Source organism: Candidatus Eisenbacteria bacterium, from assembly GCA_016235265.1.
GTDB lineage: Bacteria > Eisenbacteria > RBG-16-71-46 > RBG-16-71-46 > JACRLI01 > JACRLI01.
The window spans coordinates 57672-115342 of sequence record JACRLI010000003.1 but is presented as its reverse complement, the minus strand read 5'-3'; the positions used below and the strand labels follow the sequence as shown (position 1 = coordinate 115342).

41 protein-coding genes and 1 tRNA gene (1 of these 42 only partly in view) are annotated in these 57671 nt (G+C 69.9%); 32 read left to right on the top strand and 10 right to left on the bottom strand.

The genetic code is table 11. The features are described 5' to 3' along the window. From HZB25_02025 to HZB25_02015, 3 genes are all read right to left on the bottom strand, one after another. A protein-coding gene (locus HZB25_02025) for a T9SS type A sorting domain-containing protein (GenBank protein ID MBI5835998.1) crosses the window boundary here: on the bottom strand, positions 1-64 show its 5' end (the start). The gene continues 3206 nt to the left of window position 1, outside the view; the window shows 64 of its 3270 coding nt (coding positions 1-64); it begins with the start codon at positions 62-64; its stop codon lies beyond the left edge, outside the window. A 346-nt stretch (positions 65-410) separates the two neighbouring features. Next, positions 411-1844: a 2-oxoacid:acceptor oxidoreductase family protein gene (locus HZB25_02020; GenBank protein MBI5835997.1), complete on the bottom strand. Its 1434-nt coding sequence runs from the start codon at positions 1842-1844 to the stop codon at positions 411-413. Positions 1845-1853: 9 nt separating this feature from the next. After that, complete coding sequence (locus HZB25_02015) at positions 1854-3248, bottom strand: 4Fe-4S binding protein (GenBank protein MBI5835996.1); 1395 nt, start codon at positions 3246-3248, stop codon at positions 1854-1856. Positions 3249-3514: 266 nt separating this feature from the next. Between HZB25_02015 and HZB25_02010 the strand changes: the two genes are divergently transcribed. From HZB25_02010 to HZB25_01985, 6 genes are all read left to right on the top strand, one after another. Continuing rightward, on the top strand, positions 3515-3967 hold the full coding sequence (locus HZB25_02010; protein ID MBI5835995.1) for a YaiI/YqxD family protein: 453 nt from the start codon (positions 3515-3517) through the stop codon (positions 3965-3967). Between the two features lie 204 nt (positions 3968-4171). After that, entirely contained in the window at positions 4172-6868 is a 2697-nt protein-coding gene (locus HZB25_02005; GenBank protein MBI5835994.1) for a serine/threonine-protein kinase, read from the top strand. A gap of 243 nt (positions 6869-7111) precedes the next feature. After that, on the top strand, positions 7112-10684 hold the full coding sequence (locus HZB25_02000; GenBank protein MBI5835993.1) for a response regulator: 3573 nt from the start codon (positions 7112-7114) through the stop codon (positions 10682-10684). Between the two features lie 120 nt (positions 10685-10804). Continuing rightward, positions 10805-11752 carry an NmrA/HSCARG family protein gene (locus HZB25_01995; protein MBI5835992.1) on the top strand — a complete coding sequence of 316 codons (948 nt, stop codon included), beginning with the start codon at positions 10805-10807 and terminating at the stop codon, positions 11750-11752. Positions 11753-12048: 296 nt separating this feature from the next. Further along, positions 12049-13023, top strand: coding sequence for a cytochrome b/b6 domain-containing protein (locus tag HZB25_01990; GenBank protein MBI5835991.1), 975 nt, complete (start codon positions 12049-12051; stop codon positions 13021-13023). A 1043-nt stretch (positions 13024-14066) separates the two neighbouring features. After that, a complete protein-coding gene (locus HZB25_01985; protein ID MBI5835990.1) occupies positions 14067-17357 on the top strand; it encodes a PD40 domain-containing protein in 3291 nt (1096 codons plus the stop codon). Here the strand turns inward: HZB25_01985 and HZB25_01980 are convergent. After that, positions 17354-19156: an ATP-dependent DNA helicase RecQ gene (locus HZB25_01980; protein MBI5835989.1), complete on the bottom strand. Its 1803-nt coding sequence runs from the start codon at positions 19154-19156 to the stop codon at positions 17354-17356. The two genes, HZB25_01985 and HZB25_01980, sit on opposite strands and share 4 nt — an antisense overlap. Positions 19157-19347: 191 nt before the next feature. Between HZB25_01980 and HZB25_01975 the strand changes: the two genes are divergently transcribed. From HZB25_01975 to HZB25_01950, 6 genes are all read left to right on the top strand, one after another. Then, on the top strand, positions 19348-19848 hold the full coding sequence (locus HZB25_01975) for a TlpA family protein disulfide reductase (GenBank protein ID MBI5835988.1): 501 nt from the start codon (positions 19348-19350) through the stop codon (positions 19846-19848). Next, positions 19845-20075: a DUF4266 domain-containing protein gene (locus HZB25_01970; GenBank protein ID MBI5835987.1), complete on the top strand. Its 231-nt coding sequence runs from the start codon at positions 19845-19847 to the stop codon at positions 20073-20075. The genes HZB25_01975 and HZB25_01970 overlap by 4 nt, the downstream gene beginning before the upstream one ends. Then, positions 20072-21346, top strand: a complete 1275-nt coding sequence (locus HZB25_01965) for a DUF3570 domain-containing protein (protein MBI5835986.1) — start codon at positions 20072-20074, stop codon at positions 21344-21346. The genes HZB25_01970 and HZB25_01965 overlap by 4 nt, the downstream gene beginning before the upstream one ends. Before the next feature lie 100 nt (positions 21347-21446). Next, positions 21447-22277, top strand: a complete 831-nt coding sequence (locus tag HZB25_01960) for an FAD:protein FMN transferase (protein MBI5835985.1) — start codon at positions 21447-21449, stop codon at positions 22275-22277. A 180-nt stretch (positions 22278-22457) separates the two neighbouring features. Continuing rightward, entirely contained in the window at positions 22458-23696 is a 1239-nt protein-coding gene (gene pepT / locus HZB25_01955) for a peptidase T (protein ID MBI5835984.1), read from the top strand. 34 nt (positions 23697-23730) lie between these two features. Beyond that, positions 23731-24615 (top strand): DUF2911 domain-containing protein, encoded by an 885-nt coding sequence (locus tag HZB25_01950; protein ID MBI5835983.1) that lies wholly within the window; start codon positions 23731-23733, stop codon positions 24613-24615. 18 nt (positions 24616-24633) lie between these two features. On the opposite strand, the gene HZB25_01945 is transcribed toward HZB25_01950, so the two are convergent. The 3 genes from HZB25_01945 to HZB25_01935 form a co-directional block, all read right to left on the bottom strand. Beyond that, entirely contained in the window at positions 24634-26889 is a 2256-nt protein-coding gene (locus HZB25_01945) for a hypothetical protein (protein MBI5835982.1), read from the bottom strand. A 113-nt stretch (positions 26890-27002) separates the two neighbouring features. After that, positions 27003-28715, bottom strand: a complete 1713-nt coding sequence (locus HZB25_01940) for a sodium:solute symporter (GenBank protein ID MBI5835981.1) — start codon at positions 28713-28715, stop codon at positions 27003-27005. A gap of 277 nt (positions 28716-28992) precedes the next feature. Beyond that, positions 28993-31536 carry a PIG-L family deacetylase gene (locus tag HZB25_01935; GenBank protein MBI5835980.1) on the bottom strand — a complete coding sequence of 848 codons (2544 nt, stop codon included), beginning with the start codon at positions 31534-31536 and terminating at the stop codon, positions 28993-28995. Positions 31537-31794: 258 nt separating this feature from the next. On the opposite strand from HZB25_01935, the gene HZB25_01930 reads away from it, so the two are divergent. The 5 genes from HZB25_01930 (at position 31795) to HZB25_01910 (ending at position 39207) form a co-directional block, all read left to right on the top strand. Next, complete coding sequence (locus tag HZB25_01930) at positions 31795-33978, top strand: M3 family metallopeptidase (protein ID MBI5835979.1); 2184 nt, start codon at positions 31795-31797, stop codon at positions 33976-33978. Between the two features lie 87 nt (positions 33979-34065). Continuing rightward, the gene (locus tag HZB25_01925) at positions 34066-35319 is read left to right on the top strand and encodes an MFS transporter (protein ID MBI5835978.1); all 1254 of its coding nucleotides are present in this window, start codon (positions 34066-34068) and stop codon (positions 35317-35319) included. Further along, entirely contained in the window at positions 35316-36953 is a 1638-nt protein-coding gene (locus tag HZB25_01920; protein MBI5835977.1) for an ABC-F family ATP-binding cassette domain-containing protein, read from the top strand. Before HZB25_01925 ends, HZB25_01920 begins: the two co-directional genes overlap by 4 nt. Positions 36954-37000: 47 nt before the next feature. Next, positions 37001-38374, top strand: coding sequence for a YcaQ family DNA glycosylase (locus HZB25_01915; protein ID MBI5835976.1), 1374 nt, complete (start codon positions 37001-37003; stop codon positions 38372-38374). Positions 38375-38421: 47 nt separating this feature from the next. Then, on the top strand, positions 38422-39207 hold the full coding sequence (locus HZB25_01910; GenBank protein MBI5835975.1) for a dimethylargininase: 786 nt from the start codon (positions 38422-38424) through the stop codon (positions 39205-39207). 98 nt (positions 39208-39305) lie between these two features. Here the strand turns inward: HZB25_01910 and HZB25_01905 are convergent, their stop codons facing one another. Next, a complete protein-coding gene (locus HZB25_01905) occupies positions 39306-39695 on the bottom strand; it encodes a hypothetical protein (GenBank protein MBI5835974.1) in 390 nt (129 codons plus the stop codon). Positions 39696-40113: 418 nt separating this feature from the next. On the opposite strand from HZB25_01905, the gene HZB25_01900 reads away from it, so the two are divergent. The 3 genes from HZB25_01900 (at position 40114) to HZB25_01890 (ending at position 43402) form a co-directional block, all read left to right on the top strand. After that, entirely contained in the window at positions 40114-41496 is a 1383-nt protein-coding gene (locus HZB25_01900) for a hypothetical protein (protein MBI5835973.1), read from the top strand. 70 nt (positions 41497-41566) lie between these two features. Then, on the top strand, positions 41567-42187 hold the full coding sequence (locus HZB25_01895; GenBank protein MBI5835972.1) for an outer membrane beta-barrel protein: 621 nt from the start codon (positions 41567-41569) through the stop codon (positions 42185-42187). 495 nt (positions 42188-42682) lie between these two features. Then, positions 42683-43402, top strand: coding sequence for a hypothetical protein (locus HZB25_01890; GenBank protein ID MBI5835971.1), 720 nt, complete (start codon positions 42683-42685; stop codon positions 43400-43402). 147 nt (positions 43403-43549) lie between these two features. Here the strand turns inward: HZB25_01890 and HZB25_01885 are convergent, their stop codons facing one another. Further along, positions 43550-44689 carry a hypothetical protein gene (locus HZB25_01885; protein ID MBI5835970.1) on the bottom strand — a complete coding sequence of 380 codons (1140 nt, stop codon included), beginning with the start codon at positions 44687-44689 and terminating at the stop codon, positions 43550-43552. 266 nt (positions 44690-44955) lie between these two features. Between HZB25_01885 and HZB25_01880 the strand changes: the two genes are divergently transcribed. From HZB25_01880 to aroF, 3 genes are all read left to right on the top strand, one after another. Beyond that, entirely contained in the window at positions 44956-46770 is a 1815-nt protein-coding gene (locus HZB25_01880) for a DUF885 domain-containing protein (protein MBI5835969.1), read from the top strand. Further along, entirely contained in the window at positions 46767-47825 is a 1059-nt protein-coding gene (gene aroC, locus HZB25_01875; protein ID MBI5835968.1) for a chorismate synthase, read from the top strand. Before HZB25_01880 ends, aroC begins: the two co-directional genes overlap by 4 nt. 345 nt (positions 47826-48170) lie before the next feature. Continuing rightward, positions 48171-49259 carry a 3-deoxy-7-phosphoheptulonate synthase gene (gene aroF / locus HZB25_01870; GenBank protein MBI5835967.1) on the top strand — a complete coding sequence of 363 codons (1089 nt, stop codon included), beginning with the start codon at positions 48171-48173 and terminating at the stop codon, positions 49257-49259. Between the two features lie 90 nt (positions 49260-49349). Here aroF and HZB25_01865 read toward each other — a convergent pair whose 3' ends face one another. Then, the gene (locus HZB25_01865; GenBank protein ID MBI5835966.1) at positions 49350-49775 is read right to left on the bottom strand and encodes a twin-arginine translocase TatA/TatE family subunit; all 426 of its coding nucleotides are present in this window, start codon (positions 49773-49775) and stop codon (positions 49350-49352) included. Positions 49776-49893: 118 nt separating this feature from the next. On the opposite strand from HZB25_01865, the gene HZB25_01860 reads away from it, so the two are divergent. From HZB25_01860 to HZB25_01820, 9 genes are all read left to right on the top strand, one after another. Further along, positions 49894-49970: transfer RNA gene (locus HZB25_01860), tRNA-Val, on the top strand. A gap of 88 nt (positions 49971-50058) precedes the next feature. Next, positions 50059-51807 (top strand): threonine--tRNA ligase, encoded by a 1749-nt coding sequence (locus HZB25_01855; GenBank protein ID MBI5835965.1) that lies wholly within the window; start codon positions 50059-50061, stop codon positions 51805-51807. Between the two features lie 229 nt (positions 51808-52036). After that, entirely contained in the window at positions 52037-52648 is a 612-nt protein-coding gene (locus tag HZB25_01850) for a translation initiation factor IF-3 (GenBank protein ID MBI5835964.1), read from the top strand. 20 nt (positions 52649-52668) lie between these two features. Next, positions 52669-52863, top strand: coding sequence for a 50S ribosomal protein L35 (gene rpmI, locus HZB25_01845; protein ID MBI5835963.1), 195 nt, complete (start codon positions 52669-52671; stop codon positions 52861-52863). Between the two features lie 12 nt (positions 52864-52875). Continuing rightward, positions 52876-53232, top strand: coding sequence for a 50S ribosomal protein L20 (gene rplT, locus HZB25_01840; GenBank protein MBI5835962.1), 357 nt, complete (start codon positions 52876-52878; stop codon positions 53230-53232). A 5-nt stretch (positions 53233-53237) separates the two neighbouring features. Next, entirely contained in the window at positions 53238-54368 is a 1131-nt protein-coding gene (pheS, locus tag HZB25_01835; GenBank protein ID MBI5835961.1) for a phenylalanine--tRNA ligase subunit alpha, read from the top strand. A gap of 9 nt (positions 54369-54377) precedes the next feature. Beyond that, positions 54378-56780 (top strand): phenylalanine--tRNA ligase subunit beta, encoded by a 2403-nt coding sequence (locus tag HZB25_01830; protein ID MBI5835960.1) that lies wholly within the window; start codon positions 54378-54380, stop codon positions 56778-56780. Between the two features lie 38 nt (positions 56781-56818). Further along, positions 56819-57127 (top strand): hypothetical protein, encoded by a 309-nt coding sequence (locus HZB25_01825; protein ID MBI5835959.1) that lies wholly within the window; start codon positions 56819-56821, stop codon positions 57125-57127. Positions 57128-57255: 128 nt separating this feature from the next. After that, entirely contained in the window at positions 57256-57606 is a 351-nt protein-coding gene (locus tag HZB25_01820; protein ID MBI5835958.1) for a cell division protein ZapA, read from the top strand. The last annotated feature ends 65 nt before the right edge of the window (positions 57607-57671 follow it).

Sequence of the window (57671 nt, the reverse complement as noted above, 5' to 3'; positions counted from 1 at the left end):
CCCAGGGGCACCCGAGAACGGTGCCCAGGACGATCCACGCGAGCAAATGACGAACTCGCTTCATGGATTCCTCCTTGTGTGCGCACGGGGGGTATGGACCTGGAATGGACAGTTCGGGATGGCAGGGGGCATGGCGGTGGCTTCCTCCTGGGTAGAGGGTCTCCGCGGCCATGTGAGGAATTCCCGATGATGATCCTCCTATTGGACCGGAAACGCAACGCGATTATCAGGGTCTCCGGCCCCCCGGAATCAGCCCGGCGCGACCGGCCGGCAATCGGCCTGCCCGGGAAGGGCCCTGAAACGACGCCGGCCCGGCGCACCCGGCCGGCGACCGACCCGCCCGGGGAACTCCCCTCTAACGACGAAGGCCCGGCGGGCGCCGGGCCTTCGCTCGAGCATCTCCCTGGAATCTATCGCTTCCGCGCCGCCATGAAGGCCCTGGCTGCCTCCGCGCCGGCGGCGAAGGCCTGCTCGTTGAGCGGGATCAGCTGCGCCTTCTCCTTGAGGGCCTCCCGGATGGCGGTGAGAAACGTATCCTCGGGGAAGATGTTGGTGGCGGCCTGGAGCGCCCCCAGCGCCACGATGTTCTTCACCACCAGCTTCCCGAGCCCCGCGGCGATTTCCGTGAAGGGCACGCCCACCACGGTCACACTCGGGTGCCCCGGCTTCACGTCCCTGGCCACCGAACTGTCGAAGATGATATAGCCGCCTTCCTTCACCGTGAGCCCGAACTTGGCGAGGCTGGGGGCATTGAACGCGATCAGGATGTCGGGATGCGGGCTCGCGGGGTTCAGCACTTCCTCCAGCGCCACGTGGACATCCGCATAGCTGGTCCCCCCGCGGCTCTCCGGGCCGTAGCTGGGGATGTGCGTCCCGTCGAAGCCCTCGTTGATGGCCGCGACGGCCACCAGCATGGCGGCGGTCTGGGCACCGTCGCCGCCCGAACCGGCCAGCTTCATGCTGATGTCGGTGGCCTCAACGTGCGCGGGGAAGCCCTTGCAGAAGCGCGGCTGGGCCTCGCCGGTGGCGCCCACGACCCTGGTGAAGGTCGCCGGGTCGAAGCTGGGGGAGGGCATCCTGAACCATGGCTCCGCGGCGGAGTCCTTCTTCACGCCGAGCGGGAAGATGGGAACCATGTTCTCTTTCACCCACTCCTCGGCCTTGTCGGGCGTCAGCTTCAGGTGCGTCGGGCACTCGGCCAGCACCTCGATGAAGGCGTAGCCGCGGCCTTCCTTCTGGATCTGCACGGCCTTCTTGATCGCCCGCGCGGCCTTCTTGCGCCCGGCCGGGGTGAACAGGGCCACGCGGTCCACATACACCGGCCCGTCCAGGCTGGCGATGATCTCCGCCATCTTGATCGGCATTCCGTTGAGCTTTTCGCGACCCGCGGGGCTGGTGGCGGTGACCTGGCCCATCAGGGAGGTGGGGGCCATCTGTCCGCCGGTCATGCCGTAGATCGCGTTGTTGATGAAGATCACCGTGATCGGCAGGCCCAACTGGGCCGCGGCCATGGTCTCGGCCAGCCCGATGGAGGCGAGGTCGCCGTCCCCCTGGTAGGAGATCACCACGGCCTCCGGATTGGCCAGCTTCTGCCCGATGGCCACGGCGGCGGCACGGCCGTGGGCCGCCTGCGTGTTGCCGGTGTCGAAGTAGTAGTAGGCGAACACCGAGCAGCCCACGGGGCTCACCAGCACGGTGTTGTCCTGGATGCCCAGCTCCTCGATGGCGTTCGCGAGGTACTTGTGCGCCAGGCCGTGCCCGCAGCCGGCGCAGTAGTGGGTGCTCTGGCCCTTCAGGCCCTCGCCATGGGCGTGGCGCTCGAACTTCTCGTAGAAGACGGACACGAGACCCCCTTACCCGGCGAGGATGGACTTGACGTGGTCAACGATCTCGGCCTGCTGGGGCAGCACCCCGCCAAACCGGCGCACGGAGGTGACGGGCGGCAGCTTCTCCACGCCCGCCTTGCTCATGTTCAGCCGCAGCTCGTCCAGGATCTGCCCGCCCGCGTTGGCCTCCACCACCACGAGCTGCTTCGTCCGGGGAAGCAGGGGCCGGAGCTGGCGCACCGGGAAGGGCCAGATCGTGATCGGGCGCCACAGGCCCGCCTTGACGCCCTGGTCCCGCAGGCTCTTCACCGCCCCCTTGGCGGCGCGCGCGGGTGTGTTGCAGGCCACCAGCAGGACCTCCGCGTCGTCGGTCATGAAGGACTCGGCGCGCGCCTCGGACTCCATGGACCGGTACTTCGCCTCCAGGCGGGCGTTGTGCGCCTCCAGATCCGTCTCCTGGAGGTGGATCGAGTTGATCAGGTTCCCGCGGTGTTCCCTGTCACCGTAGACCGCCCAGCGGGGAAGGCCCGGCTTCAGCATGTAGCCGGGCAGCTGCACCTTGCCGGTGATCTGGCCCAGGTAGCCGTCGGCCAGGATCAGCACCGGGTTGCGGTACTTGAAGGTGAGCTCGAACGCCAGGATGGCGCAGTCCAGCATCTCCTGCGGCGTGCTGGGCGTGAGGCTGATGCAGCGGGAGTGCCCGTGGCCCAGTCCGTGGCAGGCCAGTCCGATGTCGGATTGCTCCGGCCCGATGTTGCCCAGTCCCGGGCCACCCCGCATCACGTTCACGAACACGCCCGGCACTTCGGCGCCCACCATGTAGGAGATGCCCTCCAGCATCAGGGAGAAGCCCGGGCTGGAGGTGAAGGTCATGCACGGCACGCCGGCGCCGCCGGTGCCATAGATGTGGTTCACCGTGGCGACTTCGGACACTGCCTGGAGGAACACGCCGTTGAGCTTGGGCAGCAGCTTCGCCATCAGTTCCGCCCCCTCGGTGGAGGGGGTGATGGGGTAGCCGTAGAAGTGACGGCAACCGGCGAGCAGCGCGCCGATGGCGGCCGCGTAATTGCCCTTGATGATGAGCGGCTCGGTGCGGGGGAGCGGGATCCTCTGGGAGGGGATGTCCACCGGCTCGGGGGCGGCGGTGCGGCGTGCCCCGAAGAGCTTGGCCGGGTCCTGCAGCTCGTAGTCCTCGCCCAGCTCCATGGCCCGCAGGCCGTAGGGCTCCGGGCAGGCCTCGATGCACAGGCCGCAGCCGGTGCACTTCGCCAGGTCCAGGACCACCGGCACGAGGCCGGTCAGCGGATTCACTTCGTTGGCGAAGGCGATGCAGCCCTTGGTGCAGACGTTCACGCAGCGGCCGCATCCTTTACAATACTCGGGAATCAAGAACGGCTTGGGTTTCTCCTCCACGGTCGACATGGTTGCTCCCCCAGGTTGCTGCAGGCTTCCATCGCCCTAGATCCAGGAATGCCCACCCCAGCCCGGGAACACACCGAAAGCCGCCGGATGCCCCCACCACCCAATTCACCAGCCCGCGAAGCCGCCCAACCAGGCCAGTCAGGCTGAGGTTCACCCTACAATAACACAGCCGGCAAAGCCCGCAAGGAGCCCCGCGCTCATCAGACGCCGGCTCCGGGAGGCGCCGCCGGGCCGGACGGCGTACAATCCCGGGCGGGGGACTGATAATGCACATCTACGTGGACGCCGATGCCTGCCCCGTGAAGCAGGAAATCTACCGGGTCGCGCAGCGCTACGAGCTGCCCGTGACCCTGGTGGCGGGATCCTGGATGAGGATCCCCGAGGGACCCCGGTACACACTTGAAGTCGTGGCCCAGGCCTTCGACGCCGCGGACGACTGGATTGCGGGTCACGTCGCGCGCGGCGACATCGTGGTCACCGCGGACGTGCCTCTCGCGGCCCGGTGCCTTGAACGCGGGGCTTGTGTGCTGGGCACCACCGGCCGGCCCTTCACCGAAGAGAACATCGGGGACGCGCTGGCGACGCGCAATCTCCTCACCGACATGCGCGGCGCCGGCATGGAGGCCGGCGGGCCCGCGCCCTTCGATCCCCGGGACCGCTCGCGGTTCCTCCAGGCGCTGGACCGGGCGATCGCGGCGCTTCGGCGCGGGCAGGAGTGATGCCCGTCCACCGGATCCACGCCCAGCCGGTTTCTCTCGCACGTGCTTTCCCACTCGCGTATACTCCCGGGCACATGAGGCCGCGTCATGCTCCGGTGCGTCCCAGCGCCCCGGTATCGGAGAAAGGTGCCTCATGCCTCGCCCCACCGCCAATTCCCGGAATTCCGCCACCCTCTTGAGCACCCGTGAGCGGGGGCAATCCGGATGAGCCTTGCCCCCGGCACCCGCCTCGGCCCTTATGAAATCCTCGCGCCGCTCGGAGCCGGCGGCATGGGCGAGGTCTTCCGCGCCCGCGACACCCGGCTTTCCCGGGAAGTGGCGGTGAAGGTGCTTCCCCGGCACATGAGTGACAACCCGGAGATCCGCGCCCGCTTCGAACGCGAAGCGAAGACCATCTCATCGCTGAATCACCCCCGGATCTGCACCCTGTTCGATGTGGGCCGCGAGGGCGACACCGACTTTCTGGTGATGGAGTTGATCGAGGGCGAGACCCTGGCGGACCGGCTGGGAAGGGGCGCGCTCCCGCTTCCGGAAGTCCTCAGGCTCGGCTCCCAGGTCGCGGACGCCCTGGACCGCGCGCATCGCGCCGGGGTGATCCACCGCGACCTCAAGCCGGGCAACGTGATGATCACCCGGGGGGGCGCGAAACTGATGGACTTCGGGCTCGCGCGCGCCACCGGCATGGCCGGGCCGGCGGGCGGCAGCGGCGTGACCATGGCCTCGCTGACGCACTCTCCCACGCTTGCCCAGCCGCTGACGGCCGAGGGGACGCTGGTCGGCACGTTCCAGTACATGTCGCCCGAGCAGCTGGAGGGCCGCGATGCGGACGCCCGCACCGACCTCTGGGCGCTGGGCTGCGTGCTGTACGAGATGACCACCGGACAGCGCGCGTTCGAGGGAACCAGCCAGGCGTCGCTGATCTCCTCGATCATGAAGGACGAGCCCCGCCCGATGGGGGACGTGGCGCAACTGACACCGCCCGCCCTGGATCGGCTGGTGCGCGCGTGCCTCGAGAAGGACCCGGACCATAGGCTCCAGAGCGCGCACGACGCCGGGCTTCAGCTGCAGTGGATCTCCGAAGCCGGCTCACAGGCGGGAGCGCCGCCGCTGAACGTCGGACGGCGGAGAAATCGTGAGCGCCTTGCGTGGATCGCAGCACTGGCGGCCGTGAGCGTGGCGGCGGCCGCGGGATTCTACCTGCGTCCCGGGGCCGGCGACGGGGCGGCCCTGATCCACGCGTCGGCGCTGCCCCCGGCGGGGGTGGAGTTCTCATCCAGCTGGACCAACCCGCTGCCCCTGGCCATTTCCCCGGATGCCAGGCTGCTGGTCTACTGCGCCCGAAATGGCGAGGGTGCCGACATGCTCTGGACGCGGGCCCTGGATTCCCCCGACGCACGGCCGCTCGCCGGAACCGAGAACGCAAGCGGGCCGTTCTTCTCGCCCGATGGGCGCTCCATCGGCTTCTTCGCCAATGGCAAGCTCAAGCGAGTCGATGTGACCGGCGGGCCGGTGATCACCCTGGCCGAGACGAATGATCCACGAGGCGGCACATGGGGGCGCGACGGCGTCATTCTCTTTGCCGCCAAGTCCGAGGGCTCCATCTCCCGGATCTCGGCCGAGGGCGGCGGGCCGGTCGCGGCTACGGTGCTGGATTCATCCCTTCGCGAGACGACCCATCGCTACCCGTCCTTCCTGCCCGACGGTCGGCACTTCCTCTATCTCGCCCGCCGCGCCGGCGCCGGGGCGGGGGAGGAGCCGGCGATCTACGTGGGCTCGGTGGATTCGCCCCGGCGGAAGCGTCTCCTGGGCGTGGCATCGAATGTCATCTGCGCGTCGGGCCACCTGCTCTACGTGCGGGGCGGAATCCTGGTGGCCCAGCCGTTCGACGCCGGGCGCCTCGCCACGACGGGGCCGGCCGTGCCCCTGGTGGAGGACCTGCGTTGGGACGAGCGATTCAGCCGCGGCGTGTTCGCGGCCTCCCGGAACGGCCTGCTCACCTTCATGACCGGCAAGGCGAAGACCCGCACGCAGCTGCTGTGGCTGGACAGGGGCGGACGGCCTCTCGGGCGGGTCGGTGAGCCCACGGACTACACTTACGGAGGCACGCCGGAGATTTCCCCCGACGGGGGGCAGGCCGCCATGGCGATCCTGAATCCGGATCGGGGAACTTCGGATGTCTTCACCGTCGAGCTCGCCACGGGCCGCCGCAGCAGGCTCACGGTGGACGCCAGCGACCACCCCGGCTGCACCTGGGGGCACGACGGGAAGGGAGTCGTCGTGAACGACTACCGACAGGCGTGCCTGCTGGTGCGCAAGGCCGTGGGGGGGACCGGCGCCGATACCCTGATCCGGCAGGATGGGTGGCTGTGGCCCACGTCGGCCTCACCCGACGGGCGGTTCATCCTCTTCTCCGGCCCCGGACGTGGCGGACAGGATGTCTTCGCCGCCTCCGTCTCGGGCGAAGCCAGGCCGATCCCCGTGGCGTCGGGGCCCGGATATGATCAGGGTGCCAATTTCTCCGCCGACGGGCGACTGGTGGCCTACGTGTCCGACGAATCGGGACGCAGCGAAGTCTACGTGGTGACGTTCCCGGAAGCCGGCGGCAAGTGGCAGGTGTCCCAGAATGGAGGGACCGAGCCCCGCTGGAGCCGCAACGGCAAGGAGCTGTTCTACGTGGACCTCGACAACCGCATCGTCGCCGTCGAGCTGGTCCGCTCGCCCCTCGGTTTTCAGGCCGGCGCCGTCCGCACCCTGTTCCAGTTTCACGGGGCGGGGGGGTCCTGGCGCTACGATGTGTCCGCGGACGGGACGCGCTTCCTGGTCACGGCACCACCCGAGGGCGAGGCGGGCATCCCCGTCACGCTGATGACGAACTGGACGGCGAAACTGCGGAAGCAGTAACCCCTCCGGTCAATCCACCTGGCCGCCCCACAACGGGTGGTGGGTGGTCTTCTCACCGATCCCGGGACACGAGGCGCTGGTGTCCGTGCAGCGTGTGGAGCAGTTTCCGACCCGCGCCCGGCCCACCCGTCGCGGCCCGGGGAGCGGACCGGCATCGCGCTCACGTTCCGACGAGGGTCGTCCGAAAATGAGGAGTTGGGTTTCCACCTCCGAACTTCGGATTTCGCCACGGGGAGCGCATTCGTGAAGTGCCGTCCGCCGGCATTCGCCCTGGTACTCTACGGCCATCTCGCCCTGCTGGGCCTGCTCGCGGCGGCGCCACCCGACGCGTGCGCGCTCGATCCCCATCGCAATCTCAGCCAGTATGCCATCCGCACATGGTCGGGCCGCGAGGGCCTGCCCCAGAACTCCGTGACCTCCCTGCTCCAGTCCCGCGACGGCTACCTGTGGCTGGGGACGCAGGAGGGACTGGTCCAGTTCGACGGCATCCGCTTCACGGTGTTCAATCGCAAGAACACCCAGCAGCTCCGCCGCAACTGGGTGGCTTCCCTGTTCGAAGCCCGCGATGGCTCGCTGTGGGCGGGCACCGCGGGAGGAGGGCTGCTGCGGTACCGGGCCGGCCACTTCACCTCCTACACCGAGATGCAGGGCCTCTCGCGCGACTGGATCTCGGGAGTGTGTGAGGACTCCCGCGGCAACCTGTGGGTCGGCACGTTCAACGGCGTGGACGTCATCCCCGCGGGCGGGCTCGAGGAACCCGGGCGCTGGCTGCACTATCCGGGCGTGCGGGCGGTGGCGTTGCTGGCGGATCCGGACGGGGCGATGTGGATCGGCACCATGGGGCGCGGGCTGTGGCGCATCCAGGATGGGAAGATTGACAGCCTCGGTCTCTCCCGCGACCTGAAGGACTCCACCATCACGGCGCTGTACCGCGACCGGAAAGGCGCCCTCTGGGTCGGCACAGCAGGCACCGGGGCCTTCGTGCTCGAGGGGGGGCGTGTCCGCCGACAGTATGGCCGCCCGGACGGGCTGCCGGGGCTCATGGTGGGCGGCTTCCTGGAGGACCACGACGGCAATCTCTGGCTCGCGACGGACATGGGCCTGTGCCGCCTGCGCGACGGGCGCATCGCTGCCCTGACCACCGCCTCGACGCTGCATTCCGCCAACATCCTCTCCATGTGCGAGGACCGCGAGGGCAGCCTGTGGGTCGGCACCCAGGGTGGCGGGCTGACGCGAGTGATGGACGGGAAATTCGTGCCCCTGACCACCTCGGACGGCCTCGGCCGCGACGAGATCGGCCCCATCTGCGAAACACCCGACGGCTCCGTGTGGATCGGCACCTGGGGCGGGGGCCTGGCGCGCCTCCGCGACGGCAAGATCACCAGCTACACGAAGAAGGAGGGCCTGCCCGGGGAGGTCATCAACGCCCTCGCCGACGACCGCCGCGGCGGAATCTGGATCGGCCTGATGGGCACCGGCCTCTCGCACTTCGACGGCCGGCGCTTCCGCAACTGGGGGGTGAAGGACGGCCTGTCCCAGCAGGGCGTGTTCGCCTTGTGCGTGCGACGGAACGGGGATGTGTGGGTGGGCACCAACGGCGGGGGCGTGGACGTGATGCGGCAGGGCCGCTTCGTGGCGCACTACGGCTCGCGCGACAGCGTGGGCAACGGCCGGGTCCGCTGTATTCACGAGGACCGGCGCGGCACCATGTGGGTGGGGACGATGGGCGGGGGCCTGGCCAGCTTCGACGGCGATCGCTTCCGGCACTTCCGCCCCGCCGACGGCCTGGCCGCCGACGCCGTCGGCAGCGTGCTGGAGGACGCGGATGGCACGCTGTGGTTCGGCACCTTCGGCGGCGGGCTGTCGCGCTTCAAGGACGGCCGGTTCGTGACCCTGGGCACCGGCTGCGGCCTCTTCGACGACATGGTCTACGGGATCGCCGAGGACACCGCCGGCCGGTTCTGGATGAGCTGCAACAACGGGGTGTTCTCCGTCCCGCGGAAGGACCTGGACGCGTTCGCCGACGGACGGCGGGGGAGCGTGACCTGCACCGCCTACGACGAGGCCGACGGCATGCGGGTGCACGAATGCAACTCCGGTTCCCCCGCGGTCACGCGCACCCGGGACGGGCGGATCTGGTTCGCGACCCTGGGCGGCGTGGCGGTGCTCGATCCGGATCACACGCCGCTCAACGGCACGCGTCCGTCGGTCCTCATCGAGAGGGTGCGCGCCGACCGCAAGGACGTTCCCCGCTCCCAAACCACGGTGATCGCCCCGGGACGCGGCGAGCTGGAAGTGCACTACGCCGGGCTGAGCTTCCTCTCGCCGGAGAAGGTGCGTTTCCGTTACCGGCTGGAGGGGTTCGACCGCACCTGGGTCGAGGCAGGCAACCGGCGCGTCGCGTACTACACCAACCTGCCGCCGGGCAGGTACCGTTTCCACGTCACGGCGTGCAACAACGACGGTCTGTGGAACGAGCGCGGCGCCGACCTGGACCTCCAGCTGCGGCCGCACTACCACCAGACCTGGTGGTTCCGTGCCCTGGCGGCGCTCGTCGCGCTGGCGCTGGCGCTCGCCCTGTACCGCCGCCGGGTCCGCGGCCTCAAGCTCCAGCTGGAAGAGCGCACCCGCTCCAAGGTGGCGCTCGAGGCGGCCAACGCGAAGCTGGCCCAGGCGCTGGAGGACCTGCAGCGCGCCCAGAGCAGCCTCATCGAGCAGGAACGACTGCGCGCGCTGGGGCAGATGGCCAGCGGCATCAGTCACGACTTCAACAACTCCCTGGCTCCCATCCTGGGCTTCACGGAGATCCTGTTGCGCAAGCCGGCCCTCCTGGACGACCGGGAGAAGACGCTGGACTACCTGGACACCATTCACACCGCCGCGAAGGACGCGGGCACGATCGTGAGCCGCCTGCGCGAGTTTTACCGGCCGCGCGAGCACGGCGAGGTGTTCCCCAGCATCTCGCTGAACGACGTGGTGGAGCAGGGGCTCGGACTCACGCAGCCCAAGTGGAAGGGTGAGGCGCTGGCGCGCGGCGCGACCATCGAGATCGTGAAGGACCTGGGACCGCTGCCGCAGATCCCCGGCAGCGACTCCGACCTGCGCGAGTTGCTCACAAACCTGATATTCAACGCCGTGGACTCCATGCCCGAGGGCGGCCGGCTCACCCTGCGCACGCGGCTGGAGGGCGAGCGCGTGCTGCTGGAAGTGCGCGATACCGGCCATGGGATGTCCGACGAGGTGCGCCGTCGCTGCCTGGAGCCTTTCTTCACCACCAAGGGGGAACGCGGCACGGGGCTGGGGCTGCCGATGGTCTACGGAATCGTCCAGCGCCACGGCGGCACGGTGGACATCGAGAGCCGCCCGGGCGAAGGCACCCGTTTCCTGGTGCGCCTGCCCCTCCAGGGCATCGAGCCGGCAGCCGAAGTGGAAGCGTGGACCGACAAACCAGTCCCGCCGCTGCACATCCTGCTCGTGGACGACGAGCCGAACGTGTTGAGGTTCGTCACCGGCTACCTCGAAGAGGACCACCACACGGTGGACACCGCCTCGGACGGAGCGGAAGGTCTCCGCAAGTTCCACGCCGGAGAGTTCGACCTCGTGGTGATGGACCGCGCCATGCCGCGCATGAGCGGCGACCAGCTGGCCGCGGCCGTCAAGCTGTTCCGGCCCGGCACCCCGGTGATCCTGCTCACGGGCTTCGGGGAGCTGATGTCCGCCCGGGGCGAGAAGCCGGAGCACGTGGACCTGGTCCTCAGCAAGCCGGTCAGCATCGCCATGCTCCGCCGGGCGGTCGCGAAGCTCAAGGCCGCCTGAGGCGCAACCCGCTCGCCTTCCCGCGCATCCAACCACCAGTCAATCGCGGTAGCCTCACTCCAGACACGGCCGCCGGCTCAGCCGGAGACCCCGGCGCATGCGACACGGAGAACCCAACCCATGCAGAAGAAGATCATCGCGATCGCCGGTGCCACCGGCGCGCAGGGGGGCGGGCTGGCCCGGGCCATCCTCTCCGACCCGGACAGCGAATTCGCCGTGCGGGCCCTGGCCCGCAATCCAAACTCCGCGAACGCCAGGCAGCTCGCCGGGCTCGGCGCCGAGGTGGTCGCGGCGGACCTGGACGACTTCGAGAGCGTGAAGAGAGCGTACCAGGGCGCCCACGGGGCCTTCTGCGTCACGTTCTTCTGGGAGCATCTGTCGGCTGAGAAGGAGACGACCCAGGCGCTGGGGATGGCCCAGGCGGCCCGCGCGGCGGGCGTGAAACATGTCATCTGGTCCACCTTCGAGGACACGCGCCGGTGGATCCCGCTGACCGACGACCGCATGCCCACGCTCCACGGGAAGTACAAGGTGGTGCACTTCGACGCCAAGGCGGAAGCGGACCAGCACTTCCGGGACCTCGGCGTGCCCACGACCTTCCTGCTGACCTCCTTCTACTGGGACAACCTCATCCACTTCGGAATGGGCCCGAAGCCGGGGCCGGATGGACGCCTGCAGTTCGTGCTGCCGATGGGGGAGAAGAAGCTCCCGGGGATCGGCGCCGAGGACATCGGGAAGTGCGCCCACGGCCTCTTCAAGCGCGGCCCGGAGTTCATCGGGAAGACCGTGGGCATCGCCGGGGAGCACCTGACCGGGGCCCAGATGGCGGCGGCGCTCTCGAAGGCGCTCGGCCAGGAGGTGTTCTACAGCGCGGTGCCCCCGGACGTGTACCGCTCGTTCGGCTTCCCCGGAGCGGAGGAAATGGGCAACATGTTCCAGTTCAAGGCCGATTTCGAGAAGGTCTACTGCGGCGCGCGGGATGTCGCACTCAGCCGGGCGCTCAACCCGCAGTTGCAGACGTTCGAACAGTGGCTGGCGGCGAACAAGGACCGCATCCCGCCGGGATAGGCCGGCCGGTGGCGGCGTGCCGGGCGCGCGAGACGCGGCTGCCGTGCGGGAATTCAGTACCGCAATCCCCAGTCCCTCAATTCCCCCCCATCCGCCGCTGCATCGTGCTATCCTGCACCGGTCAGGTGATGGATGCGGGCCGGGCCGGAAGTCGCTGTGACCGCAGGCAGTAGCCCCCGGACCGGAAGAATGCTCTCCGCCGCCTCAACCCCCCACGGGTCGCCCCCATATTTCTGAACTCCCCCTATCAAGTTCCGCATCCAAATGGTCGAAATCCCCCGAGGGAGGTCACATCCATGGAGCCGCACCACGAAACGGGAACGGCCGTGCCGGTCGAGGCCGGCGCCCGTCCCGGACCTGTCCGGCAAAGCCCCACCATCCTTCGCTTTCTGACTGCCGAACGCCTGCTGCACTGGGCGCTCGCCATCCCGTTCGTGCTGCTCTACGCCACGGCCCTGGGAATGGCGGTCCTCTACGCCGAGCCCTCGCCCCGCCATTTCAAGAATGCGTTCGCCCTGCTGCACCGCGGCGTCGGCGTGGCCCTGGTGGTTCTGCCGCCGCTGGCGCTGCTGCGCGGAATCCGCGACTGGCGCATGCACCTCGAGAACATGCGCGAGGGGTGGACCTGGCGGAAGGACGACTTCCGCTGGCTGGTGCTGTTTCCCCGCTACGCCATGGACCCGCGCGTGAAGCTGCCGGAGCAGGGCAAGTTCAACGCCGCCGAGAAGCTCAACTTCATGATGGTGCAGTCCACCTACCCGTTCTACATCGTCACCGGGATCCTGGTGTGGCTGCCCGGCTCGGCTGCGCTGGCCTACCTGGCGCACCTGGGGGTGGCCATCATGGGCCTGCCGCTGGTCCTGGGGCACATCTTCATGGCCACGGTGAACCCCGAGACCAAGGTGGGGCTCTCGGGGATGATCACCGGCTGGGTGGACCGCGAGTGGGCGCGCCACCACTATCGCCGCTGGTACCGGGACCGCATCGAGATGCCCGAGAAGCAGCGGGCCGCCCGCGAACTGGCGTCGCGCCTGGCGAAGCCCGCCCGGGTGAAGTGCGCATCGTGCCAGGAGGTGGCGGAGTTGGGCACATGGAGGGAGCTGATCCAGCGCTCGTTCCAGGTGGAGCCGGTGTTCTGTGGCGCCTGCGAGGCGCCGATCCCCATCACGCTGGCCGAGTCGGCCCGCCCGCTGAGCGAGGCGATCGTGCGGCACCTCGAGGTGCGTGGCGCGGACGAACCGTTCGAGCCGGGGGAGAGCGTCGCGGCCTAGATCGGGCCACGAGAACCGCACTGCGGCAGCGCGCGAGGCGCCCGGGACCCCCGGGCGCCCCACTCGCGCGCCGGACTCGTTGCGCCCGTCCCAGGTCGCGGTGTGCGGCCCGGCCTCGGCGGCGCCCTCCCACAGCAGGCGTACCCTCCGGCCGTCCGCGGCGTGCACCGCCACCGCGGCAGTACCGGCGGCCAGGAGCTGGAAACGCAACGAGACCGACTTCCGCATGGGGCTGGGGGAGGGCAGTCCCACCGCCAGTGCCGCCGGCCCGCCGCGCGCCGGCACGTCCGCCGGCGCCACCCAGGGCAGGCTGACGAACCGATCGCTCAGGAAGGCCTCCGTCATCCCCCCCAACGGAATCACCGCCACATCCGTAAACCCGCTGGGGACATCCACTCCCACGTATTCGTTGAGACCCAGCGTCATGGGCTGGTCCACTTGCAGCAGCTCCACGCTCCCGTCGTGGTCAGGGTCCGACGACACGACGAGGCGCAAGGTGTCCGTGATCAGGAGCGAGCCGTCCGCGGACGTGGTCTGCACGAACATCCCGAAGTGCGCCATCGCCTGGTCGAAGTGCACGTGCACCGTGTGCGGCGGATCGTAGGGGTCCGTGAGCAGGATCTGGGTGCGGAAGTTCGCCCCGAAGGTCTGCTTCACGCCCCGGTCCAGGCTGAGACTCAGCGGCGGCCGCTCCACGGTGGTGAGCAGGGCTTCGCGACTGTAACGTAGGGGATGGGGGCCGCGCATCCTGCGCGGCGGCGGGTTGGGGCCGGTCCGGGTTTCGATGGGGCCGTTCCCGGGCCTGGCCAAACAGGTGGGGGCCCGGGACCGCCTGATACCCGGCCCGCGTCCGCAGATCGCAGGATCCGCGGGAATTCCCGCAGAGGCTCCCGACAACCCACGGGAACTTCCGCCAACCCCGCACGGCCCCGCAGAGCCTCTTGCGGCGCCCCACCCTGCGGACGTAGCCTCGCCCTGCTTGTCGCCTGTGTTCCACTGGGCCCACAGGGCCACGGGGATAACTGTGAAGGGGAGGAACCTGGATGCGCCCGAGCCGGAGAACCTGGACTGCCTGGATCGCCACGTTGCTGCTGGCGCTGACGGCCACCGCCGCCGTCGCCGCGGACAAGGCGCTGTGGCTGCGCTACCCCGCGATCTCGCCCGACGGGCGCACGATTGCCTTCAGCTACCACGGCAACCTGTGGAAGGTGCCGGCCGCCGGGGGCGTGGCCGTGCCCCTAACCCTGAGCGAGGCGCACAACACCCGCCCGGTGTGGTCGCCCGACGGCTCGAGGATCGCCTTCGCGTCGGACCGCAACGGGAACTTCGACGTCTACGCGATGCCCGCCGATGGCGGCGAGGCCACGCGACTGACGTTTCACTCCGCGGACGAGTTGCCCTCCAGCTTCACTCCCGACGGCAAGGCCTTGCTGTTCAGCGCCTCGGTCCTGGACGCCGCCACGGCGGTGGGCTTCCCCAACGACGCCCAGCCGGAGCTCTACAAGGTCGCCCTGGACGGTGGCATGCCCGAGCCGGTGCTCAGCACCCCGGCGCAGTACGCATCCTACAATCGCGCCGGCACGCGTCTCGCGTATTCCGACCAGCGCGGCTTCGAGATGGAGTGGCGCAAGCACGACAATTCCTCCTTCGCCCGTGATGTGTGGCTCTACGACGTGGCGGCCAACAGGCACACCCGCCTGACCGCGTTCGGCGCCGACAACCGGCAGCCGGTGTGGGGCCCGGAGGACAAGTCGTTGTTCTATCTCTCGGAGAAGAGCGGCACATTCAACGTATGGCGCCTGGACCCGGACGACCCCCACCCCGTGCAGGTCACCACGCACACGGTCCACCCGGTGCGCTTCCTGTCCGTCTCCAACACCGGCGACCTGTGCTACGCGTACGATGGCGAGTTGTGGGTCCGGCCCGCGGGCGCCCCGGAGAGCCGCCGCCTGGAGGTCCAGGTGGCCACGGACCGCCGCGACCGCACCGTGGAGCCCGTGGATGTCACGTCCCAGATCTCGGAGTTCGATGTCTCGCCCGACGGCAGCGAGATCGCCTTCGTGGCCCGCGGCGAGATCTACACCGCGTCCACCGAGCACGGCACCACCCGGCGGCTCACCAGCACGCCGGAGCAGGAGCGCTCGGTGAGCTTCTCCCCGGACGGCCGCAGCCTCCTGTATGCCTCCGAGCGCGGCGGGAGCTGGAAGCTCTACCGCACCGACCTGGCCGACAAGAACGAACCGAACTTCTTCAACGCCACGGCACTCAGGGAATCGCCGGTGCTCGAGACCGGGGCCGAGACGTTCCAGCCGCGTTTCAGCCCGGACGGCAGCGAGATCGCCTACCTGGAGGAGCGCACCACGCTCAAGGTGCTCAACCTCAAGACCGGCGCGAGCCGGGTGGTGCTGGCGGGCGACATGAACTACTCCTACAGCGACGGCGACCAGCGCTACGACTGGTCCCCGGACGGTAAGTGGCTGGCGGTGCAGTTCCTGAGCCCCACCCGGTGGTCGTCCGAAGTCGGCCTGGTGCCCGTGTCCGGGGAGGGCAAGCTGGTCAACGTGACGCACAGCGGCTACGAGGACGAGGAGCCGCAATGGGCGATGAAGGGCGAGGTCCTGCTCTGGAAGACCGACCGCCAGGGCCTGCGCGCGCAGGCCGGCAATCCGCGGGAATCCGACGTCTACGCCGCATTCCTCACCCAGAAGGGCTTTGACCGCTACCGGCTGGACGAAGCCGCCTTCGACCAGTTGAAGGCGCGCGAGAAGGGAAAGGGCAAGCCGAAGGGCGCGGAGAAGGAGCTCGGGAAGGAAAAGGAGGAAGCCGAGCCGCCCGTTCCGAAAGCCGCCGACCCGGTGAGCATCGAGTGGTCCGGGCTCGACGACCGCATCGTGCGCCTCTCGCTCAGTTCCGCCGAACTGGCTTCGGCGGCACTGTCCCCGGACGGTGAGACGCTCTACTACCTGGCCCGGTACGAGAAGGGCTATGACCTGTGGAAGTACCTGCCGCGCAAGAAGGAGGTCAAGCTGGTGGCCAAGCTGGGCGCCCGCGGGGCCGAATTCCGGCTCGACCGCGAAGGCAAGAAGGCGTTCGTGCTCGCGGACGGCAAACTCTCCACGGTGGAGCTGGAGCCCGGCAAGTCATCGCCGGTGGCCGCCACGGCGCGCATGGAGCTCAATCCGGACGCCGAGCGCGCCTACATGTTCGAGCACTGCTGGCGCCAGACGTTCAAGAAGTTCTACTCCGTGGGCATGCACGGGGTGGACTGGAAGGCCATGAAGGCGGCCTACGCTCGCTTCCTGCCCTACATCGACAACTCGCGCGACTTCGCCGAGCTGATCTCCGAGATGCAGGGCGAGCTGAACGCCTCGCACTCCGGCTGCCGCTACCGCCCGACGCGCACCGACGGGGACGAGACCGCCGCCCTGGGCTTCTTCCCGGATCCCGCGCATGCCGGCGACGGCGTGCGCATCCTGGAGGTGATCGAGGGCGGCCCGCTGCAGCAGGCGGGCACGAAGGTGAAGGCGGGGGTGGTGATCGAGTCCATTGACGGCACGCGAATCGCCGCGCGCGCGAACTGGTACCGCCTGCTGAACCGGAAGGCCGACGCACCCGTGCGACTGGCACTGTTCGATCCCAAGGCCGGCACGCGCTGGGAGGAAACGGTGAAGCCCGTCTCCTGGGGCGCCCAGTCGCGGCTGCTGTACCTGCGCTGGACCCGCGCGCGGCGCGACGACGTGGAACGGCTGTCGGGCGGACGGATCGGCTACGCGCATATCCGCGGCATGAACGACGGCGCCTATCGCGAGATCTTCGAGGAGATCTTCGGGCGCTCGGTGGGCAAGGACGCCATCGTCCTGGACACCCGCTTCAACGGTGGCGGCAACCTGGTGGAGGCGCTCACGGTGTTCCTGAGCGGGCGCGAGTACGCCCGAAACGTCCCGCGCGGCCGCCAGATCGGAGTGGAGCCCTCGCAACGCTGGACCCGGCCTTCCATCGTGGTGATGAACGAGGGGAACTATTCCGACGCGCACTGCTTCCCGATGGCCTACACCCAACTCGGGCTGGGGGAGACGGTGGGGATGCCGGTCCCGGGCACCTGCACCTCGGTGTGGTGGGAGCGGCTGCAGGACCGCGACCTGGTGTTCGGCATCCCGGAGGTCGGGCTGGTGGACATGCAGGGGGACATGATGGAAAACAAGCACCTGGCGCCCACGCACATGGTGGAGCCGGACCCGGCAGCGATCTCGACCGGGCGCGACCAGCAGATCGAGAAGGCGGTCGAGGTGCTGTTGTCGAAGCTGCCGAAGCGCCCGCCCGGAGAGGGCCGCTAGGGCAGGTCCGTGCCGGCCGCGGCGGCCGCCGCGCGCAGTTCCTGCAGAAACGCCTCGCCGTAGCGCTCGAGCTTCGCCGGCCCGACCCCGGGCACCGAGAGCATCTCGTCGGGCGTGCCCGGAAGCCGGCCGACCATGGCGCGCAGCACGGCGTCGCTGAACACGATGTAGGCGGGCACGCCTTCGCGGTCGGCCAACCGCTTGCGCAGCGCTCGGAGGCGCTGGAAGAGCGCGGGATCGGCCTCTTCCCCCGGGTCGGCCGCACCGGAGGGTGTGGAACGGCCGGAGGAGCCCGGCGGCACGGCCACGCGCGCCCGACCCCGGGACCGTGGCGCGCCCAGGGCCCCGGCCGCCGCCACCAGCTCGGCCACGCCCGTGCCCCGGCACACGTCGCAGGATTCGCCGCAGGCGGCGATGTCCTCGCCGAAGTGGCGCACCAGCGCGCGGTGACGGCACACCCCGCACTCCGCGAGCTCGAAGAGCTCCACCGTCTTGCGCCGGGTCTCCTCGCGCACCGAGGGGTCCTCGATTTCTCCCAGGAACGCCTCGTAGGAAACCACGTCCGCCCACGAGTACATGAGCACGCAGTCGCTCACCAGGCCGTCGCGCCCGGCGCGGCCAATCTCCTGGTACCACGCCTCCACGCTGCGCGGCATGTCGCGGTGAACCACGTAGCGCACGTTGCTCTTGTCGATGCCCATCCCGAAGGCCACGGTGGCCACGACCACGTCGGCCTCGTCGCGTGCGAAGGCGTCCTGGTTGCGGGTGCGCTCCGCGTCGGGCAGGCCCGCGTGGTAGGGCACCGCGCGCACGCCGTGAGCGACGAGCCACGCGGTAAGCGAATCCACGGCCTTGCGGCTGAGGCAGTACACGATGCCGCTCTCGCCGTGGTGGCCCCGGATGATCCCGAGGATGTCGGGGCGGGTCTGCCGCCCCTGGCCCTTCTTCTGCGCGGTGATGCGCAGGTTGGGCCGGAAGAACGAGCCTTTGTACCCTTCGGGCTTGCGCATGCCGAGCTGCTTCAGGATGTCCGCCGCCACCCGGCGGGTCGCGGTGGCCGTGAGCGCCAGCACCGGGATGTCCCCGAGCTCGCTCTTGAGCCCGCTCAGCCTGCGGTACGCGGGGCGGAAATCATGGCCCCACTGGCTGATGCAGTGCGCTTCGTCCACCACCACCAGCGAGACGCGGCAGCCCGCGATCAGCGTGCGCAGGGAGCCCTCGAGGCCCTCCGGCGCCACGTACACGATCTCCAGTTCGCCCGCGCGCAGCTGCGACATCCGCCTCCGGCTCTCCTCGTGGTCGATGCTCGAATTCAGCACCGCGGCGCGGAAACCCACCCGGGTGAGCGCGTCCACCTGGTCCTTCATCAGCGAGATGAGCGGGGAGATCACCAGGACCGCGCCGGGCAGCAGCTTGGCCGGCACCTGGAAGGTCAGCGACTTCCCGGCGCCGGTGGGCATCACGCCGATGCAGTCGCGCCCCGCCAGCACCGAGTCAATGATATGGCGCTGCCCGGGGCGGAATTCCGGATACCCAAAGACGGTTTCCAGGACCTGCTGGGGATCGGTGAAGCGGACGGGGGCCGGGTGCCGGATCAAGTGGAGTTCTCCATCCTTGGGGAAGGTCTGGGGACAGCGAATGAGGCGGAGCTTACCCGTGAACGCCACTCGAGACAACCCGCATGGCGGGCGCACGGCACGCGCGCACGGCAGGCGCTCACGCCTGCCGGTCGGATCCCGTGCCGGAAGACACTCGTTCCGGCCCCGCGAGGTCCGTGGCATCTGCGCCCGCCCCGGCATATACTTCCTTCATGGGCCGGCGGAACGGGGAATATGGGCGGGAATTCGGAACCCCGTTCCCAGGTTCGGGTTCTAATGAAGTAGAGAGCCTCACCGCGGTCCGCCCCAACCCGGCTCGGTCACCAGGCGTCGACCCCGCCTCCGATGCGCAATTCACCTCACACTCCCGGTGTCACGGAGGTGTTCACCCCATGCACGTCCGGTTCGTCCTGCCCGTCCTGATCCTGTGTGCGCTCCCGTTCCTGGCCGCGGCCGGGGAGCGGGCTCCGGCGGATTCCACCCTGGCGCCGCGCTTTCACCTGCCCTCGCGCGAGGGGACGGTGGACCTCGACTCGCTGCGCGGCAAGACGGTCTACGTGGACTTCTGGGCCTCGTGGTGCGGCCCGTGCCGGGCGTCGTTCCCGTTCCTGGCCACCCTCCACGCGCGCTACGCCTCGAAGGGCCTCGCGGTCGTGGCCATCAACGTGGACAAGGACCGGGGCGCAGCCGAGACCTTCCTCAGGAAGTACCCCGCGCCCTTCACGATCGGTTTCGACCCCGCCGGCAGCACCCCGGAGGCCTACGACGTTTCGGTCATGCCCTCCAGCTTCCTGGTCAGCCCGGAGGGGATCCTCCTGCATTCGCACCAGGGGTTCGCCGCCAAGGACACCGCCGCCCTCGAGGCGCGGATCCGGGAGGCCCTGCCGCGATGAGGACGTGCACACGCCGGATCGCGCTCGCCGCGCTGTGCGCGGCGCTGGCCGCCCTCTCCGCCGGTTGCGCCACCGTAAAGCCGTGGGACCGCGACCTGCTGAGCCAGAAGAAGATGCAGTTTGCCCCGTCCCCGATGCTCAACACCATTGACGACCACGTCTACTTCAGCAAGGAGGGGTCCACCGGCGGCCTGGGCGTGGCCGGAGGAGGATGCGGATGCAATTGACCGCGTCGTCCCCGAACCCGGATCCGGCCCCGGCATCCCTGCTCCGCACCCGCCTTCGCACGGCCGCCTGCGTGCTGCTGGCCTCCGGCATGCCGGCCGCGGCGCACGCGGAGGGTGCGGCCTCCAACACGGTGGAGGCCTCGGTCCTGGTATACGCGGAACAGGGGCGCGCCCGGGTGGTCGAGCCCGCGGCCCGGATCTCGCGCCTGTTCGCCAACGGCCACTCCTTGTCCCTCTCGCTGGGCTTCGACACCATCACCGGCGCTTCCCCGACGGGCGCGGTGCCCACGGGCAGCATCCAGACCACCACGTCCCCGTCGGGGCAGGTGACCCGGCTGCCAGCGGGAATGCTGCCGGTGAGTTCGTTCAGCGACCATCGCATTTCCGCCGACATCGGCTGGCAGGCGCCCCTGGGACGGCTGTTCACCACCTCGCTGGGCGGGCATTTCTCCCGAGAGAAGGACTACCAGTCCCTGGGGCTCAACGGCACCGTGTCGGTGGAGCTGATGAACCGGCTCACCACGGTGACGCTGGGAGGCGGATACAACAGCGACCGGGTCTTCCCCGACGGGGGCACCCACGCGGGGCTCGGGGACGGCGCCGTGATCTCCACCCAGTCGAACCGGAAGCACCTCGCCACACGCATGCTGGGGATCTCGCGCATCCTCACGCGCCGGTGGATGATGGGGTTGAATATCACGCGCTCGAAGGACGACGGCTACCTCACCGAGCCCTACAAGGTGGTGAGCGTCGTTGACGGCACCACCGGCGAGACCGTCGGCCAGCTCACGGAGGAGCGGCCCGACACCCGGGACCGCTCGGTGCTGATGGCCAGCTCGGTGTACCACCTCGCCACCGACGTGGTGTACCTGTCATACCGCTACTACTGGGACAACTGGGGCGTGAAGTCGCACACCTTCGACGGCCGGTACCGCTACGAGCTGGGCGACAGTACCTACCTGGAGCCGCACGCACGCTTCTACACCCAGACCCGGGCGGACTTCTTCACCTACGGCCTGGTCCGGGGGGCGCCGCTGCCCGCCTACGCCAGCGGCGACATCCGGCTCGGGCCCCTGCGCAGCGTCACCGTGGGCGCCACCTGCGGCTTCCGCCTCCCGGTCACGCCGGGCGAGTGGACCGTGCGCGCCGAGTACATCCGCCAGTTCGGGGACGGCCACCCGGCCTCGGCGATCGGGGCGCAGCGTGAGCTGGACCTGTTCCCGGCGGTGAACATGGGCACCCTGGTCGTCGGTTATTCGTTCACCTTCTGAGGCACCGTTGTCAGGCCCGATCCGCAATCCCGCCCCGCGTGACGCTTCCGCAAGCGAGCTCGTGCGGGCCGGGGATCATTTCGTGGGCCGCTTCACCGCCATGGCCGGGCCCTGCGAATTGCTGGTGGACACCGACGACCTGGGGCTGGCCCGGTCTCTGCTCCGCACCGCCCGGATCGAAGCCCTGCGCATCGAACGCAAGTTCAGCCGCTACCTCACGGACAACATCGTCCACCGGATCAACCATGCCGGCGGCCGCCCGGTGCGCGTGGACGCAGAGACCGCGCACCTGCTCGACTACGCCGCCACCTGCCACGAGATTTCCGGCGGCCTCTTCGACATCACCTCCGGCGTGCTCCGCCACGCCTGGAAGTTCGAGGGCGGCGATCGCGTGCCGGCCCCCGACGTGGTGGCGGAAGCGCTGGCCCATGTGGGCTGGCACCGCGCCACGTGGGCCGACCCGACCCTGATCCTGCCCGCGGGCATGGAGATCGACTTCGGCGGCATCGGCAAGGAGTACGCCGTGGACCGTGCCGCCACCTTGATCCGGGATCGCTCGGAAGCGCCCTTCGTGGTGAACTTCGGGGGCGATCTCCACGCCTGGGGCCCGCGCCGCGGCGAACGGCCCTGGGGGGTGGGGGTGGACGACCCCGCCCGCACCGGGGAAGGCACCCTCTACCGCATCGAGATCACGCGCGGCGGACTGGCCACCAGCGGCGACGCGCGGCGGTTCGTGACGTGGCAGGGCCGGCGCCTGGGCCACATCCTGGATCCCCGGACCGGCTGGCCGGTGGACGGGGCCCCGCGCGCAGTGATCGTGGTCGCCGGCACCTGCCTGGAGGCGGGCACGCTCTCCACGATGGCCTGCCTGCGCGGCCCGGGCGCCCGGGCATTCCTCGAGGCGCAGGGGGTGCAGTTCCGGATCGTGTAAACCACCGCCTCCCGGCCGCACGCGCGATCCGCGGAGGCCCACCCGGCCCTCCGGCGGCGCCCGCCCGCCCGCAGCGCCTCCGCGCACCCCCTTTGACAGTTCGCCCCCGACCGCCTAGCTTCCCCGTGCGGGATCCCCCGGCAGATCGAAACGGCCGTTCCCACCCTGCGGGAGAAGACCATGAACAGCAGCGTGCTCGAGCGCTTTCTGCGTTACGTGACCTACGACACCCAGTCCGACGAGAACTCCACCACCTATCCGAGCACCGCCAAGCAGCTGGTGCTGCTGGACCTGCTGGTGGAGGAGCTGCGGGCCATCGGCCTCAAGGACGCCATCCGCGACGAGCACGGCTACGTCTTCGCCACGGTGCCCGCCACCACGAAGAAGCCCAACGTGCCGGTGGTGGGCTTCATCGCGCACGTGGACACCTCGCCGGAGTCCAGCGGGGCGGGCGTGAAGTCCATCGTGCACCGAAAGTGGGACGGCAGGGACATCGTGCTCCCGGACGAGCCCGGCACGGTGCTGCGCCCCGCGGACATCGCCGAGCTGGGCAGGCAGGTCGGCAACGACATCGTCACCGCCTCCGGCACCACGCTGCTGGGCGCGGACAACAAGGCCGGCTGCGCGGAGGTCATCGCCGCGGCCGAGTACCTGGTGCAGCACCCGGAGATCCCGCACGGCGCGATCCGCGTGGGGTTCACCCCGGACGAGGAGGTGGGCGGCGGAACGAAGTTCTTCGACGTGAAGAAGTTCGGCGCCTCCTGCGCCTACACCATGGATGGCGAGACGGTGGGGCACATCCAGTGCGAGACCTTCTCCGCCGACTCCATGACCATCACCTTCCAGGGGTTCAACACCCACCCGGGGCTGGCCACCGGGAAGATGATCAACTCCATCAAGATCGCCGCCGACTTCATTCACCGTCTGCCCAAGGACAAGCTCTCCCCGGAGACCACCGCCGATCGCGTGGGCTTCGTCCACCCCTACGTGGTGGACGCCTCGGTGGACCGCACTTCCGTGAAGTTCCTGATCCGCGACTTCGCCACCGCGGAGCTCAAGGTGAAGGAGGAGTTCCTCGAAAAGCTGGCCCGCGAGACGGTGGCCGCCTGGCCCGGGGCCCGCGTGTCGGTGAAGGTGGATGAGTCCTACCGCAACATGAAGGAAGTGCTGGACCAGCACCCGCAGGTGGTGGAGAACGCCCGCGAGGCGGTGCGCCGCGCGGGGCTGAAACTGTGCGAGACCGCCATCCGCGGCGGCACGGACGGCTCGAGGCTTTCGTTCATGGGCCTGCCCACACCCAACATCTTCGCCGGGGAGCATAACTTCCACTCGCGACTGGAGTGGATTTCGGTCCAGGACATGGAAAAGGCCGTGGAAGTGATCGTCGAGCTCGCCCGGGTGTTCGAGGAGCGGGCATAGTCCGTGCTCCCCGGCAGCCACAGGAGGTAATGCCATGAAGATCCCAGCCCTCGTCTCCCGTGTCGCCACAACCGTCTTCCTGGCGGCGGCACTGCTCGTGCCGGCCGCGGGTGCGGCCGTGCGGACCCCGCGCATCAGCCCCGACGCGACCCTGGTGCAGACCATCGGCGTGACCGATGTCACGCTCACCTTCTCGCGCCCCGGGGTGAAGGGCCGCGTGATCTGGGGCGGCGTGGTGCCCTACGACACCACCTGGCGCACCGGCGCCAACGACGCCACCAGCATCACCTTCACCGACCCGGTGACCATCAACGGCCAGCCGCTGCCCGCGGGCAAGTACAGCTTCTTCACCATGCCCGGCAGGGAGACGTGGTCCATCATCTTCAGCCGGCAGAAGGACCTGTGGGGCGCCTACGCGTACAACCCCTCGGAGGACGCGCTGCGGGTGCAGGCGAAGCCCGAGGCGGCCGAGTTCACCGAGTGGATGGACTTCGAGTTCGACTCGTTGTCCGCGAAGTCCGCGCGCCTCTCGGTCCGCTGGGAGAAGCTGCGCGTGTCCTGCAACATCGGCGTGGACACCGACAGGCTCCTGCCGGAGAAGTTCCGTGCCGCGGTGGCCGAGGCCAAGGCGGACGACTGGAGCACGCCCTACCAGGCCGCGCGTTACTGCTTCGACAACAACGTGGGCAGCGCCGAGGAGATGAACGCCTGGCTGGAGAAGTCCCTGGCCGTGAAGGCGACGCTGGGCAACCAGGGACTCAAGGCGCGCGTGCTGGCCAAGGCCGGCAAGAAAGCGGAAGCGGTCGCGCTGGGCGAGAAGGCGGTCCAGGAGGAGAAGGCCCGCACGCTGAAGGCGGGCGAGACGCGGGCCAACACTTCCGCGCTGGAGAAGTCGATCGCGGAGTGGAAGGGGAAGTAGGCGCGGCCCGGTCCCGGGCTACCTGATCCGCATCAGTCTCCGACTGGATACGCCTTCGCCCGACTCCAGGCGCAGGAAGTAGGCGCCTGAGGGGGTCACCCGGCCGTTTCCGTCGCGACCGTCCCATTCGACCCCGCTGCGACCGGACGGCGAGGGGCCATCGTGCAGCACACGCACGATGGCCCCCGACACATCGAGCACCAACAGTCGGGCCCGCCCTGGGCGAGCCAAGGTGAAAGCGATACTGGAGATCCCGAAGGAGGGGTTGGGGCCGGGAGGCTCCAGCCCGCCAGGGGCGATTCGTCTCACAGCTTCGACGTCGATCGGAATCTCCAGCGCCAAGTCGAGCCCCCACAGTTCATTCTGCGCCACGCAGTAGTCGTCGGTGCCGCCGAAGATGATTGCGCGCCGACGCTGACCATCCAGCGCCATGGTCGAGCCCCGGCCCTGCGTAGGCCCGCTGTAGCCAGCCTCCAGCTTCTGCCAGGAGGCGGCGCCGAGGTTGAGGGCCCACACGTCGCCCAGGTAGATGCCGAACTGGGTGATGTTGTTGAACCCGCCGAAGACGACCATGCGGTCGCCCAGAGAGTCGTACACTGCCGCTGCTCCCTCCCGTGCCAGGGGTCGCGGCTCCAGGTTGTTTGCCAGTCGCGTCCATCGTCCTGTAGCAGGGTCCAGCCCCCACGCATCGTTTAGTTCGCTGGAGCTGCCCCAGCCCCCGTACGTGCTGTATCTGCCTCCAAAAACCACCAGGCGATTGCGACGCAGATCGAAGATCGTCGAGGCGGCCCATCGCGCCTGCGGAACGCTATCCGCGGGGTTGATCAGGCTCCATGCTGGCGGGTCGGAGAGGCCCAGAGCCCACGTGTCGGTGTTGCCGACCTCCCCGCTGAAGGCCAGCACGCGCCTTCCGGCAGGGTCGAAGGCCGCATTGAAGAAGCCTGCGGCGGTGCCGGCTTCCGCTCCCATCGTGGCCTGCGCCGACCACACGCCGTCCCCTGTGCCGGAGAGGGGCAAAGACCAGAGCACGTCCCGCGAAACCACCAGCACGCGATCTCCCGCCCCATCCATGAAGCAGCCATGAAAAGAGGGCGGGCCACCTGCCGCACGGTGCCTGCTCCATGTGGCCGTGCCCGGCGAGTACGCCCAGTAGACACCCGCGCTGTCCTCCGAGAACATCCCGGCGCCCCCGAAGAGGAGCATCCGGTCACGGCGTCCATCGAATACCGCGGCATGCCCCGACCGCGCGTCCGGGATCGGGTTCGAGTAATGCCCTGTGGCCAGGTCCAGGCGCGAGACGTTTCCGATACACGTTCCCGCGGAATTGCACGGGGAGATGGTCAGCCCCGCAGCCGCCCAGACCGTGCGTGTGAGGGGACTCAGGACTGGATCGAAATTGAAGGTCCCGCCTCCTGTACCGGAGAATTCCAGGGCGTGCCACTCAGGCGATCCGTTGAGCGACAATCGCCTATTGGTTCCCGCGAAGTAGATCAGGCTGGTGTCGGACGGATCGTAGACCATGGCTTGCACGTAGATCTCGGCCGGCGGTGTGCCTGAAGGGAATATCTGCGTCCATGCCGGCGAGGCGCCCAGGGAGAGCTTCCAGGTATCGGTGTAGACAGCGTCCCCGCCTCCGTGAAGAAAGAGGGAAGTTCCGTCCGAAGCTGTGGCGGGGGAGTACCGGGGCGCGGGAGGAACCCCCGCGGGCGCAAGCTGCGTCCAGGTCGGCGTGCCCGAGGCGGGCAGGGTGAGCACCCATGTATCATTGAGTAAGCCGTGCGCTCCACTACCACCGAAAACGACCATTCGGCCCCCGGCAGCATCGCACATGGCGCTGGCATACTGCCGCGCGGCAGGCGGTGTTCCGTCCGGCTCCAATCGGGTCCAGGCGGGGCTGCCGGGGCCGGAGAGCGTGAGCGCCCATGCATCATTGAGAAGCCCCGCAGCATAGCCGCCGAAGATCACGATGCGGTCATTGCCTGCATCGTAGATGACTGCAGCGCCCGTACGCGGCGGGGGTGACTGTCCCGCCGGAGCGATCCTCTGCCAGCCCGTGGGCAAGGTGAACGGCAGGGCCCAGGCGCCATTGTCGCTCCCGTCGTAGAGAAGCATCCGGTCGCGCATCGAATCGTAGCAGTTGCCGCCCTGGCAGGGTTTCGGCGGGCTGAGCGGTGTCCACGCCGCGGCGAGGAGTGGCGCAGCGTGGCCTTCGGACACCAAGCAAGTGAGGAGCACCACAGTCAGTTGGCGAATGCCGGGGCGGCATCGGATCATGGCCCCTCCTGGCCGGCGAGCTGGAAGAGCCCCGCACGGCGGCAACCGTCCTCCGGGCCGAGAAACGCGACCCAGCGCGACTCCCAAGAGCCAGATGATACCATGGAGCCATGTCACGGTGAAGACGCTGCGCGCTCCCGCCCCGACCGCCCCATCAAGGTCTGCACGACCACCCCCAGCCCGATCACCAGCAGGCAGCCCACCACGTTGTACCAGAGCCACGAGATCTTCGTGAACCGGAAGCACAAAATCACCGCCGCCTCCGCCGCGAGCGCCGCCCAGAACACCGCGGTGCCCCCGACGCGCTTCACGTGGAAGGCCACCAGGAAGATCCCCAGGATGGTGCCGTAGAAGAGCGAGCCCAGGATGTTGACGGCCTCGATCAGCGAGCCCAGCCGGTCGGCGAACTGCGCGAAGCCCACGGCGAACGCGCCCCAGCCCAGCATCAGCAGACGTGAGACTGCGACGTCCCCGGCCATCTCGGGGCCGGGCCGGATCCAGCGCTTGTACACGTCCACCATGGACGTGGACGCCAGCGAGCTCAGCTCCGAGGAGGTGGAGGACATGGACGCGGCAAACACCGCCGCCAGCACCAGGCCCACCACGCCCGCGGGCAGGAAGCGCAGCACGAAGGTGAGGAAGATGTAGTTGGTGTCCCCGGCCTGCGCCGCCGGGTCGGAGCGCCTGATCAGCGCCGCGCCCCTCCCGCGAAGCGCCTGCAGGTCGGCTTCGGCGCGTCGCAGCGCGATTCGGGCCTCTCCCACGCGGGAGGGGAGACCCGAGCGCTGGGCCGCGATCAGTTCGCGTGCCCGGCCCGCGCGCACCGCAGCCGCCGTGGCGTGCGCCGACTCCACGGTCCGGTACTCCGCGCCCAGCGCCCCCGCGCGCACCCGGGCCGTCTCCACCGGGTTGAAACACAGCGGGGGTGCGACGAACAGGTAGAACGCGAACACCAGCGTGCCCAGGAACAGGATCCCGAACTGCATCGGCACCTTCACCAGGCCGTTCACCAGCAGTCCGATGCGGCCCTGGCGAACGGACTGACCGGAGAGATAGCGGGTCACCTGTGACTGGTCGGTGCCGAAGTAGGACAGCGCCACGAACAGCCCCCCGATCAGCCCGGACCACACGTTGTAGCGGTTGTTGGGATCGAAGGAGAAGTCCACCGCCCGCAGCTTGCCCAGGGCACCGGTGGCACGCATGGCCTCGGGGAGCGACACATCGGGCGGGAGGGAGCGCAGCACCAGTGCGCAGGCGGTGAACATCCCGCCCCAGATGATGGCCATCTGCAGCACGTGGGTGTGTCCCACCGCGCGGGTCCCGCCGAAGGTGCTGTAGGCCACCACCAGCGAGCCGATGAGCAGGATGGTCCAGCGCACGTCCCAGCCCAGGGCCACGGAGAGGATCAGGGCGGGGGCGTAGATGGTGATCCCCGCCGCAAGCCCGCGCTGGAGCAGGAACAGCCCTGCGGCGAGCGAGCGGGTCTTGGGGTCGAAGCGATCTTCCAGGTACTGGTAGGCAGTGAACACGTTCAGGCGCCGGTAGGCCGGCACGAAGGTCACGCACAGCAGGACCATGGCGATCGGCAGCCCGAAGTAGAACTGCACGAAGCGCATTCCGTCCGCGTAGCCCTGGCCGGGGGTGGAAAGGAAGGTGATCGCGCTGGCCTGGGTGGCCATGATGCTCAGCGCCACCGTGGGCCAGCGCATGCGCCGCCCGGCGACCAGGTAGCCTCCCAGGTCGCGCGTGCCGCGCCCGCGCCACAACCCGTAGAGCACCATGGCCGCGAGGGCGGCGCACAGCACCCACCAGTCGAGGGGCTTCATGCTGCAATTCCCGTCGTGGCGGCGGGCGGGGCCGGGATCACGGGCAGGCCACGCGCGGATTCGGTGCCGACCGGCATCACCGGGAGGCCCGGGCGGATTCGGTGCCGACCGGCATCACCGGGAGGCCCGCGCGGATTCGGTGCCGACCGGCATCACTGGAATACCCGCGTGAAGACCGTGAAGGCCGCGATCCACAGCGCCAGGATGACCAGCACCGCGGCGTACAGCACGCCCCAGCTGCGTCCGAACGGGGGAGTATCGTCCCGATGCTCTCCGCTCATCGCTTCGCCGCGCGTCCCGCCGAGACCTGGTTGGCGAACAGTTTCAGCGCGCCGGGCACGCCCGCCGGAAGCTCCCGGAACCAGGCGTATGCGGAGTACATGAACACGCCCTTGCCGTAGCGCGCATAGAGCAATCCCCCGGCGCGGTCGGGCTCGCCGGGATCGTGGCAGGCCAGCGGGGTCTCGTACTTCGCGTCCCACGGATTCGCGAAGTAGAGCCCGCGCTCCTGCACCCAGCCGTCGAAGTCGGACGGCGTAATCATGTTCGGCCCGTCGAGCAGCGCGTGGCCGCCCGGCGGCATCCCGACCGGTGCCTCCTCCACGGTGACGCGGTCGCGCGAGATCTTGAACGGGTAGGGGCCCAGGCGATCCACCAGCCCCTCGTCGGCGGTGCAGTACTGCACCAGCAGCGTGCCGCCCTGGCGGACGTACTCCAGCAACCGTGGCTGCAGGATACGCAGCCGGGGCCGGGTGTTGTAAGCGCGCACCCCGGTCACCACGGCGTCGAAGACCGACAGGTCTCCGGTCTCCACGTCCGCGTCGCTGAGCAGGCTCACGCGGTAGCCGAGCTGCGAAAGCACCTCGGGCACCTGGTCACCCGAGCCCATGATGTAGGCCACGCTGCTGCCCGCGGTAGCCAGGTCCAGGCGCACGAAGCGCGCCTCCGCCTGGGGGAACACCACCTGCGTGGGAATGTGCGGATAGTCGATCACCACCCGCCCGTGAGTCTCCCGTCCCGCCGGCGATTCCAGCACCGCTCCCAGCGCGCCGCTGGCGGGTGTGCCGTTGGGGGTGACCGTGAAGAGGCACTCCTGTTCGGGCGCCAGCTTCGAGAGCTTCACCTCCACCGAAGCCGGATCGGACTTCCAGCCGGAGGGCAGCGCCAGGCTCACGCGGCCGGCCGAGCCGCGGCCGGCGTCGCGAGCCGTGACGCGGACTTCCCTGGGATCGCGGTCCGGGAACACGTACACGCCGCGGTCGAGCCGCAGCGTCACGCGCGGCACGATCGAGAAGGGGCGGTAGCGCTCGCCAGCCACCGGGTCGGTCCAGCGGTACACCACCGGCACCGGGAAGTTCAGCGTGTCGGCTCCCGCGGACAGCACCAGTCCCAGGGTCACCGCCGGGAGGTTCTCCGGAGAACCGATCTTGCGCGGGTCTCCCACGTGGAAGAGCCCGGGACTGGGAGCTTCTCCCAGCCAGTAGGGCTCCGAGTGGGCGGCGGCGGCCGGAAGCGCGATCCGCTCCTCCAGTTGCGCCGGCCGGTTGAACGCCAGTGGCGCGCCCAGCGCCGCCGAGCCCGTCACCAGGGTCAGCGTGTCGGCGCCCGACAGGGCTTCGACCCGCTCGAGCTTGAGCGGAAACTCGGAGCGGTTGAGCGCCGAGACGCGCACGGTGAAGGACTCGCCCGCGGGGACCTCGCTCTCGGTGGCCACGGCCTCCAGCCACAGCCCCGCGCAGGAGCGGATGACCTCCAGGAGTTCGCGGCGCTTCGCGTCCACCAGCGGCTCGGAGGGCAGCCGGCCCATCGCCGCGCGGGCCCGCAGCAGGGCGGGCAGCGCCGCGGCGGGCTTCGCGGGGTCGAAGGCGCGCTCCGCGTCCGCCAGGGCCGCGTCCACCGCATCGCCCCCCGGGATGCGCTTCCAGGTCAGGTCCACGCCGTCCAGGATGTCGCGCGCCGAGGCGGTGTCACCGGCCAGCGGGTAGAAGGACACCGGCAGGCTCCCCCGGCGCTCGGCGGAGCCGAAGCCCTGGCTCTTGTGCTGGCTGCGGCTCTCCGCGGCGATCTCGCTGTAGGACTTTCCCAGCAGCGGGCTGTACGCGCCCACGTCGAGCGAGAGATAGCGCGCCTCGCGCAGGTCGGCCTTGTCCCGGCTGCCGGGGGTCCACGCGTTCCAGAACAGCCGCTTCGCGCGCCACGCGCCGGTGAATCGCAGCTGGTCGGGGAAGCGGGAGGGGTCGGCCGCGGCTTCGAACGCCTCGCCCGTGAGGATGCCCGAGGCGGTGTGGTGCCCGTGCCCGCCCTCGCCGGTGGCGGGGAAGCGGGCGATGATGACGTCGGGGCGGAAGGTGCGGATCACCCACACCATGTCGGCGAGCACGCTGTCATGGCCCCAGATCCGGAGCGTCTCCTCGGGGCTCTTCGAATACCCGAAGTCCACCGCGCGGGTGAAGAACTGCTCCGCGCCGTCCACCCGCCGCGCGGCCAGCAGTTCCTGGGTGCGGATGACGCCGAGCAGCGAGCCGGTCTCCGTGCCCAGCAGGTTCTGCCCGCCGTCGCCGCGGGTGCACGAGAGGTAGCCGGTGCGCATCTTACGCTCCCGGGACAGGTACGCCAGGAGCGCGGTGTTCTCGTCGTCGGGATGCGCGGCCACGAACAGCACGCTGCCCACCACCCGCAGCTTGGAGAGCGCCAGGCGCAACTCGGCGGCGTCCATGATGTCGCGGGGACGCGCGTCGGCGCAGGCCGGGGACTGGGACACGCCCGACAGGGCAAGCACAAGAACCGCAGGCAGTAGCAGCCGGAAGGTGACACGTCGCATGAAAGCCTGAGCCTCCGTTGGGTGAGTGGGATCCGGGCGCGGAGCCAGGCGCGCCGGCGGGGATGGGCGCATGGTAGCACAGGTCGTCGGGAGCCGGCCGGGCCGCGGTGGACCTTCCGGCCGCTCCTCACGGCATGGTGCCCGCGGCCGATTCGCTGTCTCAATCCCGCACGATGCGCTAGACTGCGTGCCGATCGTCGCCCCCCGGTGGTCCCTTCCTCTCGACCCGGTTCAACCCACGCTCAGGAGGCCGTACCGATGCGCCGTTGGATCGTAGTTGTCGCCCTGTTCCTGGCCGCCGCATCCTCGGGCGCGCAATCACCCGCCACCGCGGCGGACACGCCGCCGCCGTCCACGACGGCGGGAGCGCAGTCGCCTGCCGCCACCCCGGACCCGGCCAACCCGATGCTCATGGAATGGAACACCCCCTTTGCCGTGCCTCCATTCGACCGGATCAAGCCGGAGCACTTCCTGCCGGCGTTTCAGGAGGCCATCGCGCGGCACAACCGCGAGGTGGACGCGATCGCGAAGACCCCCGTGCCGGCCAGCTTCGCCAACACCGTGGAGGCCCTCGACGGTTCGGGTGAGCTGCTCACGCGGGTGGGCCAGGTGTTTGGCCAGCTGTCCTCCGCGGAGACCAACGACGCCCTGCAGGCGATCTCCAGGCAGACTGCTCCGATGCTCGCGGCCCACCAGGATGACATCACCCTCAGCGAGACCTTGTTTCGGCGTGTGAGGGCCGTGTGGGACGCGCGCGAGAAACTGAGCCTCGAGCCGGACCAGAAGACGCTGCTGGACAGGACCTGGAAGCGCTTCGTGCGCGGCGGCGCGCTGCTCGACGCCAAGGCCAAGGAGCGCCTGCGCGCCATCAACTCCGAGCTGGCGGCGCTCTCGGTGAAGTTCTCCGACAACCTCCTGAAGGAAACCAACGCCTACCGGCTGGTCGTGGACAACAGGGCGGATCTCTCCGGTCTGCCGGACCGGGTGACCGCGGGGGCGGCGGACGCGGCGAAGAACGCCGGCCTGGAAGGGAAGTGGCTTTTCACCCTCCATTCCCCCAGCCTGTGGCCCTTCCTGCAATACGCGGACAACCGGGAGTTGCGCCGGCGGATGTTCACCGCCTACACCACCCGCGCCGACCACGGCGACGCGACCGACAACAAGACGGTGCTGGCACGCATCGCCTCGCTGCGTACCGAGCGCGCGCAGCTGCTGGGGTACAAGACGTACGCCGACTTCGCGCTGGACGAGACCATGGCCAAGAGCCCCGCGCGGGTCTACGAGCTGCTGGACAAGCTGTGGCCCAGGGCCAAGAAGGTGGCCGCACGCGAGGCCGAGACGCTGCAGGCCGCGATCCGCGCCGACGGGAAGGACTTCAAGCTCGAGCCGTGGGACTGGTTCTACTACACCGAGAAGGTGCGCCAGACCCGCTATTCGTTGGACGAGCAGGAGCTGCGGCCCTATTTCCAGGTGGACCGGGTGCGCGAGGGGGTGTTCCACGTCGCCAACCGGCTCTACGGGATCACCATCACGCCCCTGCCGAACATGCCGGTGTACAACCCGGAGGTCAGCGCCTACGAGGTGAAGGACGCCGACGGCTCCCATCTCGCCGTCTTCTACGCCGACTATCACCCCCGGCCGGGCAAGCGCGGCGGAGCGTGGTCCGGGGGCTACCGCGGCACCTGGGTCAAGGACGGCAAGTCCATCCGCCCGGTGGTGGTGAACGTGTGCAACTTCTCCCGGCCCGCGGGCGACGCCCCGGCACTCCTGTCGCTCGAGGAGACCGAGACGATGTTCCACGAGTTCGGCCACGCCCTGCACGCCATGCTCTCGCGCGTGCGCTACCGCGGCGTGGCGCAGGTGCAGCGCGACTTCGGCGAGGTGCCATCCTCGATCATGGAGAACTGGGCGCTGGAGCCCGAGGTGCTCAAGGCCTACGCGAAGCACTACCAGACCGGCGAGGTGATCCCGCAGGCGCTGGTGGACAAGGTCCGCCAGTCCAAGAAATTCAACCAGGGCTTCGCCAGCACCGAGTACCTGGCGGCGTGCCTGCTGGACATGGACTGGCACACGCTGGCCGCGCCGCGCGAGCCGGACGCGCGGACCTTCGAGGACTCCTCGATGCGCAAGATCGGGATGCCGGCGGAGATCGTCTCCCGCTACCGCAGCCCGTACTTCGCGCACATCTTCTCCGGGGGCTACGCCTCCGGCTACTACAACTACATCTGGAGCGAGGTGCTGGACGCCGACGCGTTCCACGCCTTCAAGGAGAAGGGCATCTTCGACCCCGCCACCGCCCGTTCCTTCCGCCAGAACGTGCTGGAGCGCGGCGGGAGCGAGGACGCCATGACGCTGTACAAGCGTTTCCGCGGCCGCGAGCCGGTGATCGAGCCGCTGCTCGAGCGCCGCGGCCTGGACGCAGCCGGCAGCAGCGCCCCCTAGGGCGGAGACGCATCGGACCCTTCGCCGCGCCGGCGCACTCCGCCGGCGCGGCGGATCTTCATCCCACCCCGGAGCATCCAACATCCCATGACCCGGCGCGCGCCCCACCCCGTCGTCTACCTGTTCCTCGTGCTGCCATTCGGGGTGATGGGCGGCTATGTCACGGTGTCCCTCGGCTACCTGCTCTCGAAGGCCGGGGTCCCCGTGCCCGCGATCGCCGCCCTGGTGGCGGCCAGCTACATTCCGCACACGTGGAAGTTCGCGTGGGCCCCGCTGGTGGACACCACGCTGTCGCGGCGCACCTGGTACCTGCTCTCCAGCGTGGTCAGCGCCGCCGGCATCCTGCTCACCGGCCTCCTGCCCATCCGGGCGGCGAGCATCCCGATGCTCACCATGGTGGTGGTGATCTCCAACGTGGCGGTCACCTTCCTGGGGATGGCCACCAACAGCCTCATGGCCTACGCCACGCCCGAGGACCAGAAAGGTCGCGCGGGGGGGTGGTTCCAGGCCGGCAACCTGGGCGGGACCGGACTGGGCGGCGGCGCGGGCCTGTGGATGGCGCAGAATCTGCCCGCCCCGTGGATCGCCGGCGCGGTGCTGGCCGGAGCCTGCCTGCTGTGCGCCATCCCGGTGTTCTTCATGCACGAGGCCCACTCGCCGCATCGCGAGGGCGGGCTGCTCAAGTCGTTGCGCAACGTGGGCAGCGATCTCTGGAACGTGACCACCAGCCGGGCCGGATTCCTGGCCCTGTTCCTCTGCTTCCTCCCGATCGGCTCGGGCGCCGCCTCCAACCTGTGGGCCGCGGTGGCGGGGGACTGGCACGCGTCGGCGGCCGCCGTGGGGATGGTGAACGGCCTGCTCAGCGGCGGGCTCTCGGCGGTGGGTTGCATCGCCGGCGGCTGGGTCTGTGACCGGATGGATCGCAAGACTTCCTACATCGCCTACGGCGCGCTGCAGGCCGCCTGCGCTGTGGCCATGGCCCTCGCGCCACGCACCGAGACCACCTACGTCGTGTTCGTCTCGCTGTACGCGTTCATCACCGGGCTCACGTACGCGGGCTTCACCGCGGTGGTGCTGGAGGCCATCGGCATGGGCGCGGCGGCCACCAAGTACAACGTGTACGCCTCGCTCTCGAACTTCCCCATCTACTACATGACCCTGCTGGACGGAAAGGCGCACAGCCTGTGGGGCCCCGGCGGGATGCTGAACACCGAGGCAACCGTGGGGGTGCTGGGACTGGCGCTGTTCGTCGGCGTGGTGGCGATCCTCAGGGCGCTGCGGCCGCGCGGCGCGCCGATCCCGGTGGAGGTCCGGCTTCCGGAGGACGAGCCCCGCACATGATCGTATTCTCCGGGGTCGTCAAGCAGTACGGCCGGCAGGTCCTGTTCACCGACGCGTCGTTCCAGGTCAATCCCGGCGAGAAGGCCGGCCTGGTGGGCCCCAACGGCTGCGGCAAGAGCACGCTGTTCCGGCTCATCGCGGGGGAGGAGTCGCCGGACGAGGGCTCGGTGTCCGTGCCGCGCAAGCTCACCATCGGCTACTTCCGCCAGGAAGTGGACGAGATGCGCGGCCGAAGCGTGCTCGACGAGGCCATCGCCGGCAGCGGCGAACTGGGCGACCTGCACCACGAGCTCGAGGCGCTGCAGCACGACATGGCCGACCCGGACAAGGCGGACGACCTGGACCAGGTCCTGGAGCGCTACGGGGATGTGCAGCACCGCTACGAGAGCCTGGGCGGTTACGCCATCGAGGCCCAGGCGCGCGAGGTGCTGCACGGGCTGGGGTTCGAGGACGAGCGCATCGACGCCGACGTGGGCCATCTCTCCGGCGGCTGGAAGATGCGCGTGAGCATGGCCCGGGTGCTGCTCGGGAAGCCCGACGTGCTGCTGATGGACGAGCCCACCAATCACCTGGACATCGAGTCCATCGTGTGGCTGGAGCGGTTCCTCAAGAACACCCGCTGCACCCTGATCATGACCTCCCACGACCGCGAGTTCATGAACCGCGTGGTGGACCATATCGTGGAAATCGACGGCGGCGAGGTGTTCCTGTACACCGGCGACTACGACTTCTACGAGCGCGAGCGGTCGCTGCGGGAGGCCAACCGCGAGGCCGCGTACGCCCGCCAGCAGGCGATGCTGGCCAAGGAGAGCCGCTTCATCGAGCGCTTCAAGGCGCACGCGGCCAAGGCGGCGCAGGTGCAAAGCCGCGTGAAGCGGCTGGAGAAGATCGAAAAGATCGAGCTGCCCCGCACCCGCAAGGTGGTGGCGTTCGACTTCCGCGACCCGCCGCGCTCGGGCGAGGACGTGGCGATGCTCCAGGGCGTGTCCAAGCGTTTCGGGGACCGGGAGCTCTATTCCGGACTGGACTTCACGGTGCGGCGCGGGGAGCGCTGGTGCGTGATGGGCAAGAACGGCGCGGGCAAGACCACGCTCCTCCGCATGGTGGCGGGCGCCCTGGCGCCGGACACAGGCGGCGTGCGCCTGGGCGCCAGCGTGCGCATGGGCTACTTCGCGCAGCAGTCCCTGGACCTGCTGGACTTCGAGCTCACGGTGCTGGATCAGATCCGGAAGGACTTCCCCATGGAGCCGATGGGCGCGCTGCGCAGCCTGCTGGGCGCGTTCCAGTTCTCGGGCGACGAGGTGGAGAAGCCCATCCGGGTGCTCTCCGGCGGCGAGAAATCCCGCCTGGTGCTGGCGCGCATGCTCTACGATCCTCCCAACTTCCTGGTGCTGGACGAGCCCACCAACCACCTGGACCTGGCCACCAAGGAGATGCTGGTGGGCGCCCTGCGCTCGTTCGACGGGACGATGCTGTTCGTGTCCCACGACCGTGCGTTCCTGCGCGGCCTGGCCAATCGCGTGCTGGAGCTGGGCGGGGCGGGCACCGATCACTCGGAGCCGCTGCAGTACCCGGGCTCCTACGAGGAGTACATCCGTCGCACCGGGCACGAGGCGCCCGGCGTGCACGACTGAAGGAGGAGCGCGGCGCGTCCGCAGCCGGCCCGCCGCTCCCAGGTCCCGTGCCTGACTTTCCCCGTCGCGCGGCCACCGCGCTGTTTCTTGAACGCCAGCACCTGGACCGCCCCCGCGCGCGCCGCCTGACCGGCACCAGCCTGGCGCGGTTCGCCCGGGACACCGGCGGCCTGCAGCTCGATTCGGTCAACGTGCTCGACCGCGCCCACTACCTCACCGCGTGGAGCCGCTTCGGCGTCTTCGACCGCGGGAGCTTCGACCGCCTGGCCTACCGGCGGCGCGTCCTGTTCGAGTACTGGGCGCACTGCGCGTGCCTGGTGCCGCGCGGGGACTATCCCGCGTGGCGCCGGGCGATGTTCGACCACCCGGTGCGCACCGACGCCTGGGCCCGCTGGGGCCGAAGCGCGCGGGCGAAACGGCTGCTGGGGGAGATCCAGGCGGAGATCGCCCGGCGCGGCCCGCTGGGCAGTTCGGACTTCGAGCACGCCCGGGACACCCGCGGCACCTGGTGGGACTGGAAGCCCGCCGCGCACGCGCTGCACTTCCTGTGGCTCTCGGGGAGCCTGCTGGTGCACTCGCGGCGCAACTTCGAGCGGCGCATGGACCTGGCGGCGCGGGTGCTTCCGGAGGCGGCGTCCGAAGCGTGCATGAGCGCGGCCGAGTTTCCCATGTGGCACATCCGGCGCTCGCTTCACGCCATGGGCGCGGCCACCGAAACGGACCTCCGGATGTACATGTCCTTCCCGCGGCTCCCTGCGCCCGCCCGGCGCGCGGCCCTGCGGGCGATGCTCGAGACCGGCGAGGTGATCGAGGTCGGCATCGAACCCGGCCCGGACGCCGCCGCCGCCACACCGCACCCCGGCCGGCGCTCCCCGCCCCTCCGATGGTACCTGCTGGCGGAGGACGTCCCGGCCCTGGAGGCCGCCTCCCGGCGCCGCAGGCCGTCCACCGGAACCACGTTGCTGGCGCCGTTCGACTCCCTGCTGTGGCACCGGGAGCGGGTGCTCCGGTTGTTCGACTTCGACTACCGCGTCGAGATCTACGTCCCGGCGCAAAAGCGCAGGTACGGTTACTATGTCCTCCCGATCCTGCACGACGGCCGGATGATCGGCCGACTCGACGCCAAGAACCACCGTGCGGAACGCCGCCTCGAGGTCCGCAGCCTGCATTTCGAACCCGGGTTCGGTCGGGTACCGGAGGTCGGCCGGGGCGCAGGACGGGCCCGGGCGGGCGCCGCGGACGTGGACCCGGCACTGGCCGGCCTGGCCGGCGCGCTGCACTCGCTGCGGGAATTCCTGGGCGCGGACCGCGTCAGCCTGGGCGCGGCTTGTGCCGGGGCGTGGAGCCCGGCCCTGCGGACGCACCTTCGCGCGGCGCCGACCGGGCCCCGGCCGGATGCCCGTGATCTGCCGGGCGAATGAGCGTGGAGGGACCGGTGCCTGATCCGTGGAACCAGGGGGAGCCGAAGGTGCGCATCGCCATCACCCGCGAGATCAGCGCGGCGCTGGCACGCTGCGAGCTGACCCACCTCGAGCGGCGGGAAATCGACCTGCCCCTGGCCCGGCGGCAGCATGCCGACTACGAACGCGCCCTGGAATCGCTGGGCTGCCGGGTGGTCCGGCTGCCGCAGGACCCCGATCTCCCCGACTCGGTGTTCGTGGAGGACGTCGCGGTGGTGCTCGGGGAGCTGGCGGTGCTGACCCGCCCGGGCGCCCCGAGCCGACGCGGCGAAACCCCGGCGGTGGAGGCGGCGCTGCGTCCGTACCGCCGGCTGCGGCGGATCGAGGAACCCGGCACCCTGGACGGGGGCGATGTGCTGGTCGTGGGCCCGCACGTCTACGTGGGGGACACCGGCCGGACCAACCGCGCGGGTTTCGTGCAGCTGCGCGACCTGCTGGGGCCGCTGGGCTATTCGGTCGCGCGGGTCGCGGTGCGCGGCTGCCTGCACCTGAAATCGGCCGTCACCCGCGTGGCGCGCGACCTGCTGCTGCTCAACCCCGAACGCGTGGAGGCGGAGGCCTTCCCGGGCCTGCGCGCGGTAGCCGTGGACCCGGAGGAGCCGGCCGCGGCCAACGCGCTGCTGGTGGGAGGCTCGGTGATCTTCCCCGGGGAGTTTCCGAGGACACGGGGGCGACTGCAGGAGGCGGGCGTGGACGTGGTCACGGTGGCCGCCTCGGAGCTGGCCAAGGCGGAAGGCGCGGTTACCTGCTGCAGCCTGGTCCTTGAAATCCCGGCCACTTCCGCGCCGATTTGAGGCCCCGCGGGCGCTCAACACTCCGCCGGGCGGGCGCGGACGATCTCAGCCGGCGCTCACCATTCCACCGGCCAGGCGCAGGCGGCCTCAGCCGGCGCTCACCACTCCACCAGGTAGGTACAGCTGGTCCCCCCGGTCTCGCGGCAGCTTGCAGCCGGGTCATGCCGCACCAGCGGGTTGGTGCCCGGCGGCGCGAACTTGGCGACGGTGCGTTCGACGATGCCGAGGTCGAATGAGCACGGGTAGGGATTGTCGCACACGACCCGCCCCGAGCGGGCGCCCAGCAACTCGAAATGGTAGCTGCCGACCTCGCCACCGCGGTGGTTCATGTGATAGGCCACGTCGATCGAGGTGAGCGCGGCGGGGATGGAATTGACCTCCGGCGGCCAGATGGCCGTGTCCGGGATCCTCCGTCCGATGGCGCGCAGCGTCGCCGGGCCGGTCTTCTCGGCGATCTCGCGGAACGCGTCCAGCCAGGACTGCTGCAGATACCACTTCGAGGCGTCCGGGGCTTCGATGCCGTGATTGGCCAGGATCCGGGCACCGATGCCGCCCAGGTCCGCCAGTTCGCTCACCACCGCATACACCGCCGACCCGTTGACTTCGACCGCGGGCGAAAAGGCACGGAACTTGGCCACGCTTCGACCTCCTTGGGGAATCGCCGGCCCGCGGGCCGGGCGAAGGGAGGAAGGGACGACGCACGCCGGACCGGCGCGGGGAGGCCGATGCCGGCCCTGCGACGGGATGCACGAGAGCCTAGCGTACTTCCCCGGCGGCATCCAGACCCCATCTCCCGGCTGTTTCTGCCGGCCCCGATTCTGCCAGCCCCGATCCCCTGGATCCAAACCGCTGACGCCCAGACCGCTGACCCTCGCGCACCGCCTCCCCATGGCCTAGAATGGCGACGTGGATTCCACTCCGAGCGTCGATTCCCAGGGCGTCACTCTCCGCATCGTGATCCGGCTGTGGTGGCCGCTGGCCGCCAGCTGGCTGCTCATGGGCTTCGAGCTGCCGGCAGTGAGCGCGGTGATGGCACGCCTGCCGCATTCCACCGTCAGCCTGGCGGCCTACGGCGGGGTGGTGTTCCCGCTGGCGCTGCTCATCGAGTCCCCGATCATCATGCTCCTGTCCGCCTCCACGGCGCTCTCGCGCGACTGGCAGTCCTACCGGGTGGTGCGGCGGTACATGTACCTGGCGGGCGGAGCCACCACCCTGTTCCACGCCCTCGTCGCCTTCACGCCGCTGTTCGACCTGGTGGTTGGCGGTCTGCTCCACCCGCCCGCCGAGGTGTTGGGGCCGGCGCGCCTGGGACTGCAGATCATGCTGCCCTGGACCATGTCCATCGCGTACCGGCGCACGCAGCAGGGCGTGCTGATCCGCGCGGGCCGCTCCCGGGCGGTCGGCATCGGCACCGGCATCCGGCTGGCCGCCAACTGTGTGGTCCTCGCCGTCGGGTACTACGTCGGCCATGTTCCGGGCATCGTGGTGGGCACCCTGGCGGTGGCCGCCGGGGTGATGAGCGAGGCCGTCTACGCGGGTTTCACGGTGCAGGCGGTGCTGCGCGACCAGGTGCGCCGGGCTGCACCGCAGGCCGTGCCGCTCACCATGCCGGCATTCCTGAAGTTCTTCCTGCCCCTGGCGCTTACCCCGCTGATCCTGTTCCTAGCCATGCCCATCGCCAGCGCCGCCGTGAGCCGCATGCCCCGGGCTCTCGAGTGCCTCGCGGCGTTCCCGGTGGTCAGCGGGCTGGTGTTCACCCTGCGTAGCCTGGGGTTCGCGTTCAACGAAGTCGTGGTGGCGCTGCTGGAGCGGCCCGGGGCGGTGCCGGCGCTCCGACGTTTCGCCGTCGGCCTCGCCCTGGCCACCACCGGGGCCCTGACGGCGGTGGCCCTCACTCCGCTGGCACACCTGTGGTTCTCGCACATCTCGGCGCTGCCCCCGGCGCTGGGCGAGCTGGCCCGCGCGGGGCTGGGGGGGGCTCTGCTCATGCCGGCATTCAGTGCCCTGCAGAGCCTGTACCAGGGCACGCTGGTGCACGTGCGCAGCACCCGCGGCATCACCGAGTCGGTGGTGGCCTACCTGGCGGTGTCCAGCATGCTGCTGGCCGCGGGTGTGGTCACGCAGCGCTTCGCCGGGCTGCCGGTGGCCATGGCGGCGATGTCCGTGGGCACTGCGGCCCAGGTCCTGTGGCTGCGCGCCCGCGCCCGGCCCCACCTGCGGGGGCTGCAGTGGAAGGGCCCACCCGCCGAGGTGCTGCCGCTGTTTCCGGCGCAGGCCCCGGATGTTTGATCTGCTACTATGCGCGGAATCGGCCGCACCTCGCGGGGCACACGGTCCCGATCCCCTGACGGAGGAACCCATGATGCGAACCACCCGAACCAGACCCTTCCGCGGGCCGGCTCTTGCCGCGGTCCCGGCCCTGCTGATCCTGGTCGCACTCGCGGCCCTGCCCGTGCGCAGCGCGGCGCAGTCGGCATCGGCCATGACGCGACCGCTGATGTTCGGCGTGGGCGGGGGAGTGACCGTGCCGGTCTCCGACGTGAAGTCCGCGTTCAAGACCGGGATGAACCTCAAGGCGTTCGCGCGTCTCAAGGTGCCGGGCCTGCCGTTCTCCGCCCGCGCCGAGGTGGGGCTGCAGCGCTTCAATCTGGACAGCGCCAGCGTGCACGTTTCCGGGGACCAGCAGTTGATCTCGGGGCTGGCGATGGCCCAGTGGGACTTCATTTCGCTCGGGCCGGTGCACCCCTATCTGATCGCCGGACTGGGGGCCTACAGCGTGAAGACCTCGCACGAGGGCGAGGGCGAAGGATCCGAAACCAGCACCCGGTTCGGGATCAACGGAGGAGCGGGAGTGACCGTGGCCCTGGGGCGTATTTCGCTGTTCGCGGAGGGGCGGGTGGACAACGTCTACACGGACCGGGGGGTGATCGACACCAAGACCATCCGGTACGTCCCGGTCACCTTCGGGATCCTGTTCTAGCCCATGGAGAGGGGCGGCCGAATGGCCGCCCCTCGCTGGGGCCGCGCCCGAAGATCGCTCGACAGAACGGGCGCTCGCGCTGGCCCCAGGTGGCTGGAGTCCGCCGTCCCCCGATCCGCGCGACGCGGCGCCCGGCGCCGTGCCGACAGGGAGGGGGATGGCGGCGCGATATACTTGCCACGGAACAGATTCCGGGGTGCATGCCGGAGCCTGCACCACGGTGGACGGGGGCACAGTCGGACTGCTCTTTCCCCGTAAGAGCCAATTCCGGTGCCGTCGGTGCCGCGCGCCCGGGCGCGCCATGGCCTGGGTCGACCCCCCGGGTCTTTCGCCTGAGCCCCTTCGCCTGTTCGATCCGCCCCCGCCTCTGCTACACTGCGCCGGTTCGGAAACAGGAGCCACGTCCACGCGCCGCCGGCCCGCGCCGGACGCATGCGCGGCGGGAAATCCGGGCGGCCGTAACGGCGGCCGCCCTGGGGAGCAGGAGGAGGGAGAATGCGGGACCATTTCGACGTCATCATCCTCATCGGGCGGCCGGCGGCCGGCAAGAGCGAGGTCATCGACTACCTGAAGAAGGCCTCCGACGACGACCGCCGGAAGCGCTTCCACATCGCGCCCTTCGAGGAACTGGACGACTTCCTGTACGTCTGGGAGACGTTCGAGGTCGATGATATTCTCGAAAGGAACGGCAAGGAGCGGCTGCTGACCACGAAGGACTACTACTTCAAGGACCCCTTCGTGTGGAACCTGTACATCGAGCGGCTGGACCTGGAATACCGCAAGAAGCTGGCTCGGGACCCGGCCTATCACGACAGGCACACCACCATCATCGAGTTCGCGCGCGGCGGGGAGAAGGGCTTCGAGGAGGCGTTCTCCTACCTGGGCGAGGAAGTGCTCAAGCGCGCGGGCATCGTGTACATCCAGGTGTCCTACGAGGAGTCGTGCCGCAAGAACCGCCGCCGGTTCCGTCCCGACCAGGCCGACAGCATCCTGTTCCACTCGCTGCCGGACGAGAAGATGGACTACTACTACAAGGTCAACGACTGGGACAAGCTGGCGCCGGGGCTCAACGGCTTCATCAACATCAAGGGCCACCAGGTGCCCTACTCGGTGTTCCCCAACGAACCGGAGAAGACCGACGATCCGGCCAAGCTGGGCCCCGCCCTCGAGGACACCTTCGGGCGGCTGTGGGAGCAGATGAAGAAGCGGAAGTAGCCCCGGCGGATCCGGCGAAAGCGACGAGGGGGCGGGCCATGCCCGCCCCCTCGTCGTTGCGCCCCGCGCGCCCCGGGGTGCCGGACCATGGGTGCCGGCGGCGGCCGGGCGGCGGAGCGCACGGGCGCCCCCGCCGTCGCGGGCGCCTCAGGCCTCCCGCGTGCGGGCCAGCTCCGCGGTGCGCAGCTTCTCGGCGCGGGTCAGGAAGTACACCGCCACCAGGATGAACAGCACCGAGACCCAGTCCTGCGCGGAGGGGAACTTGGAGCCGGGGAAGAACATCCACAGCAGCAGGGTGGCCGCGGTGCCCGCCAGGAGCGAGGTCAGCCGGTTGACCAGCCCCGCGAAGGTGGCGGTGCGGCCCTTGAACATGAAAATGAACACCGAGAAGAACGCCACCGCCCCGTACGGCACGCCCGAGAGGATGGGGAGGAGGTCGGGGTGGTGCACCGCGTCGCGGAAGTCCACCAGGCGCCGGTCCACCCAGCCGAACCAATCCGGGGAATGGTAGAAGAAGAAACCCAGCGCCAGCATGCTCAGGCTGGCGAAGATCTGCTCCACCGCGAGGAAGCCCTGGTTGTCCAGTTTCACGCCCTTGCCCCGGGTGTTCTTGTAGTAGTTCATGATGTAGATGCGGATGGCGTAGGCGGCGATGTAGAGCCCCATGATGATCAGCGCCGGGGCGGAGCGCAGGAAGTCGAAATGGTCCCTGCCCAGCGCCGAAGCCAGGCCCAGCGGCTTCGCGACGTGCCACCCGCGCTGCTCCAGCGAACCGACGAGCGGCAGCAGGAGCACATTGGTGGAGACCGCGAGCAGCGCGAACACCACCGCCCAGTTTTCCTCGGCGTAGACCCGCTTGCGCAGGATCCCCTGGCGGATCTGGAGCTCGTCCACCAGCCTGCTGATCACGATGATGCTGCCGCGCATGATGACCATCGCCACCATCACCGAAATCGGCAGCGTGTACATGAGCGTGGTGGTGGGGATCACCACCGCGGTGCAGATGCCCGAGGGCAGGATGTAGAGCACCTCGCTGGGGAAGCTCACCGGGCCCCAGCGCACCATGCGGTTCGACTTGAGCCGGAACCAGCCCAGCAGGAACACCACTGCCAGGGCGAACACGCTGCCGCCCAGGGTGTTGTTGAAGAGGTAGTCGATGTCGGTGAGCTTCGGCGAACGGAGGGCGGTGAAGTACTTCACCAGGACGCCGGTCAGGACGTAGAAGCCGAAGTAGCCGAAGCAAAGCTGCAGGAGACGACCGGTGCTCCCGGCGGTGGTTTTCCACATGCGAGGATCCCCCTGATCCAACCCTGCGCGCGTAGGCCGCCGCGATGGCGGTCCCGCGCGGGACTGCCGCTCGCGGCCCGTCCCGCGGCTCCGCGCAGCGCATGCGATCGTGTAACACTCGCGTAACACGGGATGACTGTCAAGGCCAAGCTATGCTCCGGCTTGCTCTTCGGGCGGTCCGGGCCTACTCTTGCCGCTCGGCCCCCGCGGTTCGCGCGGAGGGTGCGTCGACCACGGGGAGCGGCCGGGGCCGCGGGAGGATTCGCATGCGAGACAGCATCGGGGCGAACCGGCTGGCCGGAGCGGCATTGGCCATCGCGATCGCGGCCTTCGTCGCGCCCGCGGCCTCCGTCGCAGCCGCGGCCTCTGGTGCGCCCGCCACGGCCATCCCACCGGGGGAGCCCGCCTTCGCGAACCTGGAGCGCAGGGCGATCGGCCGTCTTGCGGCTTCCGACCCCGTCGCCGCCTCCATGGCCGGGCTGCACGAGTACGACGGCCTGCTGCCCGACTACGCCCCGGCCGCCGTCCGCCGCGACGCGCGGGCCCTCGGGGCCCTGTGGCGCGAGGTGCGCGCCATGCGGCCGTCGGACCTCTCGCGCGAGCGGCGGCTCGACCGCGAGCTGCTGGCCGGCCTGCTGGAGGCCCGTCTGCGGGTGCTGGAAGTGGAGCGCGCCCACGTCCATTCCCCCGCCATGTACGCCACCGTGGTGCAGACCGCGGTGGAGGTCCTGCTGGTGCATCCCTACGGGCCGCGCGAGCGCCAGGTGCGGCTCATGATCGCGCGCCTGCACGCCGTGCCCCGGCTCCTGGGGCAGGCCAAGGCCAACCTCGCCCGCCCGCCGGCGCTGGGTTGCGCCATCGCCGACCGCCAGCTGCAGGAATTCCCTTCGCTGCTGCAGGCCTCGCTGCCGCGATGGGCCGGGGGCGCCCCGAAGGCTCTGCGAGACAGCCTGCAGGCGGCCATCGTGGCGGCGTCCGACGGCATTTCCGGATACCGGGAGAAGCTGGATGACCTCGGGGAGCAGGGAGGGAACGACTACGCCCTGGGCGAGGCGAACTACACCTGGCGGCTCCGCCACGTCTTCGGCCTGGACCTGGACGGTCCGCGGCTGGCTGAGCTGGGGGAACGCTGGTTCGGCGAGATCCGGGCCGGGATGGCGTCGCTCGAAGCCCGTCGCCGCGAGTTGAACGTGACCGACCCGCCGCCCGTCCGGGCGCCACAGGGTTTCACCCGCGAACAACTGCTGGCTTCCTACCGCGCCGAAGTGGACTCCATGCGCGAGTTCGTGCGCCGGCGACGGCTGGTGACCATTCCCGCCGACATCGGACCGATGGTGCTGGTGCCCACGCCCGCGAGCATGCGCGCCACCACCCCGGGCCAGGCGATGCAGCCGCCGCTGCCGCTGGACACCACCACCGTCAGCACCTACTACCTGGGCAGCGCGCTGCCCGACACGCTGACCCCGGCCAACCGGGACAATCTGTACAACGGCATGCTCAACCGCCGGCTGCGCGGCGGCGCGCTGCACGAGGGCTACCCGGGGCATCATCTGCAGCTCAGCATCGCCAAGCGCCGCGGCTCGCTCACGCGCCGCTTCTGCCAGGACAACACCCTGGTGGAAGGCTGGGCGCTCTACTGCGAGGAGCTGATGGGACGCCACGGGGTCTATGGCTCCGACAGCCTCCGGTGGCTGCCCCGCGTGCTCGGCGGCATGCGCTTCCGGGCGGCGCGGGTGCTGATCGACGCGAAGCTGCACTGCGGGCGCATGACCTACGAGGAAGCGGTGGTCCTGATGAAGGGCGTGAGCCGCGACACCTCCACGGTGGCCTCGGAAGTGTCGCGCTACGTGATCGACCCCACGCAGCCCATGAGCTACCTGCTGGGCAAGAGCATGATCCTGGCGCTCAAGGACGAGGTGCGCCGCCGCGAGGGCCGCGCCTTCTCGGAGCGCAAGTTCCACGACCGGCTGCTATCCTACGGTTCCATCCCGGTGGCCTGGATCGCCCGCGACTGGATCGGGCGGGTCCCGGCGCCGGACCGGATCCGCGACCTTACGCCCATGGGAGCCACCGCCAAATGAGCTCGACCTTCGGACGCGTCCTGCGCGTCACCACCTTCGGCGAGTCCCACGGCCCCGCGCTGGGCGGGGTGGTGGAGGGCGTGCCCAGCGGCCTCCCGCTCCGCTGCGAGGACCTGCAGCGCGACCTGGACCGCCGCCGGCCCGGCCAGAGCGCCGTCACCACGCAGCGCCAGGAGGCGGACCGCGTGGAGATTCTCTCGGGTGTGTTCGAGGGCATCACCACCGGCACGCCGGTCGGCTTCCTGGTCCGCAACCAGGACGCGCAGTCGAAGGACTACGACGCCATCCGCGAGGTGTTCCGGCCGGGACACGCGGACTTCTCGTACTTCGTGAAGTACGGGCATCGTGACCACCGCGGCGGCGGGCGCGCCTCGGGCCGCGAGACTCTGTGCCGCGTGGCCGCCGGAGCCATCGCCCGGCGCATGCTGGAGCCCGAGGGGGTGGCGGTGCAGGCGTACACCACCCGCATCGGCAACATCGAGGCGGTCCGCCGCGACTACGAGGAGGCGGAGCGCAACGTGGTGCGCGCACCCGACGCCGAAGCCGCCGCGCGCATGGCCGAACTGCTGGTCACGCTGCGCGAGGAGGGCGACTCGGTGGGCGGGATCGTGGAGGTGGTGGCGCGAAACGTGCCCGCGGGGCTCGGGGACCCGGTGATGGACAAGCTCGACGCGGTGCTGGCCATGGCCATGATGTCCATCGGGACCATCAAGGGCGTCGAGATCGGCGACGGGTTCGAAGCCACGCGGCTGCGCGGCTCGCAGGCCCACGACGCGATGGACGCCTCGGGCTTCCGGTCCAACCACGCCGGCGGGATCCTCGGCGGGATCAGCACCGGCCAGGACATCGTGATGCGCCTAGCGATCAAGCCCACGTCCTCGCTGCGGGTGCCGCAGGCGAGCGTGGACACCGCGGGCCGGGAAATCACCGTGGTCACCGAGGGGCGACACGACCCGTGCGTGTGCCCGCGCGTGGTCCCCGTGGCGGAGGCCATGATGGCCCTCACGCTGGCCGACGCGTGGCTGGTGCAGAAGACGGTCCGCGCCCTGGGCTAGATCCGCGCATGCGGATCTTCCCCCGGCGGGTCGCGGCGATTGCCTTCGCGCGCGCCGGAGCGTGGCGCCCGATGTGCCCGCCGGAGCCCAATTGACTGTGAAACCACGGCGTGCCACCTTGACAGCGCGGCCGGATGCCGGGTATTCTTATATGAACGAAGGAGCTTGGAAATACGATGCGGAACTCGTCCGGCTACGGCTACACCTATTTTGCCTGGTGGCACCTCCCGGTGGGGGCTGCACGGTAGCCGAAGGTTTTCCACACCGTGTACTCGACCCACCTGGGCAAGGTTCAGGTGGGTTTTTCACTTTCCCGGCGCGCGCCGGGAGACGGAGCCCGACGACATGGTCATCGTGATGCGCCCCGACTGTTCCCGTGAGGACGTCCTGCGCGTGGAGGCGCGCCTCGCCGCGATGGGGCTGCACCTGTTCCGTTCCGAGGGCGCGCTCAAGACCGTCATCGGCGCCCTGGGCGACACCAAGTCGGTGGACCCCCGGGACTTCGAGGTCATGCCCGGAGTGGTGGAAGCCCACCGCGTCACCGAGCCCTTCAAGCTGGCCAGCCGCACCTTCCATCCCGAGAACAGCGTGATCCGCGCGGGCGAGGCCCTGGTGGGCGGGCCCGAGGTGATCCTGATGGCCGGGCCGTGCACCGTGGAGAGCGAGGCGCAGACCATGTCCGCCGCGGAGAGCGTGGCGGCCGCCGGCGCCAAGATCCTGCGCGGCGGCGCGTTCAAGCCGCGCAGCTCCCCGTATTCGTTCCAGGGCCTGGGGGAGGAGGGCCTCAAGATCCTGCGCCGCGCCGGCGACCGCTTCGGCCTGGCCGTGATCAGCGAGGTGATGGACCCCAGCCAGATCGGGCTGATGCTGCCCTACATTGACATCTTCCAGGTGGGCGCGCGCAACATGCAGAACTTCGCGCTGCTGCGGGAGCTGGGCAAGGCGCGCAAGCCGGTGCTGGTGAAGCGCGGGCTCTCCGCCACCATCGAGGAATGGCTGATGTCGGCCGAGTACGTGATGGCCGGCGGCAACCACGACGTGATGCTGTGCGAGCGCGGCATCCGCACCTTCGAGCCCTACACCCGCAACACCCTAGACATCTCCGCCATCCCGGTGATCCACAAGCTGTCACACCTGCCGATCATCGTGGACCCCAGCCACGCCATCGGGATCCGGGCCAAGGTGCCGCCGCTGGCCATGGGGGCGGTGGCCGCCGGCGCGGACGGGCTGCTGATCGAAGTCCACCCGGACCCCGACACCGCGCTGTGCGACGGCGCGCAGTCGCTGTTCCCGGGCCAGTTCGCCGAACTGGCCGACAAGTTGCGGGTGATCGCCCCCGCAGCGGGCCGCACCCTGGCACCCCGGCCGCGCGGCACACGCGCGGCGGGGCCCGGCGCCGCGGGCAGCAAGCCGTCCTCCAGCCGCATCGCCTGAGCGGCCCGCGCAGCCTGGGTCCGCATCCACGATTTCCGCGTCTCTTGTGGGAACTTCGCCGCCCGTGACGCCCGAAGGCGCGGGTGGGATCTACTTCGTGGGGCCGGACAGGCCGGCGGGCGCTGCCGGGCCGGCGGGATCCGCCGGGTTCGTGGGAAGCGCCGGGTTCGCGGCGCTCGCGGGACCGGGAGCCCCGGTCTGCGGCCCGGAGGCGTCCGGGGCCGGCGGCGCTCCGGCGACACCTTCGCGCGCGGCCCGCTGTTCCTCGAGGATGGTGGTCAGCTGCGGCAGGGAGCTCTCCGGGGGCGGCAGCACCGGCGCGAGCGAACGGTGGGGCGGCGCGGGATCCACGCTGGTCGCGTTCTGGACCTCGGTGCTGATGTCGGCCATCGCGCGACGGAACTCCCGGATCCCCGCACCCATGGACCGGGCCAGGTCGGGGATCCTCTTGGCGCCGAAGAGCAGGAGGATGGCCAGCACGATGATCAGGGCTTCGCTGCCGCCGATGTCGAACATCTCGAGACTGCTCCGTGGTGAGTGGGGTGCCGCGACCGGTTCCGGGGCCGAGCCTAGCACGGCGCGCCCAACTTGACATCGGGCAGGGAATTGCTAGATTTCCCCCGAATCACTTTCAGGGCGATTAGCTCAGCTGGTTAGAGTACCTGCTTGACATGCAGGGGGTCAGTGGTTCAAGTCCACTATCGCCCACCACTTGCCTGCCCCGGCCCGGAGCGCCGTCGCCGCAGCAACCGGCGGACGGGGTGCCGGGCCTCTTCGTAAGGCAGCCCCGGGAGGTCTCGTGCAGCAGACGTTCAAGAACCCGCGCGAGGAGCAGCTGTACCGCATCCGGCACAGCTGTGCGCACGTGATGGCCACCGCCGTCACCGAGCTGTTCCCCGAGACCAAGGTCGCCGGCGGCCCGCCGGTGGACGACGGCTTCTACTACGACTTCGCGCGTCCCACGCCGTTCACGCCCGAGGACCTCGAGAAGATCGAGGCCCGGATGCGCGAGATCGTCAAGGCCGACCAGCCGTTCGAGTACATGGAGGCCGCCCGCGACGAGGCGCTGAAGCGCTTCGAGGGCCAGGGCGAGCGCTACAAGCTGCACTTCATCCACGAGATCCCGTCGGGGGAGAAGGTCACCTACTACAAGAACGGTCCCTTCCTGGACCTGTGCCGCGGTCCGCACGTGGAGAGCACCGGGCGCATCCCGGCGTTCAAGCTCACCCGGCTGGCCGGCGCCTACTGGCTGGGCGACGAGAAGAACGAGATGCTCCAGCGCATCTACGGCACCGCGTGGGACAGCCCCGAGGCGCTGGCCGACTATCTCCACCGCCTGGAGGAGGCCGCGCGACGCGACCACCGCAAGCTGGGCCGGGAGCTCAACCTGTTCTCCATCCACGAGGACGTCGGCGGCGGGCTGGTGCTGTGGCACCCCAAGCTGGGCATGGTGCGCCACCTGATCGAGACCTTCTGGAAGGACGAGCACCTCAAGCGCGGCTACCAGCTGGTGTACACCCCCCACATCGCCAGCGAGAAGGTCTACCAGACCTCCGGGCACCTGGAGAATTACGCGGATCTCATGTACGGCGCGATGGACATCGAGGGCCAGCCCTACCGGGTGAAGCCCATGAACTGCCCCGCGCACATCAAGATCTTCCAGACCCGCAAGTGGAGCTACCGTGACCTGCCGGTGCGCTACGCCGAATTGGGCACGGTGTACCGCTACGAGCGCTCCGGCGTGCTGCACGGAATGCAGCGGGTGCGGGGCTTCACCCAGGACGACTCCCACATCTTCTGCACCCCCGAGCAGCTTCCGGCCGAGATCGAAGGGGTGCTGGAGCTGATGGACACCCTGCTCAAGGCGTTCGGTTACGAGTACAAGGTGTTCCTGGCCACGCGCCCGAAGGACCACTACCTGGGCACCGACCAGGAGTGGGACCTGGCCACCGCCGCGCTGGTGAGCGCCCTGGATCGCCGGGGCCTGCCCTACGAAGTGGACGAGGGCGGGGGCGCCTTCTACGCCCCCAAGATCGACGTGAAGCTCACCGACGCCATCGGCCGCGAGTGGCAGTGTCCCACCATCCAGGTGGACCTGAACCTGCCCAAGCGCTTCGACGTCACCTACACCGCGGCCGACGGCAAGGACCACGAGGTGATCATGGTCCACCGGGCGCTGCTGGGCTCCATGGAGCGCTTCGTGGGCAACTACATCGAGCACGTGGCCGCGGAGTTCCCGGTGTGGCTGGCGCCGGTGCAGGCCATGATCCTGCCCATGAACGACGACCTGCTGCCGTATTCGGAGGGCGTGGCGACGGAGCTGCGGGCGCAGGGACTGCGGGTGGAAATCGACCGCCGGCCCGAGAAGATCGGCCACAAGATCCGCGACGCGGAGCTGCAGAAGGTGCCCTACATGCTGGTGGTGGGCAAGCGGGAGGCGGAGGCCGGCCAGGTCTCGGTGCGCCACAAGCGCCGGGGCCAGGAGGGGGTGACCACCCCCGCCGAGTGGGCGAAAAAAGTCCTTGCCGAGGTTGCGGCGAAGGCCTAGTATTCCTTGATGTCTCGCGGCGAAGCCGTTGAGGCACTTGAAAGTAGGGCCCGGGCGCGGCGCGCGCCGGAGGAGCCCTCACCCCCGGGCGCCTGGACGCCTTCAGGGTTCGAATCATCGACAGCGATGGATTTGGACTGGAACGCCCGTGGGCGAGGGGTAGGACTACCCTCGCCCTTTTGTTTTCCCCGGCTGCGCTCCCCGCCGGGGCCACCCCGAGCAGGAGGTACTGCCCATCGCCAAACAAGCCGAAGTGCGCATCAACGACCGCATCCGGGTCCCGCAGGTCCGGGTGGTCGGTGCCGACGGCCAGCAGGTCGGCCTTCTCCCCACGTACGAAGCCCTGGAAATGGCGCGCAGCGCGGGGCTGGACCTGGTGGAGGTTTCGCCCACGTCGCGTCCCCCCGTGTGCCGCATCATGGACTACGGGAAATTCAAGTACGAGCAGAGCAAGCGGACGCGCAAGGCGAAAAAGCACCAGCACGTGACGCGCATGAAGGAAGTCAAGCTCCGTCCGAAGGTCGAGGAGCACGACTACCTGTTCAAGGTGAACCACGCGCGCCAGTTCCTCTCGGAGCGGGACAAGGTGAAGGTCTCGCTCACGTTCCGGGGACGCGAGCTCGCGCACCAGGAACTCGGCCACAAGATCATCCAGCGCGTCGCCGCCGACCTGGCCGACGTGGGCCAGGTGGAGATGCCGGCGCGCATGGAAGGCAGGATTCTCGTCATGGTCCTGATCCCCAAGCCGGGGCTCAAGCCCAAGCCGCGCGAAGGCGAAGGCGAGCACGCGGAGGCGCCGGCGGCGGTGCCGGCGAGGCCCGCGGCGCCGAAGCCGGAGTAATCCAGAAGGAAGGTTCGATCATGCCCAAGATGAAGTCCAACCGCGCGGCGGCGAAACGTTACCGCGTGACCGGCACCGGCAAGGTGGTGCGCAACCAGGCCCGCAAGCGCCACCTGCTGACCTCGAAGACCTCGAAGAACAAGCGCCAGTTGGGCGGTTCCGTCGTCCTGAAGCCGGGCGACGCGAAGCGCGCGCGTCGGCTGCTGGGAATGTAAGGGGAGAAGACCATGCCGAGAGCCAAAACCGTTGTCCCGGGCCGCGCCAAGCGCCGCAAGGTGCTCAAGCAGACCAAGGGCAACTTCGGGGGCCGCAGCCGCCTCTACCAGACCGCGCGCGAGACGCTGTTCCGCGCCCTGCGCTACTCCTACGAGCACCGTCGCACCAAGAAGCGCGAGTTCCGCGCCCTGTGGATCCAGCGCATCAACGCCGCCGCACGGATGAACGGGATCACGTACAACGCGCTGATCCACGGCCTGCGCCTGGCCAACGTGGAGATCGACCGCAAGATCCTGGCCGAGCTCGCGGTGAAGGACGCCGCCGGGTTCACCCAGCTGGTCGAAGTGGCCCGCTCCGCCCACGCCTGATCCCGATGCCGGCGAGCGTCCTCGACCAGGCGGAAGACCGGGTCCGGGCGGCCCTCGACGGGCTGCTCGCCGACCCCGCCCGCGGTTGGGATGAACTGGACGCTGCGGTGGAGGCGCTGGCGGGCGCGGGCTCGCAGGCGCTGGCCGCCGCCGGCGACGCCCCCGGGCTGGACCTGGTGGAGCTGCGCCTGATGAAGCAGAAGGGCGTGCTCAACCTGCTGTTGCGCTCGGTGGGCCAGCTTCCCCCGGACCAGCGCAAGCGGTTGGGCGCGCTGGCCAACCGCTGCCGGGGCGCCTGGACGGGCGCGGTGGAGGAACGCCGCGCGTCGCTCGGAAGCTCCGCCGCGGGCGGACGGCCCGCCTTCGACGTCACCCTGCCCGGCCGCCGGTTCTTCACCGGGCGGCCGCACATCCTGAACCAGGTCCGCGACGAGATCGTGGAGATCTTCCTGGGCATGGGCTTCTCCACCGCGGAGGGGCCCGAGGTCGAGGACGACCACCACAATTTCTCCGCGCTCAACTTCGGCCCGCACCACCCCGCGCGCGACGCCCACGACACGCTGTTCGTCGAGGGCGGCTCGCTGCTGCGCACGCACACCTCGCCGGTGCAGATCCGGGTGATGGAGAGCCGCCAGCCGCCGCTGCGGATGCTGTTCCCCGGCCGCGTGTACCGGGCCGAGCAGCTGGACGCCACCCACGCGGCGGAATTCCACCAGATCGAGGGACTGTACGTGGACCGCGGGGTCTCCATGGCCCACCTCAAGGGCACCCTGTCCGCGTTCGCCCGCCGCTTCCTGGGCGAGGCCACCCGCACCCGCTTCCGCCCCTCGTACTTCCCGTTCACCGAGCCCAGCGGCGAGATGGACGTGTCGTGCATCCTCTGCGGCGGGACCGGGCGCGCCGGCACGCCCGAGGCACCCGCGCGCTGCGGGGTGTGCAAGGGCTCGGGCTGGATGGAGATCCTGGGCTGCGGCATGGTGCACCCGAATGTCTTCCGGTCCGTGGCGATCGATCCCGAGGAGTGGACCGGGTTCGCGTTCGGGATGGGCTACGACCGGATCGCGATGCTCCGGCACGCGATCCCCGACATTCGCTACTTCCTCGAGAACGACCTGCGGTTCCTCGAACAGTTCTAGGACACGACCATGCTCCTCTCGTACCAGTGGCTGAAGGAATGGGTGCCCACGGCGCCCCCGCCCGACCGGCTCGCGGAGCTGCTCACCGCGCGCGGCTTCCCGGTGGACTCGGTGCAGCCCCGCGCGCGTTTCTCGGGCGTGATCGTGGGCAAGGTGGTGGAGCGCGCCCCGCATCCCAACGCCGACCGGCTGAGCCTGTGCAAGGTGGACACCGGCAGCGGCGTGCTGGAGATCGTGTGCGGCGCCCCCAACGCCCGGGCCGGCATCACCGTGGCGCTGGCGGTGGAGGGCGCGGTCCTGCCCGGCGGCGTGCTCAAGAAAAGCAAGATCCGCGGCGTGGTCTCCAACGGCATGATGTGCTCGGCCCGCGAGCTGGAGCTCTCCCAGGAGCACGCCGGGATCCTGGAATTGGACCCCTCGCTGCCCGCGGGCCAGGACTTCGCGAAGGCGGCCGGCCTGGACGACACGCTGCTCGAGGTGGACGTGAGCCACAACCGCGGCGACGCGCTGTGCGTGCGCGGCCTGGCGCGCGAGGTGGCCGCGGCGCTCGGCGTGGACCTGGTGTCGCCGCTGAAGCCGCTGCCCCCGGACGACGCCCCGCTGCCCGGGGTGGCCGCCGTGGAGATCGAGGATCCCGCCGACTGCCCGCGCTATGCGGCCCGCGTGGTGGAGGGCCTCACCGTGGGGCCGTCCCCGCAGTGGCTGCGCAGCCGCGTGGAGGCGCTGGGGATGCGCTCCATCAACAACGTGGTGGACGCCACCAACTTCACCATGCTGGAGCTGGGCCAGCCCATCCACGCGTTCGACCTCTCCAAGGTGCGCGGTGGCCGGCTGCGGGTGCGCCGCGCCCGCGCGGGAGAGAAGCTCCGCACGCTCGACGGCGTGGACCGCGAGCTGCCGCCCGAGGCGCTGCTGATCGCCGATGCCGAGGGCCCGCTGGCGCTGGCCGGGCTGATGGGGGGCGAGCCCAGCGAAGTCACCGCAGGCACGAACCGGGTGCTGCTGGAGAGCGCCACCTTTGGAGCCGCCCGAGTGCGGCAGGGGGCGCACAAGCTGCGGCTGGCCTCCGAGGCCGGGCGGCGCTTCGAGCGCGGCACGGACGTGGAGGCGGTACCGGAGGCTCTGGACCGCGTCGCGCAGCTGCTGGCCCAGGTGGCCGGCGGGCGCGTGCTGCCCGGAAAGCTGGACGCCTGGCCGGGCCGCTGCGAGCGCCGCCGCGTGGAGTTGCGCCCCGACCGGGCGCGCCGGATGCTGTCGCTCGACCTGGACCGCGCGGGGCTGGAGGCGCCGCTGCGGGCGCTCGGATTCGAAGTGGAGCCGGGCGCCGGGGAGGCCCCGCCGATCGCCGTGCGCGTGCCGGGGTGGCGAACCGACGTGACTGCCGAAATCGACCTGGTGGAGGAGATCGCCCGGCACGTCGGCTATGACTCGATTCCCGAGATTCCCGGCTCGGTCACCGCGATCTTCGGGTCGCGCCGGCCGGAGGAGATCTTCCGGGACCACCTGCGCGGGGCCCTGTTCGGACTGGGCTTCCACGAGGGGCAGTGCCCGTCCATGCTGGGCCCGGACGACCTGAAGCACGCCCCGGTGCTGCCACCCGAGGCGCGCCGGGAGCCCGTGGCGCTGGCCAACCCGCTGAGCCGGGAGTACTCGCTGCTGCGCCCGTCGCTGCTGCCGGGCCTGCTGCGCGCGGTGAGCCACAACGCGCGCCACGGCCGCCGCGACGTGCGGCTGTTCGAGCTCGGCCACGTGTTCCTGCGCTCCGACGGGCCTCTGCCCGACGAGCCGCTCACGCTGGGCCTGGCGCTGCACGGCGCGCGACACGCGTCCGGGTTCGGCCTGGGGGCGGACAGCGCGGATTTCCTCGATTTCAAGGGCATTCTCGAGGCCGCGCTGGGGGCGTTGCGCATTGACACGCCGCGCAGCGTGGCCTACGATGGGGCCGGATTCAGGCCGGGACGCGCGGCGGAGCTGCGCGCGGGAGAGGAGCGCCTGGGCTGGTTCGGCGAAGCCGATCCGGCCGCGCTCGAGCACCTCGAGATTCCAGGTGCCACCTTCCTCGCGGAGCTCGACGTCGCCGCCCTGGAGCGGGCCTCCAGGCCCGCGGGCCGCTTCCGCGACTGGCCGCGGTTCCCCGGGGTGAAGCGGGACCTGGCGTTCCTCGTGGACCTCGGAGCCGAGGCCGGAACGCTGGAGGACGCCATCGCCGAGGCCGCCGGTCCGCTGCTGAAGGCGGTCCGCCTGTTCGATGTGTACGCGGGGGAGAGGGTCGCGGCCGGGCTCAAGAACCTCGCGTTTTCGTTGGAATTCCAGAGCGCCGAGCGCACCCTTTCGGACGCCGAGGTGGACGCCGCGCTGACCCGCGTGGTGCGACGGCTGGAAGAGCGCCACGCCGCGCGGCTGCGGACCTGAAGCCGGCGCCCCGGGCGCAAGCCCAGAGGTGAACACACATGCAACAGGAGCTTCCCGCCATGGACCTCGAGCGGCTCGAAGGCCGCATCCAGCAGGCCGCCGAGCTTATCCAGCAGCTCCGCGCCGAGCGTGACGAGTTGCGGCGTTCCAGGGACGAGCTGGAAGCCAAGCTCCGGGTGACCGAGTCGGCCGCCAGCGGCGCCGACGAGCTCCGCAAGCGCAACCAGGACGCGGAATCGCGCCTGGCGAAGTTTTCCGAGGAACGTATCGCCCTGGCCCGCCGGGTCGAGCAGATGCTCGAAAAGCTGCGGGCGGTCGAGGAGGAGAAGACGGGCGTGCCGCATTAGCGGCTCCCGGCTCTCCCTTTCCAATACAGAAAGTTCCTGCGTCACCGGAACATTGTCGTGCCTGCGGGCGCGGCACGCTGCGGCTGCCGCCTTGGAGTTCGCGGACCGCTTGAGGAAGACGATCCACGATGCCGGAAAACACAAGAACCGTTCGCATCGAGGTTTTCGGCAACGAGTACAACATCCGCGGCCAGGCGGACCCCGAGTACATCACCCGCGTGGCCGCCTACGTGGACCAGAAGATGCGGGAGATCAACGAGCGGCTCGCGCTGCCCTCGCTCTCGCAGGTGGCCATCCTGGCCTCGCTGAACATCGCAGACGAGCTGTTCCGCGAGCGGGATGAACGGCAGCGCGCGACCCAGGAGGTCCGCGACCGCGCGGAACACCTGGAGGAACTGCTGGTGGCCACCCTCTCCGGCGCTCCGGCGGGCGCTGCGAAACGCGCGACCGCCCGGATCGACATGGAGCCTCAGGCATAAGGCCCGGACTTCCGAGGAGGACGAACGCCGGTCCGCAATCCGGATCGAAACGAGATTGAAAAGCC

Bases quoted from the DNA above. Each gene is read 5' to 3' on its own strand.
- HZB25_01975 (MBI5835988.1), top strand. From the start codon at position 19,348: ATGCACGTCCGGTTCGTCCTGCCCGTCCTGATCCTGTGTGCGCTCCCG.
- HZB25_01990 (MBI5835991.1), top strand. From the start codon at position 12,049: ATGGAGCCGCACCACGAAACGGGAACGGCCGTGCCGGTCGAGGCCGGC.
- HZB25_01980 (MBI5835989.1), bottom strand. From the start codon at position 19,156: ATGCCGGGGCGGGCGCAGATGCCACGGACCTCGCGGGGCCGGAACGAG.
- HZB25_02010 (MBI5835995.1), top strand. From the start codon at position 3,515: ATGCACATCTACGTGGACGCCGATGCCTGCCCCGTGAAGCAGGAAATC.
- aroF (MBI5835967.1), top strand. From the start codon at position 48,171: ATGGTCATCGTGATGCGCCCCGACTGTTCCCGTGAGGACGTCCTGCGC.
- rpmI (MBI5835963.1), top strand. From the start codon at position 52,669: ATGCCCAAGATGAAGTCCAACCGCGCGGCGGCGAAACGTTACCGCGTG.
- HZB25_01935 (MBI5835980.1), bottom strand. From the start codon at position 31,536: ATGCGACGTGTCACCTTCCGGCTGCTACTGCCTGCGGTTCTTGTGCTT.
- HZB25_01865 (MBI5835966.1), bottom strand. From the start codon at position 49,775: ATGTTCGACATCGGCGGCAGCGAAGCCCTGATCATCGTGCTGGCCATC.
- HZB25_01830 (MBI5835960.1), top strand. From the start codon at position 54,378: ATGCTCCTCTCGTACCAGTGGCTGAAGGAATGGGTGCCCACGGCGCCC.
- HZB25_01825 (MBI5835959.1), top strand. From the start codon at position 56,819: ATGCAACAGGAGCTTCCCGCCATGGACCTCGAGCGGCTCGAAGGCCGC.
- HZB25_01930 (MBI5835979.1), top strand. From the start codon at position 31,795: ATGCGCCGTTGGATCGTAGTTGTCGCCCTGTTCCTGGCCGCCGCATCC.
- HZB25_02015 (MBI5835996.1), bottom strand. From the start codon at position 3,248: ATGTCGACCGTGGAGGAGAAACCCAAGCCGTTCTTGATTCCCGAGTAT.
- pheS (MBI5835961.1), top strand. From the start codon at position 53,238: ATGCCGGCGAGCGTCCTCGACCAGGCGGAAGACCGGGTCCGGGCGGCC.
- HZB25_01885 (MBI5835970.1), bottom strand. From the start codon at position 44,689: ATGTGGAAAACCACCGCCGGGAGCACCGGTCGTCTCCTGCAGCTTTGC.
- HZB25_01950 (MBI5835983.1), top strand. From the start codon at position 23,731: ATGAAGATCCCAGCCCTCGTCTCCCGTGTCGCCACAACCGTCTTCCTG.
- HZB25_01995 (MBI5835992.1), top strand. From the start codon at position 10,805: ATGCAGAAGAAGATCATCGCGATCGCCGGTGCCACCGGCGCGCAGGGG.
- HZB25_01925 (MBI5835978.1), top strand. From the start codon at position 34,066: ATGACCCGGCGCGCGCCCCACCCCGTCGTCTACCTGTTCCTCGTGCTG.
- aroC (MBI5835968.1), top strand. From the start codon at position 46,767: ATGAGCTCGACCTTCGGACGCGTCCTGCGCGTCACCACCTTCGGCGAG.
- HZB25_01940 (MBI5835981.1), bottom strand. From the start codon at position 28,715: ATGAAGCCCCTCGACTGGTGGGTGCTGTGCGCCGCCCTCGCGGCCATG.
- HZB25_01890 (MBI5835971.1), top strand. From the start codon at position 42,683: ATGCGGGACCATTTCGACGTCATCATCCTCATCGGGCGGCCGGCGGCC.
- HZB25_01880 (MBI5835969.1), top strand. From the start codon at position 44,956: ATGCGAGACAGCATCGGGGCGAACCGGCTGGCCGGAGCGGCATTGGCC.
- HZB25_01945 (MBI5835982.1), bottom strand. From the start codon at position 26,889: ATGATCCGATGCCGCCCCGGCATTCGCCAACTGACTGTGGTGCTCCTC.
- HZB25_01820 (MBI5835958.1), top strand. From the start codon at position 57,256: ATGCCGGAAAACACAAGAACCGTTCGCATCGAGGTTTTCGGCAACGAG.
- HZB25_01960 (MBI5835985.1), top strand. From the start codon at position 21,447: ATGGCCGGGCCCTGCGAATTGCTGGTGGACACCGACGACCTGGGGCTG.
- rplT (MBI5835962.1), top strand. From the start codon at position 52,876: ATGCCGAGAGCCAAAACCGTTGTCCCGGGCCGCGCCAAGCGCCGCAAG.
- HZB25_01895 (MBI5835972.1), top strand. From the start codon at position 41,567: ATGATGCGAACCACCCGAACCAGACCCTTCCGCGGGCCGGCTCTTGCC.
- HZB25_01970 (MBI5835987.1), top strand. From the start codon at position 19,845: ATGAGGACGTGCACACGCCGGATCGCGCTCGCCGCGCTGTGCGCGGCG.
- HZB25_02005 (MBI5835994.1), top strand. From the start codon at position 4,172: ATGAGCCTTGCCCCCGGCACCCGCCTCGGCCCTTATGAAATCCTCGCG.
- HZB25_01920 (MBI5835977.1), top strand. From the start codon at position 35,316: ATGATCGTATTCTCCGGGGTCGTCAAGCAGTACGGCCGGCAGGTCCTG.
- pepT (MBI5835984.1), top strand. From the start codon at position 22,458: ATGAACAGCAGCGTGCTCGAGCGCTTTCTGCGTTACGTGACCTACGAC.
- HZB25_01985 (MBI5835990.1), top strand. From the start codon at position 14,067: ATGCGCCCGAGCCGGAGAACCTGGACTGCCTGGATCGCCACGTTGCTG.